Below are 53080 nucleotides of genomic sequence, written 5' to 3' on the forward strand. Positions count from 1 at the left end.
CAGGTGAAAGAGAGACTTGATGCTTTAACACCAGAAGTAATCTTCTCGATTGTAGGGCGACGGTCTATTTTAGATGCCTTATCTGTAGCTGAACTTTAGAGAATTGGTATAATTTCAATCGATAAAAGGGATAAAGGTCTTGCCCTCATCCCCTCCCGACTTTAATTGAGGAGAAACGTGCCTTCTGAGATTGCGATAGCACGTTTCTCGTACCATTTCAGCAAATGTGTCGGGCTGAAATGGCGTTTCTAGCTCAGCACTAGCGCAATGCTAGAGGTGAATTGAGCGTTAGATCCAGGTCGGTGTTGGGATCGATCGAAATCAACGTGGCGCGATCGCGACCTAAGAAGAAGTTGAGCAACGCACCAGCACCCACACCACCCAGGACTTCCTCGGTGGCGATCGCGCGATCGCCTGTCACACCAGCCACAGCTGCTGCTGCACCCGCACCTAAAGCAGCGCCCGTAATGACTTCACGCACGCTAGCCCCTCGGCGGATCACTTCAGTTGTCGTAACAACTTGAGAAGTAGCATCCATCGCCAGACGAGAACCGTTGGTTAAGACCAGTTCTTCAGCGTAGAACTGTGCCCCATCCCCAGCAATTCGCACCTCACCGATCACTTGGCTATTAGCTGGAATCAACACCGTACCGTCAGCCGAAATGATATCTCGGTCAACTAGCAGTGTCACCGGAACGGGATCTGGCTCCTCTGGCGAGACATAAATTTTGTCAGCATCCCCGTAGCCCACTGGGATCACTGTACCAGAGGGAATCCTGACAGCAGGCTGTACGACTGGAGTTTGACCCACGATGTAGGGCGAAGAAACCGCAACTGCGTCGCCTGAACTCACCAACGCCTGATAGATAAACGCCGCCACCTCTGCACGAGTTGCGGGTCGGTTAGGGTTTAGCACCTGAGTATTGGGGTAGTTCACCACAATTTGCTCTTGAGTTGCAGCAGCAATGCTGGTTTGAGCGTATTCAGGAATGCTACTGCTATCGCTGTAGATTTGCAGGGCACTGCCGACAGAACCGTTGGCCGTATAGCCCAAACCATTCGCCAAGGAAACCAACACCTGTGCCCTGGGAATGTTTTGGTTGGGGTTGAACACATTACCGGGATAACCCGTCAAAAAGCCAATGGTATAGGCTTCCTGAATCGCTTCATAAGCCCAGTAATTACTGGGAACATCGACAAAGTTCACAGAATTGCGAACTTGAGCTTGATCAAAAGCCTTACGCACCATTGCGGCAAACTGAGCGCGAGTAACCGGATCATCGGGACGGAAACTGCCATCAGGAAAACCACTAATAATTTCTCGTCTGGCTAGCTCTTGAATGAAGGGTGCTGCCCAGTAGCTTGACTGGACATCAAAAAAGCTAGTTTGTGCTTGCACAGGAGCTTGAATTACCAAGGGTGCAGCGGCTCCCGCGGTCAGGCTAAGTGCTGTTAATAAGGCGGTACCAGATCGCCAAGAATTGAAACTAGACATGGGAGAGCGTTCTCCAAAAAATGCTGAACTGGATGAATTAATAGACCCTACAGAGGTATAAAAAGTTCCTCAGTTGGTTCAATCAAGAAAAGCTCTTAATTCTGTTCAAAAAGTGAATAGAAGGTTGTTATTACGCGTTTTTTGGCAATCGCCACTCGTGCTAACTTTCTTTTTCTCTCAATATCTCATCAGGAGGCTGTTACAAGATTTACAACGGTGACGACGAAATCTGCGTAAATTAGTTGCCCCTAAGAATCCCGAACATCCTAAAGATTTGTTGCAGTAACGGTGAATTCCTGGAGATATGGCTAGTTACATTTGAACCAGAACTGAGGAATAATTTGACAGCTCTAGAGTCATATTCCCAACCCCCCTTACCTTCTCCAGGAAAAATTTTCAGAAAGATAGTTTGTATCCGATTAAATTCTTTGGAACCTTCTTCATCCTAGTGAGAAAAAAGTTATGCAGTTTCCGTAAAACTGCTCATTCATGCTGAAGTACTAGAAACCTAAGAACGAGTTTAGATAAGTCATGAAGATTCTCAGGTTTCACCAGTCTTCACCAGCGATTTATCTTCGTCTACAGATAGGATTGTCGTGACTACAACAGGCGGGAAAAGTAGACCTATTTTAATGATTAAGAAAGACTAAAAGTTCAGGTTTTGATGAGATATATAGGTATCTACGAAGCCCTCCAAACCACCGTACTGTCGCCATCGGGAGTGTTATGATTCTCGACATCGATCGCCTTCAAGCTCTGCGAGACTGCTGTGCGGATGAAGCTGCATTCATCCGGCTACAGAAGGTTTTGGCGATCGCCCAATCCAGCCGTAGCTTTGGGCATCGGCTTGCCTCAACAGATCTTGCTATTGTCCCAACAGATCTTGTTCCGACAGATATCCCTGCTCATTCCAGCTGTCACAACCAGTCGCGATCACGAGGTTCTCGCCTCCTTCAAGGGGTAGCAGAAGCTACCAGCCAGTTGTTAATGGGAGATGACTACTGTGAAGCGATTACTAGAGCATTAGCAATTTTAGGCAAAACGACAGGGGTCGATCGCGTCCATATTTTTACCATTCAGCCTCACCCAGAAACGGGAGAGCCTGTCGCCAATCAAAAGCTGGAATGGGTACGAGAGTCAATTACAGCCCACATTCATGACCCCGCCTTCCAGAGCTTTTCGTTTTCTAGCCCCAGCGCAACGGAATGGTATCGGGCGATCGCCGCTGGAAAAATTGTCAGTGGGGTGACGCGAGAGATGCCTCCCGAAGAGCAGGAATGCTTAGTAGCCCAGGGCATTCTAGCGATTTTGGTCGTCCCCATTCGGATCAATAGCGAACTGTGGGGCTTTATTGGCTTCGATGATTGTCAGAGCGAACGCCAATGGTCTGAGGACGAAAAAGCTGCACTATCGATGGTGGCAGCTAGCATTGGTGGGGCGATCGCTCGCCAACAGGTTGAAGCAGCTTTGCGGCAGAGCGAATCCAGGCTCAAACAGATTGCGGCAAACGTTCCTGGCATGATTTACCAGTTTCTCTGCCGTGCCGACGGCAGTCGTCGGGTGCTTTATGCCAGTTCTGGTTGTCAGGAGTTACTAGAACTAGATCCGGAGGCAGTCCAGGCAGATTTTTCGCTGATTGCTGACCTTTGTCATCCAGCCGATCGAGCCAATTTTGAGCAGGCGCTCGCTGATTCAGCTGCCGCTTTGGAACCCTGGAACTGGGAAGGACGCATCATCACGCCGTCCGGCAAACTGAAGTGGATTCAAGGATTTTCTCGCCCAGAGCGGCAAGACAACGGCGACCTGCTGTGGGATGGAGTTCTGGTCGATATTACCGATCGCAAACAGGCTGAGCAAGACCTGCGCGACAGCGAAGCTCGCTACCGGGCAATGTTAGACGCTAGCCCCGACCTGATGTTTCGCCTCAGCCGAAACGGTCGATATCTTGACTTCAAGGGCAATGCAATGTCGGCTGATGTACCCCGTGAAGCGATCGTCGGACGCTACTTGCATGACGTGCTCCCCGCTGACGTGGCGGATATGTTTTGGCGTGAAATTCAACAAACTCTAGCATCAGGTGAACTGCGAACCTGTGAATATTCCCTCCCAGAAGAATCAGGGCTTCATGCTTACGAGGCTCGCATTGTAGTTAGTGGGCAGGATGAAGTTCTTACAGTGGTGCAGGATGTCACCGATCGTAAGCGGGTCGAAAAAGAACTGCGCGACAGCGAAGATCGACTCCAAAGCTTCTTCAATGCCACTTTTGAAACCGTCATCATTCACGATTTCAACAAAATTATTGACGTTAACCCTGCCACTGAACAACTGCTGGGCTACTCTGCCGCCGAGATGATTGGCATGTCCGTGATGGATCTGGTTGCACCCAGTTACCAGGAAGCGGTAAAACGCACCTGGCAATCGCTCACCTCACCCAATCAGCCCTACGAATATGAAGCGATGGGTGTTAGAAAAGATGGCACCCACTTCTTCGCTGCTGTTTGCGTTAAAGCAATTCAGTATAAGGGGCAAACAATGCGAGTTGCAGGGGTTCGCAATATTACAGAGAGGAAGCGTACCGAGGCAGCCATTCGCCAAAGTGAGGCCAGAAACCGGGCACTGGTTAATGCAATTCCCGATTTGATGTTTAGAATCAGCCGAGACGGCACCTACCTGGACTGTAAAGCAGAAAGAGACGGAGATGTTTTGTTGCCGCCCAGCCAACTGATCGGGAAAACGGTGTATGAAGTGCTGCCGCCCGATCTGGCTGAGCAGCGGATGTACTATGTTGAGCAAGCGCTGAAAACAGGTGAGATTCAACTTTTTGAATATCAGTTGCGCCTCAGCAACAACCGCGCTAACCAGCTCTACCGACAAATGACTTCAGAGCAAATTGCGCCGTCTGAGATCTTTTACATACGGGACTATGAAGCGCGGGTGGTGGTCAGCGGTGAGGATGAAGTGCTGGCGATCGTACGTGACATCACAGAACGCAAGTGTTCAGAACATCAGCTACGGGCTTCGGCAGAGCGCGATCGCCTTTTAGGAGAAATCGCACTTCGCATTCGCCAATCCCTTGACCTAAACGAAATTCTCAACACAGCAGCCGTAGAAGTACGACATCTGCTGAAAGCTGACCGAGTTTCAATCAGCCATTACAACAAAGCTGGGATCAGCATCGTCGTTGCTGAATCGGTCGCTGAAAACGTTCTGCCTACTTTAGGCTCGGTGACAGACAGCTCCATTTACGAGGAAGTCCGAGACATTTTTGAGCGCGATCGCATCTACATCCTCAACGACACGGAACAAGCTAAATCTCCTCCATACCTGAAGGAATACTACAAGCAATATCAGATCAGAGCTGGAATTGCCGTCCCCATCATGCCAGACGGTCGATTTTTTGGTTCACTCGTGGTCAATCAATGCTCCAATCCTCGCGAATGGCAACCCTTTGAAGCTGACCTGATGGACCGCCTAGCTACCCAGGTGACAATCGCCATCCAGCAGTCCCAGCTTTATCAGCAGGTGCAGTCCCTCAACGCTGGATTGGAACAGCAGGTTGAGGAACGCACTGCCCAGCTTCAGCAAAAGATGCAGGAATTGCAACAACTCAATCAGCTTAAAGACGAATTTCTCAATGCCTTCTCTCATGACCTGCGTACACCAATTATGGGCGTGTCGCTGGTACTGAAGAATTTGCTGAATCAGTCTGGAGAGATCATTCCCATCACTCGCTCAATTGTGACCCGAATGCTGCAAAGCAGCGAACACCAGCTTCAACTGATCAATTCTTTGCTGCAAGCCCATGCAGGTGAAACCCAAGGTGTTGTTCTACACTGCGAACTGCTGCAACTGGGGCTCCTGACGCAGGTCATTCTAGAAGAACTGGAACCACTGGTGCTAAAAAATCAAGCCACACTAAAAAACTTGGTGCCGCCAGACTTGCCGCTCGTCACGGCTGACCCTCTGCAGCTACGACGAGTGTTCGAGAACTTGATTACCAATGCGCTTAACCACAATCCTCCAGGGGTAGACCTGACCGTCAGCGCCACCGTTGAAGAGGAAATGATTCGGTTTAACTTTCAAGACAATGGCGTTGGCATGAGTCAGGAAGTCAGCGATCGCCTCTTCGAGCGCTATGTTCGGGGTCCAAAATCACGTCATTCCACCGGCATTGGTTTGGGACTTTATCTCAGCCGCCAGATTATTACCGCTCACGGCGGTCAAATTGGGGTTCACAGCGCTCCCAATGTTGGCTCTACTTTTTGGCTGACACTGCCACTAGCCATTTCCTCAGCCGCTCAGTCCAACCTGCAAGAGGGTTAAAGCAAATTTACTCGTCAGCAACAACGCGATCGCGTCCTAAAGCCTTGGCTTTATAGAGGGCTGCATCCGCATCCGCAATCAAGGCTTCGTAGTTTGTATCACTACAGCTACTCGCAAAGGCAACTCCCATGCTCAACGTCACAATCTGACTGGGCGAGTAGGAATGGGGAATAGACAGAGCCTTGACCTCCGCCCGTATTAGCTCAGCTAGTTGCACTGCTCCCTCAATCGGAGTACTGGGTAAGATCACCGCAAACTCTTCGCCTCCATAACGAGCAACCAAATCAGTCGCGCGCTTGGGGGTATTTTCAAGCACTTTAGCGATTTGCTGAAGACAGCGATCGCCTGCCTGGTGCCCATAGGTATCGTTGTAAGCTTTGAAAAAATCAACATCACAAAGAATCAGGGAGAGGGGCGATCGCTCTTTCACCATGCATTTCCATTCCTGACCCAAATACTCGTCAAATCGACGACGGTTGGCTACCTGCGTCAAGTTGTCGATCGAAATTAACCGCTGCAATGCCTGGTTCGCCGCCTCTAACTTACGCTGAAGTTGAGTCTGATGAATTAACCGCCGTACTCGCTGACGTAAGACCGCCCAGTGAATTGGCTTCGTTACAAAATCTGCCGCACCCGCTGCAAAGGCTTGATCAACCGATTCTCGATCTTCCAGCCCCGTAATCATCAGCACAGGGGTGCGGGCACCACCTGGCAGGCGTTGCAGATGCATACAGCAGCCAAAGCCATCCATTTCTGGCATCAGCGCGTCTAACAAAACAATATCGGGATGTAGACAGGTATATGCGGTCAAACCCTCTATGCCGTTTTGCGCCTCAGCAACCTTATATCCTTCCTGTTCTAAAAAACGACGCAGCCGCAGTCGAATCACCGCATCGTCATCGACCAAGAGAATCAACGGTTTATCCTGTTCGCCGACCGCAGAATCTACAAAATTCATATCTCCTTGAAAAGAGGGTTGCTGCATCTACTTACAGAACTTCACGACAGAACAGGTTTGGGATTCCCTATCTCCCACTCCCAAAGTACCCAGGTCAGTTCCTCAAGAAACACGACGCGGCAATACAAGAACGTGCCTCACATTGCACGCAAGGCACGTTCTATGAACATCAATAACTCCGATTAGACACTCACAGCTGAGGGTTGAGGGCTGAAGGTTTTTAAGATGCTCTCAGCGATTTGAGGTGGAGTTAATCCTAAAGCCGCTAGGGATTCTTCCGGCTTAGCATGATCGACCAGCGTATCTGGCACACCAATGCGTTTAATTGGCACTGTTACATCCTGATCGAGCAAGGCTTCTGCAACGGCAGAGCCGAAGCCGCCCATCAAACATCCCTCCTCAAGGGTGACAACGCGCCCAATCTGCTTCGCTAACGGAACGATCAGTTCAGTATCAAGCGGTTTCACAAAGCGGGCGTTGATTACTGTTGCTTCAATCCCGTGTTCGCTCAAGATTTCAGCAGTCTGCATAGCTGGGTAAACCATCGTGCCGTAGCCGATTAGCAAAACGTCATCGCCCTGGCGCAAAATTTCTCCTTTGCCAATGGGTAACGGTTCCCAGCCTTCTTCCATTAGGGGAACACCGTGACCATTGCCCCGAGGATAGCGCATGGCGATCGCCCCCTCTGTATAGTTAACGCCTGTCACCACCATTCGCTGAAGCTCAGCCTCATCCTTGGGAGCCATCAGTACCATGTTAGGAATGCAGCGCAGATAGGCAATGTCATATAGCCCTTGATGGGTTGGGCCGTCTGCACCCACAATGCCTGCCCGGTCTAAGCAAAAGAACACAGGCAGCTTTTGAATACAGACATCATGAACAATCTGGTCGTAGCCACGCTGCAAAAAGGTTGAGTAGATCGCCGCAACAGGACGCATTCCTTCACAAGCAAGTCCTGCTGCTAGCGTCACTGCATGTTGTTCGGCAATTCCCACGTCAATATATTGCTTGGGCAATTTTGCTTGCAGCTTATCTAGCCCAGTCCCCGTTGCCATTGCTGCCGTGATGCCAATGATTTTGGGGTTATTCTCAGCAAGTTTAACCAGCGTATGGGAAAACACCTTGGCGTAGCTGGGAGGCTTGGGTTTACTAGCAGGAAGAGCCTTTCCGGTTGCCAGGTTGAATGGCGACTGAGCATGGTAGCCTACCTGATCTTGCTCGGCGATCGCATACCCTTTCCCTTTTACCGTGGCTACATGCACCAGCACGGGTCCCGGATGTTGGTGAGCCTGCTGGAAGGTTGAAATCAACTCTTGCAAATTATGACCATCAACCGGACCCATGTAGGTAAAGCCCAGTTCCTCAAACACTGCACCGACTTTAGGAACAGCTAGCCGCTTCATCCCTTCCTTGATTCGGTTTAGCTCTGGGGAAAGAGAGTCACCCACGAAGGGCAGATGCTTAAACTGCTCCTCCAAGTTATCAGCCAAAAACTGCACCGGAGGGCTAAGTCGCATTTTGTTGAGATAGCGAGGAATCGCGCCCACATTAGGCGAAATTGACATCTCATTGTCATTCAGCACGACCAGCAAATTGGTGTTGGGCAAATGTCCAGCATGGTTAATCGCTTCCAGGGCCATTCCCCCTGTCAAAGCACCATCTCCAATCACCGCTGCGACCTTGAAGTCTTCCCCTTTTGCGTCCCGTGCTAGCGCCATCCCTAATGCCGCAGAAATACTGGTAGAGGCGTGACCTGCACCAAAATGGTCAAATTTACTTTCGCAGCGCTTTAAATAGCCTGCAATGCCGTCCTTTTGCCGCAGCGTGTGAAAACGGTCATAGCGTCCGGTAATCAGCTTGTGAGGATAAGCTTGATGCCCAACATCCCAGGTTACCTTGTCTCGGTCAAGATCTAGAGTTTGATACAAAGCCAGAGTCAACTCCACCACACCCAAGCCAGGACCAAGATGACCGCCACTGGTAGCCACTGTTTGCAAGTGCTTTTCTCGAATCTGGCGGGCAATTTGCTTAAGTTGATGAATCGACAGACCATGCAACTGGTTGGGATGAGTCAATTCACTCAGATGCATACGGATTATACCTTTTAAGTTTTTAACGGTGCTTATTGCTTATCTCACTCTAATCCAATCTAGGGTTGTGATTAGCACTACTTTTCGGGGCTAACAGTATTTCTTATCTTTGGTAGTTGACATACCCATCTCCAAAGAGCAGAAAATATCCCGTACACCACAGCATTGTAGGACTGTAAGGCAAAAGTCTTGATATATGTATCGTTTATATAATGAGAGCGGCATTCTTGATATTTATCCAAGTGAGCAAGACATAATTGAGCCGGGAATGCTGATAATTAATGACTGATCTTAATCTGAATCTCGCGATCGCTTATGCAAGTCGCTCCATTGCCAGAAAATGAAGCTTTAAGGTTGCAAGCACTTAACCGATGTGAAGTTCTTGATACTCCTCCTGAGGCTGCTTTTGACGACTTGACTCGGCTGGCCGCCCAGATCTGCCAAACTCCCGTCGCGTTGGTTAGTTTAGTCGATGCTAAGCGACAGTGGTTTAAGTCAAAAGTTGGGCTGGACGCATCAGAAACCCCACGAAATGTTGCCTTTTGTGCTCATACGGTGCTTCAGCCCGAAGCCTTGCTGATTGTACCTAATGCTCTGGCAGATCCACGATTTGCTAACAATCCTCTAGTGACTGCAGATCCACATATTCGGTTTTATGCGGGTGCGCCGTTAGTCACGCCCGATGGTTTCACATTAGGCTCACTTTGTGTCATTGACTTTGTGCCGCGAAACTTAAGCCTTGAGCAACAAGAAACTCTGCGAGTTTTAGCACGTCAAGTTGTCACTCAGTTGGAACTGCGCCATAACCTGAAAACTGTAGAAAAAGCCCTGAAACAGCGACAGCAGGCAGAAGATAGCCTCCAGCACCAAATCCATCGGGCCTTGCTACTGAAGAAAATCACCGAGGAAATTCGCCAAAGTTTGGACATTCAGCAGATTTTTCAAACTACAGCAACACAAATTGGTCAAGCATTTGAAGTAAACCACTGCGTAATCCGCACTTACATTGCTGCACCAGTGCCCAAAGCTCCTTGCGTAGCTGAATATTTAGAAGCTGAATATCAGTCAGTTCTAAAGTTGGAAATTCCTGCTGTTGACAATCCCTACATGCAGGGTTTGCTAGCTCGTGATCAGGCGATCGCCTTCCCTAATGTCTACGCAGAACCACTTCTATCTCCTGCACTCGCAATCTATCATCAAGCTCACTTAAAGTCGCTGCTAGCAGTCCGCACCTCATATAACAACGAGCCAAACGGAATCATCGAGCTACATCAGTGCGATCACTTCCGCGAATGGACAGATGATGAAATCGAGCTACTAGAAGCTGTCGCTGCCCAAGTTGGGATCGCACTCACGCAGGCTCACCTATTAGAGCAGGAAAAGCTTCAGCGCCAAGAACTAGCGCTTAAGAACTTCGCTCTAGAACGAGCAAAACGAGAAGCCGAAGCCGCAAATCGGGCAAAAAGCGAATTTTTGGCAAACATGAGCCACGAAATTCGCACCCCTATGAATGCAGTCATTGGTATGACCGGGTTGCTGTTGGACACTCCGCTTGACCCGCAGCAGCAAGACTTCGTTGAAACCATTCGCACCAGCGGCGATGCTTTGCTCACTATCATCAACGACATTTTGGATTTTTCTAAAATCGAATCTGGCAAATTCGATTTAGAACGCCAACCCTTCAGCTTGCGTGAATGCATCGAAGAATCCCTTGACTTACTGGCACCTAAAGCTGCCGAAAAAGGTCTGGAATTGGGCTACCTGATCGAGCCTCAAACCCCTCAATTCATTGTGGGAGATGTCACCCGACTGCGCCAAATTCTAGTCAACCTGATCAGCAACGCCGTCAAATTTACAAGTTCAGGTGAGGTAATCGTCTCCGTCGAGTCAATTCAAAAATCGGCAGACAAAAAACTAGATAACGAGTTTTGCCCGGTTTACAAGATTCAATTTGCAGTCAAAGATACGGGCATTGGAATTCCGGCAGACCGCATGGATCGGTTGTTTAAGTCGTTTAGCCAGGTAGACTCGTCTACTAATCGTCGCTATGGAGGGACCGGACTAGGACTTGCCATTAGCAAAAATTTGAGTGAGATGATGGGCGGCAGAATGTGGGTTGAGAGCCAGGTCGGTCAAGGTTCCACCTTCTATTTCACGATCCTAACTCAGGTAGCGCCTAACTTTGAAACGGGCGATCGCTCCCTTCATGCAGACTACCTCGTCGGAAAGCGGCTTTTGATCGTCGATGACAACGCCACCAACCGCCAAATTCTCACCCTTCAAGCTCAGGCATGGGGCATGTCTAGTCGCGCTGCTGCCTCTGGCGCAGAGGCTTTAAGTTGGCTAACACAGCCCGATTTGTTTGACATCGCCATTCTCGACATGCAGATGCCCAACATGGACGGGCTAACCCTAGCCACCGCGATTCGTAGGCAACCCGGTTACCTGCGTTTGCCGCTCGTCATGCTAACCTCGATGGTCAACCTGGAACGAGATGCCCATGCAACAACCATCGCCAGCTTCAAGGCATTGCTTCACAAACCTGTTAAGCAAGCTCAACTTCATGATGTTTTAGTTCGCATTCTGGGTAGACAACCGATTCAGATGCAGCCATCTCAACCTGCTACTAGCCCAACTGAATTACCCCTATTTCAACAGTTGCCGCTGAAGATCCTCTTAGCAGAAGATAACGTTGTCAACCAAAAAGTTGTTTTGCACCTCCTCCAACGCATCGGGTATCGAGCTGATGTCGTTTGCAATGGACGGGAAGTGCTTGAGTCGCTACATCGTCAAGCCTATGATGTCGTATTGATGGACGTGCAGATGCCAGAAATGGACGGCATCGCCACAACTCGCCAGATCTGTCAGGACTGGCAACCTGCAAATCGTCCGCGCATTATTGCGATGACAGCAGGAGCAATGACGGGCGATCGCGAAGAATGCCTCATCGCAGGCATGGATGACTATCTCAGCAAACCAATTCGGATCGAGAAATTAGTCCAAGCGCTAAAAAAATGCCAACCGCTCTCCAGAAACGAACTATCACCAGCCATTGACCTCAAAGTTTTACAAGAGCTGCAGGCGATCGGGCGAGAACAAAATCGGGACGTCCTGTTTGAAATCATTGACATCTACCTGGAAGATGCACCTCGCCTACTGCGGGCTATGCGCGAAGCAGGAACTGCTGATCTCCCTAGTGCCTTGCAGCAAGCTGCTCACACCTTGAAGTCAACCAGTGCTGCCGTCGGAGCCACCCACCTGGCGGATATCTGCCAAAGACTAGAACGCTGGACGATGGAACATCCTGATCAAATCAACAAAACAAGCATCAGCGAAGCCGAAATCCAGGAAAAGCTGACTAGTCTTGAAGCGGAGTATCAGAGAGTTAAAACGACCCTAGAGCTACATCGTCAGCAGCTTCAGCAGCCCGTATAGCTGTAGAACAGGGTTTACAAAAGCTAGAGAAAAAATGAGGAAGAAATTTTTGCCCTGGCTTCACTTTTTGATTGAGTTGGCTTGATTGAATCGCTCTAGAAATCACAGTAACAAGCTGCAAGAATCACTCAAGCTTTGGGCAATCTATAGGCAATCATATATAAACTGAAATTGAGACTCTAGAAGTTTTTGTAAAAAACCAGGTATAAAGGGGGGAAGTTATGCATTCCCTTCTCGCAAGCCACTCAATTTCTCCATCTTGTTCAATTGCCCAGAGTAGGTTTCGGCTTTGGTTCAACCAAATCTGAGGCATCCTGAAACTCTTTCACTGAGAAGTAGTTTATGACAGAAGCACAGCGTCCGCTCACCCCTCCTCCTGCTCATCGGGTTCCCCCTCCCCCGCCCCCGAGACAGGCTGCGCCCCATGCATCTGCCGGAGCTACGCAGGTGCCTTCTCAAACTTTGGGGACCCCTACAGCTACTTCGGTGAACACCGCTCCTATGACCCACGAGGCTACTGCACCGGCTGTGAAACCGCCGCCACCGCCAGCAGGACATCGACCTGCTGCACCCCCTCCAGTGCAGAGTTCGCGGGTTAATAAAGTCACGCCTGGTTCGCCTACCTTGGCGCAGCTTGTCAAAGAAGCCTTTGATAAAGGATTTTCTGATATCCATGCAGGTGTGGGTGAGGTTCCTCGCTTCCGCAACCGGGGTGAAATGGACCTTACGGATTACCCTGTTACGGATGAGTCAACCTTTTTCAGTTGGCTTAAAGAAATCCTGTCGGACATGGAAATCAAGCGGTTTAAGGAAACGCTTGACTTTGACGGAGCGGCTCAATACGACTTTGCCAGGGTACGGGTAAACTTGTTCGATTCGCTCAGGGGTCCGGCGCTGGTTATGCGTTTGATTCCGCTGAAAATCCTGACCATTGAGCAGTTGAATCTGCCCCTGGTATTTAAAGACATTTGTCACTATCACAAAGGCTTAGTGTTAGTGACAGGTCCAACGGGTTCTGGTAAGTCCACAACGATGGCAGCAATGGTGGACTACATCAATAAGGAGATGCCCAAAAACATCATCACGATTGAGGACCCAATCGAGTATGTCCACCAGAGCCGCAAAGCTTTGATCAAACAGCGGGAAGTCGGAATTCACACGCTCGAATTTGACCGGGCACTGAAGTCTTCTTTGCGGGAAGACCCAGATGTGATTCTGATTGGTGAAATGCGAGACAAGGAAACGGTGAACACGGCACTTAAAGCAGCCCAAACCGGACACTTGGTTATGGGAACGCTGCACACCAACAGTGCCGTGAAGACGATTGAGCGGATTCTAAGCCTGTATGAGCCAGATCAGCAGGCTCCCATGCGGGTGGCGATCGCCGAATCTCTGGTTGCTGTCATCGCTCAAGGTCTATGTCGCACCACGGACGGCAAACGGGCTGCTTTCCACGACATCATGATCAACACGGACGCAATTAAAGATTACATTCGGCGTGGGGAAATTGACGAAGTTGAAGCAATTATTCCCAGATGTACCTTTGACGGCATGTGTACAATGAACCAATCGCTCTACAAGCTATACGAAGCAGGGCGGATCACTGAAGAAACGGCTCTGGAAATGTCGCCTAAACCCAATGAAATGGCACAAATCTTGCGCGGTCGCGTTTAGGGAGTTATGAGTTGTGAGTTGTGAGTCATGAGTTACAGTTCCGATTCAGCACTCAAAACTCAGAACCCAGGTCTCTTTAAGGGAATTGCTTTATTTACGCCAGGTGGGGATTTGGTGTATTGCATCGATCCCCACAAGCAGAGCCGTTGGCATCTGCAACTTTGTTCAGTATTGCAGGAGATGCTGGGGTTGGTTGAGCCTCCCCATTTTTTGTTGCCCTGCTACACAGCAACCATTGACCGTTGGCTTGACCCTAAAACACAGCAAATTCAAATCTCTGCAGAGGCTTGTCCCCGAGTTTTATCCCATCAAGCATTGCTTAATGCGATTTTTGCAATGGAAGATTTAGTTTGGGAGGCAGATCCTCGGCAGGAAGAACTCTGTGACCCGCTTGTTTTAGCTAGCTATCGCCAACAATTTCCCCAGCTTTGGGAGGAGCATGATCTGGTCGTTCGGCTTCAAGCAGAACCTCACTCCTACTCACTCGAAAGCAGACACACAGCGCTTTCCTGGTCACCTCAAAAATTAGATCCGCCTTCCCAAGGCTACGTGTTGCGGTTGTTTATTGCAGGACATAATTCCGCTACAGAACGTATTCTGCAAAATCTGCATCAGCTCTTAGAAAAATCTCTTCAGCAACCCTACACGCTGAAAGTTGTTGACATCTACAAGCACCCTGAGCAGGCAGAAGCAGATCAAGTTGCGGCTACTCCAACCCTGGTTAAGGTTTGGCCGAAGCCAGTTCGACGTATTGCCGGAAACTTAGAGGACGCGGCTAAAATTCTGCAAATGCTCTCTACTTCTTGAGCTTGAGTTTGTAATACCGTTTCTACACAAGGCTGCACATTTTGAAAGGTACGCGGGGCACTTTTCAAAATATGCAGCCTTAAAGGGAATCAGTACAAGGTTTAAAGACGCAATGAATCGGGTCTTCGCAAGAGAGAAAAGCGATCGCCTTTTACCTTTCGCCTAGATTCAGCACCCATTCTCGCAATAGCGTATTTACCTGGTCGGGCACCTCATCATGGGGGCAATGTCCAGCCTGTAGGTAATGCTCCATCAGTTGCGGGTAGTACTGCCGAAATTGAGCGCCTCGATCTCTAGCATTCATCCACGGATCACCTTCACCCCAGAGCAGTAGCAGTGGGCAGGTCAGTTGATTCAGCAAAACATCAATTTTTTCGCCACGAGGTGACTTGAACACTGAGGCAAAGACTTTTGCAGCCCCCGAATCGCAAGAAGGACGGTAAATATCTTCAACAAGCTGGTCCGTGATGGCGCTTTTATCCAAATAAACGCTTTCCAAAGTTCGACGAATTACCCAGCGCTGTCGGACATACTGAAACAACAAGAAGCTGGGTAGTGGCTGGAGCAGAAAGGATTGGATCAGCGTGCCCATTGTTTGCCTGAAAGGGTCAGGCTTGGAGGTAAGCTGCATTTCGGTAAATGGGCCGGCGCTGTTAAGCAGGACTAGTCCAACAGCTGATTCAGGGCGTTGTGCAGCAACACATAGGGCTGAGTAGCCACCAAGAGAGTTGCCAGCCAGCACCGCAGGTTGACCAATCACGTTGGTGATAAAGTCGTGCAGTTGGTCACGCCAGAGGTCACCGCTATACTGCCAGTCAGGTTTGGCGGAGCGTCCGAAGCCTAGTAGGTCAATCGCCCAGACTTCAAAATCACGGCTTAGCCCCTCGATATTTTTGCGCCAGTGGTCGGTGGAGGCACCAAACCCATGAATTAGCAACAGGGGTGGTCTTTGAGGATGGCGATCGCCACTTCGCACGTAGTAAATAGGCTGTTCTCGCCACTGCCAATAGGCTCCTATTTGGGTTTCGGTCGATGTTTGCATAAGCTAGGCGTACTTTAGAAAAATGCGATTCTGAGAATTAGTGTGAAGCAATATAAATGATCCTAGTTGATCCTATCGCAGCGCTGAAATCCCACCGATTGCAGATAGTAATTTGGCTCATAAAACAGCATATTTGAACACAATGGGTGAAATTTCAATTGAGTCTCTTCATGGCAGCCTTAGAACGCTCTAAAGTTACTAAAGCTCGGCGCAGAGCGCGTTTGTTTGAACGCATCATGGCGGCGATCGCGCTGTTAAATTTTGCGCTGGTGCTGTTTGATTACAGCTACATTCCATTAAGAGACTTTTATCTGAGGCAAATTCCGCCGATTACCCTTTGGAGCGATCGCCAGATCAACTCTTCACGGTTTATTGACTGGTACGGTCATCAGTTCAAAGGAATTGAGCCAAACCGCACTACCGAAGCTTATCTGGCTGCCGTGGATGAGCTAGAGCGGCAGGTACGCCAGCAAAGAGAACAGTCTATTTCATCGCCACAGATGCGGCCTATTCTGTCGGAGTTGCAGAGCCGCAGTGAAGCCATGGTTGACGAAGATCCGTTTGAAATTGCCAACAAGTCAGGCACTCTGGAACGAATCAAGGAGCGGATGCGAAGGCACGTTGAAGACCAGACTGGACAGGAAATCGAATCTTCAAAACAAGCATTTACTATCTTCTGGAGTCCTGAATATCTTGCTAGAAACGGCTTTGCTCGACAGATGGGCTTTTTCGACGAGCGTATTGAGCCGCTGATTCAAAGCAACTACTATCGCAGCATCGGGTTTAACGGCAGACCCACCGATGAATTTATCAAAATCGATATCTGGTTTATTGCCCTGTTTGGGATCGAGTTTCTAGCTAGAACCTGGTACCTCAGCCGCCGCTACAAAGGCACCAGTTGGTTAGATACAATGCTATGGCGCTGGTATGACGTGCTTCTGCTGCTGCCGTTTTGGCGCTTCCTGCGAATTATTCCTTTAACTACGCGGATCAATCAATCTAACCTGATTAACCTTGATCCACTACGCGATCGCATTATTCGAGGAATTATCGCTAACTATGCGGTCGAGTTGACTGAAATCGTCGTGATTCGCGTAATTGAGCAACTTCAAAATCTGATTCGCCAGGGAGATATTGCTCGAACGCTGCTCAAGCCGGAAGTAGGTCCACGTTACATCAACCTGAACGAGGTCGATGAAGTTACCCTGATTTCCAGGCGGCTATCTTCAACTTTGGTTTGCCAGGTTTTGCCTAAAGTCAGACCGGATGTTGAAGCTTTGTTGCACCACAACGCCAGCAAAGCTTTACAAGAGTTGCCGCTGTATGAAGGAGTCAAGCACTTGCCTGGAATTGGCGATCTCCCCGACCAACTGACCCGGCAGGTGATTGCTCAGCTTTATCAAACTGTGTACGGGGCGATCGCTGATTCACTACAGGAAGACCCAGCTGGGTCAGCCCTGACTCAAACCTTGATCGACAACACCGTCAAAGCTTTTAGAGCTGAAATTCAAAAAGGGCACACCTTAGAGGAAATTGAAGCTCTGGTAGCTGTCTGGCTGGATGAAGTCAAGATCAACTACGTTCAACGGATTGCCGAAGAAGATGTAGAGAAGCTGCGCGAACAAACTCAGATGCTTTACCAAATTACTCAAACGGGCGGCAGGAAATAAGCCGTCAGAAATGAGCGAGCCACTCAGATCACCTATAGTTCCTTACAGCAGCGTATTCTGACAACTCTGAACTGAATGCGCTAGACTTATCAGTGATGAAGGGCAACCCTGCGTTTCGTCACATTTTGGACATCATTTCGGTGGAAGTGGGCCAGACCCCACTTTTTTTATTGCAACGCAATCCGGTTTGATGAATTACAGGCAACTTTTACCTGTACAGCACTCTAAGAATATCTGTACAGCATCTTGAGAGAAAGATGGCTCATCCTTTAATTCCTAAAATTGTTGATCTAGCAGCCCCAATCGCCGAAGACTTGGGCTTAGAGGTCGTTACGGCTGTTTTTCATACTAATCAACATCCGCCCATTTTGCGGGTAGATATCCGTAATTCTCAGGGCGATGTAAGTTTGGAAAATTGTGAGCAAATGAGTCGAGCGCTAGAAGCGGCCTTAGACGAGGCAAATGTGATTCCTGATGCTTACGTTTTAGAAATTTCCAGCCCTGGAATTCCTCGTAACCTGACGACCGATCGGGAATTCATTTCCTTTAAGGGTTTCCCTGTAGTTGTGACGACAACAGAGCCGCACGAAGGACACAAATCCTGGGTTGGGAAGTTGATTCGGCGCGATGAAGAAGCACTTTATTTAAACAAAAAAGGACGGGCGATCGCTATTCCACGCCACTTGATTGACACAGTGCAGCTAGACGAAAGTCCTTAAATCGTTTTGAGCTTTGTCTTTTAAGTTTCGGGTTCCAAAGTTTAGAACCCAAAACTTAAAACAAGCTAACGGAACCATCACTAAACAAAATACAAAACCGAAAACTCGGAAAGCAGGAGGTTAGTTCTATGTCAATGGTCAGCTTACCCGGACTTCAAGACATGATTGACGGCATCAGCCGTGAGCGCAACTTGCCCAAACACGCGGTTCAAGCTGCCCTGCGAGAAGCCCTACTCAAAGGATATGAGCGCTATCGTCGCACCCACCGCCCCGACAGTGCCAGCTTTGACGAAGAATATTTCAACAATTTTGAAGTCGAATTAGACATTGAGGATGAAGGGTTTCGCGTCCTTGCTGCAAAAACCATTGTGGAAGAAGTGACCACACCTGATCACCAAATTGCTCTTCAGGAAGTGCAAGAAGTCGCAGCAGAAGCGCAACTTGGTGACACTGTTGTACTGGATGTCACACCTGATCAAGGCGAATTTGGGCGCATGGCAGCCATCCAAACGAAACAGGTACTCGCTCAAAAGCTGCGGGATCAGCAGCGCAAGCTCGTTCAAGAGGAATTCCAGGATCTTGAAGGAACCGTTCTACCTCAAGCGCGGGTGCTGCGATTTGAGCGGCAGTCTGTAATCATGGCAGTCAGCAGCGGCTTTGGGCAACCTGAAGTAGAAGCAGAGCTACTCAAACGCGATCAGTTGCCGAACGACAACTATCGCGCAAACGCAGTCTTTAAGGTCTTTCTCAAGCGCGTCTCGGAAGGATCACACCGGGGACCACAGCTTTTGGTATCTAGAGCAGATGCAGGACTTGTCGTTGACCTATTTGCTACCGAAGTTCCCGAGATTGAAGATGAAATTGTGCGGATTGTCGCAGTCGCCCGAGAAGCCAATCCACCCTCTCGTTCCGTTGGACCTCGCACTAAAATTGCGGTAGACACCCTGGAGCGAGATGTTGACCCGGTAGGAGCTTGCATCGGCGCACGGGGTTCACGCATTCAGGTGGTGGTAAATGAGCTGCGCGGCGAAAAGATTGACGTAATTCGTTGGTCGCCTGACCCCGCCACTTATATTGCTAATGCCCTCAGTCCAGCACGAGTAGACGAGGTACGCCTCATTAACCCAGAAGATCGGCAGGCGCATGTGCTAGTTCCAGAAGATCAGTTGAGTCTGGCGATCGGTAAAGAGGGTCAAAACGTGCGTTTGGCAGCTCGCTTGACTGGATGGAAGATTGACATCAAAGATTCAGCCAAGTATGACTATGAAGCGGAAAACCAGAAAATGGCAGCTCTAGCCGAAGAACGCCGTCAAGCTCAGGAAGAGGAGTGGCAGGAAGATGAAGAACTGGAATCAGAATTTGAGTCAGAACTAGAATCGGAATCTGAAAATCTTGACTTGGAAGAGCCAGAATTTGATCCCTCCCCTGAACCCACTACTGTCTCAGCAGACGGATTCGGGGTTGAAGCAGATAATGCAATCAAGCGGCCTCAGGCGGATTTTAGACCATAGATATGCCCGGCCGCTAGGGCTATTCAAAGCATGTGCCTTCATTCACTCATAGATGATCTGGCACAGATGATCCGGGAGTGAGCAAATTTATTTGCATTGATCTGGTAGGGGTTATGTTGCCAAACTATCGCCGCTGCGTGAGCTGCCGCAGGGTTGCACTAAAGTCAGGCTTCTGGCGAATTGTCAGAGTACACCCATCTGGTACGGTAGAATTAGATCAGGGTGAAGGGCGATCAGTTTACCTGTGTCCGCAGGAAAGCTGTTTGCGGACAGCTCAAAAGAAAAACCGACTGGGGCGATCGCTCAAAGCTTGTGTTCCCGAGACAATTTATCAAATATTGTGGCAACGTCTATCAGCTTCCAGTTCCCAGTCCTAGGTGATATCTGCTTTGAGTGCAGTATCAGCAATGTATTGAGTAACATACTGCCCCTAGTAGAGATTCGTTTGGGTAATTACACTGAACTTACAGCTAACTTCAGATGGATTCAATGCGGAGACAGTTGGAGGTAATCTGTAGTAACCGTGTAGCATTAGTATAGCTATGCCTTTTCATTGCTAACGATCTGGTTGGAGGCTGCCACCAGTTTTCTGAAAGTTCAGGCAAGATAGTAAAAGAAGCTGCTTATTTTTCCAGGGCAGCCGTCTGAACTATGGGAGAAAGTTACAAGATATGCCCAAAATCCTTCATCTGTAGGATCATGGAAATAGCAAAATCTGTAGCTTTTCAGGTTAAATGCACGGCTTGAGTAGATTTAGCGTAGTTTCATCAAAAGAGCGGCAGAACATTATGTGACAACAAGTCCGGTACGAAGAGGAAGCGTGGATGAACAACGGCAAAGTGAGAATTTACGAGTTATCAAAGGAATTGAATTTGGACAATAGGGATATTTTGGCAGTTTGCGATCAGCTCAACATTGCGGTCAAAAGCCACAGCAGCACTATTACAGAAGCTGAAGCCGCTCAGATTCGATCCGCTGCCGAGAAGCACACCACCAGTCACTCTTCTGCCAATAAGCCTAATTCGTCGGCTCAGTACAATGGTGGTTCTCAAGCTCGAAAATCTGGCGTGCAGCCACCCGTTAAAAAGCAACAGATTCTTGAAATTCGTCGTCATCGTCCATTAGCGGCTCCTCCCAAGCGAGCAGAAGCGGAAGCTGAGGCACCAATCTCTGATCCGTCCTCATTCGATGACGCAGCAGCGCCGCCCGTTAGCTCTCCTGCACGCCCTGTAAACCGTCTAGCAGGGCCTCCTAGCCGACCACAGCGTTCACAGCCGGATAGTCCTGAAACTGTTGAAACGGCCGCTGTAGTAGAAGAAGCTGAGGTAGAAGAGGATCTGCGCGATCGCATTTCTGAAGAAGTTGAAGTGCCTGAATCTAATGAGCTTAGTATTTTTGCTGAGCCGATCGACGACGTCGTGATATCTCTTGAAGAGGAAGAGGTGCCTGACCTCATTGCGCCTCCATCTAGACCGGCTGCCAAGGTTGCGAGTCCGCCGCAATCTAACCTGACAAATCGACCAACGCTAAAACGGGCTAGAACCGATCAACCTGAGGTTCGCTCATCTGACTCAGCAAGACCTGAGCTTAGAGCCCCCTCTGAGAGAGGAGAACGGGTTGCTCTGAGAGGCGATCGCGGTAGGCAGATTCCAATCACAGAAACTGAAGAACAAGCTGCTCCAAAACCAAAGCCTGTTATCGAACTACGGCGTAAACCGGTTCGTCCTGGTGCGCCTGGATCATCGGATGGCGCTGACGGTACTGAAACGGCCAAAACTGGTACTGAGCCTGTAGCCGGACCGCTAGATGAGCTAAGGCGACCTACTCTGCCTCGTGTTCCCAAAAGGACTAAGGGTTGGGAGGAAGAAGAGGAAGAGCAAGAAACACCAAAAGCGGCAAAAGCAACCAAAGCGAAGCGCCGCGCCCAGCCTGTGCTGGATGAGGATGAAGAAGAACTGGAAGATGTTCTGAACGCAGATGATGAGGACTCTCCTGTACAGGTCAGCTTGTCCTTAGCACGTCCACCTAAGCCAAAAGGCCGTCCAGGACAGGTGAAGCCTGTAGCAGTTTCTAGCCCAACTCAAAAGAGCAAAGGGCGGGAATCTTCTAGAAGCTATCGCCGCGATCGCCGTGAAGAAGCAAAAGTTGAGCGTCCAGAGCATCTAGTTCTGACGGGCAGCTTGACTGTTCACGACTTGGCTGAGGAGCTGGTAGTCCCTGAAACAGAGATTATCAAAGCGCTCTTCTTCAAGGGCATCATCGCCAACATCAACCAGATTCTGGACATTCCCACGGCGACTATGGTGGCAGAGGAAATGGGCGTGACAGTAGAGACTGCTGAGGCAGAGGCTGAGGCGAAGAAAGTCACCGAAATGATCGATGCGACCGACCTGGAAAGCCTCCAGCGCCGTCCTCCTGTGGTCACGATCATGGGACACGTCGACCATGGTAAGACCACTCTGCTTGACTCGATCCGCAAAACCAAAGTGGCTCAGGGCGAAGCAGGCGGCATTACGCAACACATTGGTGCTTACCACGTCGATGTCGAGCATGAGGGCAATACGCAGCAGGTCGTCTTCCTGGATACACCAGGTCACGAGGCGTTTACTGCGATGCGGGCAAGAGGAGCCAGGGTTACAGACATTGCTGTACTGGTCGTCGCTGCAGATGACGGTGTAAGACCTCAAACCATTGAGGCAATCAGTCACGCAAAAGCAGCGGAAGTGCCAATTGTAGTCGCGATCAACAAAGTCGATAAAGAAGAAGCTCAGCCAGACAGGGTGAAGCAGGAGCTAACCGAGTTTGGACTTGTGCCAGAGGAATGGGGTGGTGAAACCATTATGGTTCCAGTGAGCGCGATCAATGGTGAAAACCTGGATACCCTACTGGAAATGCTGTTGCTGGTGTCAGAGGTGGAAGACCTCTATGCCAACCCAGACCGTCCGGCTAGAGGAACAATCATCGAAGCGAACCTGGATAAAGCTAGAGGTCCTGTAGCAACTCTGTTGATTCAGAACGGAACGCTGAAGGTCGGCGATGTCCTGGTGGCAGGTTCTGCCTTTGGTAAAGTCCGCGCCATGATCGACGATCGAGGTAAGCGGGTAGACAGTGCCTCACCTTCCTTTGCTGTGGAAGTATTGGGTTTGAGTGATGTACCTGCTGCGGGTGACGAGTTTGAGGTCTTCCTGGATGAGAAGGAGGCGCGATCGACTGCTTCTAGCCGAACTGACCAACAGCGTCAGTCTCGCTTACAGCAGGCAATGGCATCCCGACGGGTCAGTCTAAATACGCTTTCAGCGAAGGCGCAGGAAGGCGATCTGAAGGAGCTAAACCTGGTCTTGAAGGCAGACGTACAGGGATCAGTCGAGGCCATTTTGGGAGCACTACAGCAGCTTCCTCAGAAAGAGGTTCAGGTGCGGGTGTTGCTCTCTGCTCCGGGTGAAATCACAGAAACAGACGTCGATTTGGCGGCTGCGAGTGATGCGGTGATTGTTGGCTTTAACACGACTCTCGCCAGTGGTTCGAGGCAAGCAGCAGACCGTGCTGGTGTAGATGTACGTGAGTACAACATCATCTATAAGCTGTTGGAAGACATCCAGGGCGCGATGGAAGGTTTGCTAGAGCCAGAAATGGTGGAAGAACCTCTGGGTCAAGTGGAGGTTCGGGCAGTATTCCCAGTGGGTCGTGGTGCAGTTGCAGGCTGTTATGTGCAGTCGGGTAAAGCAATCCGTAACTGTAAGGTGCGGGTTCGTCGCAGCGGCAGTGTTGTCTTTGAGGGCAACTTGGATTCGCTGAAGCGGATGAAGGATGACGCGAAGGAAGTCAATGCTGGCTACGAATGCGGTATTGGCATAGACAACTTCAACGCTTGGGAAGTCGGTGACATTATTGAAACCTACCGTCTGATCTCCAAGCGGCGATCGCTATCTGTCTAACTTTTGCTTATCACAAGCAGAGTTACCAAATTGGGTAGGGTGGGTACATTGCCCACCCTACTTTTTTATGGTTATTTTATTTCGCTGTTACCGAGATACTCTTACCCATGTGAAGCTGAATCAGATCGACTACCGTTTCCAGTCCTTGCCGGATTTTGAGGTTTGTAAACACAAAGGGCTTTTCGCCCCGCATTTTACGGGCATCTCGTTCCATCACCGTGAGATCTGCTCCGACTAGCGGTGCCAAATCGATTTTGTTGATGACTAAGAGATCGGACTTGGTAATTCCTGGACCACCCTTCCGGGGAATTTTGTCGCCAGCGGCAACGTCGATGACGTAAATAGTCAGATCAACCAGTTCTGGACTGAAGGTAGAAGCTAGATTATCTCCCCCACTTTCAACGAAGACTAGATCCAGGTCGCTAAACTGTTGTTCTAGTTGCTCGATCGCCACTAAGTTAATCGAGGCATCTTCCCGAATTGCCGTATGGGGACAGCCACCCGTCTCTACGCCAACGATGCGATCGCGCTCCAACGCCTGACTCCGCACCAAAAACTGCGCGTCCTCCTGGGTATAAATGTCATTGGTAACAACGGCGATGTTGTGGCGATCGCGCATTGTTTTACAGAGCGCATCTACCAGCGCAGTTTTGCCCGATCCGACTGGACCTGCAATTCCTACTCGAAATGTATGCATCCTTTCCCCCTTATACCGAGAATTTGCAGATGATAGCTTATGGGAACGCAATATTTCTAACTGCAAACCTAACTGCGAAACAGGCGGGAATAGAGGCTTTCATGGTTCATGCTGGCGATCGCCACCCCCCAGCTACAGTTGCCAAAATCTTCGTCCTTCATTTCTAAGATGGAGGATGTTGTAGCTTCAATCTCGGCATAAAGCTCTAGCAACAAACGCTGCCCAGCTGTTTGTCCTAGCGGAATTAGTCTGACTCCCGCATTCACCAAATTAGTTGACCAACTGTGGAGGTAGCCCAAGATCATCGTTTTGCAGTCGATCTGCCAGGAATGAGAGGCGATCGCAAAAGCAACTGCAAAATTACAAGGTTCCCCACAGGCTTGGAGTAAACCTTCTAGCGGCGGCTGTAGCTCTAGCAATAATCGGCTCAAGGAGCGACCCATCTGCCAGCTTTGCTGCCGCAGCTCTTCAGTTTCGCGAAAGGCTGAGAGCCATTGGTTCCAATAGTTTAGGTTAGATGGGTTGGAGGCGATCGCAGCCTGGTAAACTCGCACCATTACCGCTCCCTCCAAGCGGACCGCCCCATAGCGCAATTCTTGAACCAGCCAGCGCTGTAGACTTTCAGCATCGGGCAAGTTACCGGACTGTACTAAGGTTTCCAATCCTTCAGAGTAGCTGTAGGCTCCCACAGGGAGTGCTGGACTGACCAACTGCATCAGGTGGAGGAGCGAGGAGGTGGAGGAGTGCAGGGACGAAGGGGTAGGAGGAGAAATAGTTGGATCTAGCTGCGGTTCATTGGGCATGGTGGTGGGCTTGAGCCGGAACTGAGGGGGGATGGGCATGATGATTGGCGACGTGGTTATGTCCATACGCTCCGGCTTCTGGTTGAAATGGGGCAATATCTTCGGACACATGCAGCCCTCGCTGCTCTAACATTGCCTTGAGCACCGGATCGGGCGAAAAGCGTAAATGAGTTGCTGTCACCTCTAGGGGCACGTGGCGATTGCCCAGATGATAAGCGGCTTGGAGCAAATCGAGCATGGATGGCGCTGTCACAGTCATGACAGGTTCTGGTTTGGCACTCACGCGAACTATTTGACCATCAGCCTCAGTTTGCAACAGGTCGCCGTTCTGTAGCACCGTGCCTCTGGGTAGGTTGAGATAAAAATCTTGCTCATTCGTGTGAAAGTAGTGACGCGATCGCACCCTTTCTTCAGCCGTCAGAGCCAAAGTAAACTCAGCCACCACAGTTGGATCAGCAGGCAAACGTTGCGTCAAATTCAGCATGAAATTCTGTCAGAATAATCTTTTTCTGATAAGCTATCCATCTCTTAGAAAGCTCTAAAGTTGACCCAAGTAGTCAAACGTTAAATTTGCCCTAGTTCTCTTGTGCGCTTACTATGGGCTATGGGTAAACCTTTCACCCCAGCTACGGCTAATAATATTTCTGGTCACGCTAAAATCATAAATAAGATCTAAACTCCGATCGGATAACCGGAGTTTGTATGGCATGATAAGCAGAGTAAACGCTTTGCATCTGTATTAAAAATCACAGGAAGTTAGCTATGGCACTTCAACTCGGCGATACGGTTCCCAATTTCACCCAAAAGTCCAGCGAGGGCGACATTAGCTTTTATGACTGGGCTGGCGATAGCTGGGTGATTTTATTCTCTCACCCTGCGGATTATACCCCTGTCTGCACCACAGAATTAGGCGAAGTTGCCAAGCTTAAGCCCGAATTCGACAAGCGCAACGTCAAGGCGATCGCCCTCAGCGTTGACGATGTCGAATCTCATAAGGGTTGGATTGGTGACATCGAAGAAACCCAAAGCACCTCGCTCAACTACCCCATCTTGGCAGACGACGACAAGAAGGTAGCTGACCTGTATGGTATGATCCACCCCAATGCCAACGCAAAAGTTACCGTTCGGGCAGTCTTCGTCATTGACCCCAGCAGGAAACTGCGTCTGACGTTGACCTATCCCCCCAGTGCAGGACGCAACTTTGACGAAATTCTGCGCGTGATTGACTCACTGCAACTGACTGATAACTACAGCGTTGCAACCCCCGCAAACTGGCAGGATGGCGATGATGTAGTGGTCGTTCCTACCATCTCTACCGAAGAAGCAAAGCAAAAATTCCCCAAAGGCGTTACCGAAGTTAAGCCTTACCTACGCACAACGCCTCAGCCTAACAAGTAGGCAATTAGGCTTGAGCCGTAATGTTTCAGTTTTTACCCCTCTTCCAACTTGGAAGAGGGTCTTTTTGTTGTCCAAGCCCAGCCTGTTTGCTGGAGGCGATACGCTTGATGATTTCTGATACGTTGATGATTTCTAATACGGAATCCGTTTCGTGAGGAAGCACTATTGGGTGTACGGACGAAGCATTCGGCAAAAGAATTGTGCTTCGGTTGCAAGGATTGTAACCAAATGTTTCGCCCCTACCAATTCCGCTACTCTACAGACGGGTTTGGGATGAGAGGCGATCGCCTTTGTCGAGGACTAATTCCTGCTAAGTAAACCTAACCTACGGCAACATCTGCTGGCTATTTAGCCCATGCAACGCCAGGTCACGTTCCCAAGGCGCAGCAAGGTATAAGTAGAACCTCTACTTCACATCAAGAAATTTCTATCAAACAATTCTCATTTTCTTTAGGTTTCTACGTTAAGCTAATTTTCAATAGATTTTTAGTGATGGTTATCCCATTTCTTATAGAAATCCCTATATGCCCAAATTGCCTGGGGAGTTCTTGGAAAGGGGGGACGGTTTCCGAACTTTAAGCTTTGAAGGATAGTAAAGATGTTTCAGTTCCTAGCTCAAACAGCTTGGTTCATTCCTTGCTATCCGCTGGTGGGGATGCTTTTGTCGATTGCCTGGTTTCCTTCAGTGATTCGACGCACGGGCCCTAGACCAGCGGGTTATGTGAACCTGATCATGACGCTTGTGGCGTTTTTTCATGCGGTGCTGGCGTTTTCAGCAGTCTGGAATCAGCCTGCTCAGTATCAATTCATTCCCTGGCTGCAAGTAGCAGATTTAGACCTGACAATTCCGCTGGAGATTTCGGCAATTACGATTGGCGGAACCATTCTGGTGACGGGAATTAACTTTCTGGCGCAGTGGTACGCCGTTGGCTACCTGGAAATGGATTGGGGCTGGGCACGGTTTTATGCGCTGCTGGCGCTGTTTGAAGCCGGAATGTGTTCTCTGATTTTGTGCAATTCTCTGTTCTTTAGCTACATTCTGCTAGAGGTTTTGACGCTGGGAACCTACCTTTTGGTGGGATTCTGGCTAAACCAATCACTGGTGGTGACAGGCGCACGAGATGCGTTCCTGACAAAGCGGGTGGGCGACCTGTTTTTGCTGATGGGCGTGTTGGCACTGTATCCGCTGGCAGGCACCTGGGATTTTAATGAGTTGGCACAGTGGGCGCAGACAGCGCAGGTTGATCCGAAAGTCGCGACCCTGGTCGCGCTCGCTCTGATTGCTGGACCAATGGGTAAGTGCGCTCAGTTTCCGCTGCACCTGTGGCTGGATGAGGCCATGGAAGGCCCACTGCCCAGCACGATTTTGAGAAACTCGGTGGTAGTGGCAACAGGGGCATGGGTGCTGGTGAAGCTAGAGCCTGTGCTGGCGCTGTCTCCATTTGCACTGACGGCCATGATTGCCATTGGAGCGGTGACGGCGATCGGCGGAACGCTGATTGCGATCGCCCAAATCGACATCAAACGCGCCTTATCCTACCTGGTCAGCGCATATATGGGATTGGTGTTTATCGCGGTCGGCGCACAGCAAACTGAAGCCGCTTTTCTGCTGGTATTGACTCATGCTCTGGCAATGGCGTTGCTGGTGATGAGTACGGGTTCCATTGTGCTAAACAACATCACCCAAGACTTGACTCAAATGGGTGGGCTATGGAGCCGCCGCCCCATTACCGGACTGTCCTTTATTGTGGGTGCACTAGGGCTGATTGCGCTGCCTCCGCTGGGCGGCTTTTGGGCAATGTTGGAATTAGCGGATGGACTGTGGGCAACTCGTCCGGTTGTGGTCGCGATTCTGCTAGTGGTTAATACTCTGTCAGCATTCAGCGTGACTCGTGTGTTTGGGCTGATTTTTGCTGGCAAGCGGCAGCAGATGACGGAGCGATCGCCCGAAAACCTGTGGACGATTACCGTGCCAATGATGATTTTGGTTGGTTTCACGCTTCACCTGCCGCTGATTTTGCAGAGCCTCTCACTCCTGCCGGATTGGGCAGTGTTAAACAAAGACATGGCGCTGCTGCTGATCTGGTCGAGCATTTTTGGTATCAGCTTGGGTGGACTCATCTACATCGGTCAGACTGTCTCCAAGCCGGTTGGCATTCTCTGGCAACCACTGCGTGATCTGCTGGCCTATGACTTTTACACTCCTAGAATCTACCGTTCTACAATTGTCGGCAGCGTTGATGTGATATCGCGAATGGTGGACTGGGGCGATCGCTACATTGTTGATGGCTTTGTGAATTTCATTGGTGTTGCTTCCATCTTTGGTGGTGAAACTTTGAAATATGGCAACTCCGGGCGCACCCAGTTTTATACGCTAACGATTGCGTTAGGAGTTGTGGTAATCACAGTCCTGATGGGTTGGTCACTGCTAATCCGCCTACCCTTCCCCCTTGCTCAATAAATAGGAGACTTAATCAATGCTTAGCGTATTAATTTGGCTCCCTATTTTGGGGGCAGCCATCATCGGATTTCTGCCAGGCATCTTTTCCGCAAAACAGGTCCGCATCGGGACTTTAGCCATTACTGGCGCAGTTTTAGCCTGGACAATCTTTCTGATGACCCAGTTTGACCCAAGCGTCTCTGGGCTGCAATTGCAGGAATATCTGCCCTGGATCGAGACATTAGGTTTGAACTATCAGCTTGGCGTAGACGGGCTTTCCCTCGTTCTGCTGGCGCTCAATAGCCTGCTCACTTGGATTGCTGTATTTAGCAATAAAGCGGAAATTGAACGTCCGAGACTGTTTTATGCGTTGATTCTGCTGATTAGTGGCGGAGTTGCTGGAGCATTCCTTGCTCAAAATCTGCTGCTATTCTTCCTGTTTTATGAACTGGAGCTAGTTCCCTTCTACTTGCTGATCTCGATTTGGGGAGGAGCGAAGCGGGGTTATGCCGCGACTAAATTCCTGATCTACACGGCTACTTCTGGTGCACTGATTCTAGCGGGTTTCCTCGGACTGGTTTTGCTAACGGGTGCTTCTAGCTTTGCCTACGAATCCCTGGCAGGACAGGCATTGCCGCTAGGCTTGCAGGTGATTTTGCTGAGTGTGCTGCTGGTCGGGTTTGGCATCAAAATTCCATTGGTGCCGCTGCACACCTGGCTCCCTGACACCTACGTTGAAGCGTCTACCCCTGTCGCAATTTTGCTGGGTGGCGTGTTAGCAAAACTGGGCACCTACGGCATTTTCCGGTTTGGCTTAGGGCTATTTCCTGATGCTTGGAGCGTGCTAGCTCCCTGGATGGCAACTTGGGCAGCAGTGAGCGTACTGTATGGAGCGATCGCCGCCATTGCCCAAAAGGATATCAAGCGCATGGTTGCCTACAGTTCTATTGGTCACATGGGCTACGTCCTGCTAGGTGGTGCCGCTGTTACAGAACTGAGCCTGGTTGGTGCTGTTTCCCAAATGGTGGCACACGGTTTAATCCTGGCAATTCTGTTTAACCTGGTCGGCATTATTGAAGCCAAAGTTGGCACTCGCGAGCTTGATGTGCTGAATGGTTTGATGAATCCGATTCGTGGCTTGCCCACCGTCAGTTCCCTGCTCGTTCTAGGCGCAATGGCAAGTGCAGGTATTCCGGGAATGGCTGGGTTTATTGCTGAGTTCCTGGTTTTTCAGGGTAGTTTCGTTGCATTTCCTGTACAAACGCTATTGTGCGTAGCGGGAACAGGCTTAACTGCTGTTTACTTTGTGATTTTGTTGAACCGCACCTGTTTTGGAAAGTTGGACAATGCGATCGCCTACTTTCCCAAAGTTGAATTCTCCGAAAAAGTCCCTGCCTTTATTCTTGCTGCCCTAATCTTCTTCCTGGGCGTTCAACCCACCTGGTTAGTGCGCTGGAGCGAACCGACTACCAACGCGATGGTAGCTGCCGTTCCGATTGAGAATGGGGTGCTGGGCAAAGTTGAAGGCGATCGCTCCATCGCAGCCAATCAAGAACTTGCACCAGTAGCAACAATTCCCAGCCCGGAACCTTGAGTAAACTGCATCTCGCCCCCTAAATCTCCCATTCTGGGGCACTTTGAAAGGTTTAGAAAGTTGTTCAGAATGGGAAATTTGCAGGCTAAGAAGGTTTTAATTCATACCCTAGCCCTTAACTCCTAACCCTCCTCTTAAGAAAATTCCTACTCCCGAATCATGACTACCACCCTCGAAACCCCCAAAACCAAACTCCCCCCCTCTACTCACGAATTTGCCGACATCATCCATCGGCTCGAAGCAGGCGAAGCAATGCTGCCTGACAGCCCCGAAAACCTGAAGCAAATCATCGGCATCTACAAAGCCTACGCCGTGCCAATGGACTTTTACTGGCGTGACTTGCTTTACATTGCCGAGCGCGTCTTCCTCGAACCGCTGCCCTTTTTCAAATACTTTTTACCCAAAGAATATTTAGAACTGCATAATCATTACGCTGGGGACGATGCCGACCTTCGCATCTGGCGCGGCGAAGCCACTGCCCACCCCGAACTACTGGAATTCATCGAAAAAGGTGAAGTCCAGCGTAAGCTGCCTAAACTGCTGCACCACCTGTGGCACGATCGCGTCAACATGGAGTTTGCTGAAGAGTGCATGCGGGTGATGCTCTGGCATCGCAACATGTACGCTCCGATCAATCGCTTCGACCCCTACCTTGACAGTGAAGAATACATTGCCAACGCCGATCGCGCCATCAAAGCCTATTTCAAATACAACCCGGTGATGATGGGGATTTACAAGATGTTTCCCGACATGTTCATCGAACAGGTGCGGCAGATGTCTTACTACAGCAACCTAGGGCTGTTTTGGGAAGTGATGGCTCCCGTCTTCTTCGAAATGTCAGACCTGTACGACGAGGGCAAACTCACCAGTGTCCCAGAAGCAATGAACTTTTTGGTGAATGGAATTTTTGCGATCGCCGGTCGCCCCATCTACCACCACGTCTACATCCGAGGCGAATGCTACGAAATCATTCCGAAGTCCAAAGGCTTTACCTGGCTGTATGAAGCCGCACTGCCCTACGTTGAAGCTGTGTTCTACCGCACTTCTCCCTTCCGGGGTACCAAATCCTACAACGCTCAAGCAAAACAGGTGCCTGACGACCAGAAGGATTTCCATTACGGCATTCTCTACGCTGACGTATTCCCCGTTGGCACCGCAGGCATTCCACCGACACTGCTAATGCAGGATATGCTGCACTTCTTGCCCCCATACCTGCTGGACTATTACAAACAGTATTGCCGGGGCGAGGACGACATGCTGATTCAGCTGGGGATTAGCTTTCAGCGATCGATGTACTGCGTCACGTCAGCCGTAATTCAGGCGCTTAGAACCGCTTTGCTTTATCCCCTGGATGACCCCAATCCTAAGCACCTCCAGGCAAATCGGGAATTTTTTGAATCACAGCTCGATCGCTTCAAGCGTCCCGAAGCAAGGCTGCGGAGTATTCAAGATCCAGACTACCGATAAGTAAGGTGGTGTTAGCGACAGCGTAACGCACCGAGGCATCAGGGGAGGATGCGTTACGCTACGGCTAGCGCATCCTACGCAATCTATTAACAAATTTATAAGAGGTAAAAATGGCTGACATTGTTGATATTGCAGTAGGTGCAGGCTCTTTCCAAACTTTGGTTGCAGCAGTTCAGGCGGCAGGTTTGGTAGAAACTTTGAAAAGCCCTGGCCCGTTTACTGTATTTGCGCCAAATGATGATGCCTTTGCCAAATTGCCACCTGGAACCGTGCAAACCCTGGTACAAAACACACCTCAGCTCGCCAGAATTCTGACGTTTCATGTCGTTCCAGGCAAGCTGATGAAAGCGGATTTGGAGAAGGTCAATTCACTCACCTCGGTGGAAGGTTCTACCATTCCCATCAACACTGCTGATGGATTTGAGGTGAAGAATGCAACGGTTTTAGCTGCAGATATCGAGGCAGACAACGGCGTGATTCACGTTTTGGATCGGGTAATTTTGATGGGGTAAAGAGGGCGATCGCCTTTCCCTCATTGCCCCTTATTTTTCTTGTTCCCAGCGAAGCATGGTACGAAAATGAAGAAGCGATCGCCCCTTGAGAGGCGATCGCTTCTAAACTACTTTCTTTAGAAAGTCTTAGTGATGATGGTGGTGATCGTCATGATGGTGATGATGTCCATCATGGTTGTGATCATGGCTATGAGTGTGATAGGACTGCGCTTGAGCTGCTGCCAAAGATGGATTCACCGCCAAAGCTTGCTCTGAAAGCAACGCTTCGATTTGGGGATCTGCCCAATCTGCTGCCATTTGCAGGAATTCAGGATGGTCGTTGACGCAAGCCATTTGCACATAGGTGACTTCAGGATGCTTACGACGCAACCCGTGAATGATGTGATCTACATCCAGCAAGGTTTCATGGTTTTCGGTGGCGAAGCCAATCGGCATGAACACTAGTGCCGTTGCGCCCAAGTCAATCAGGTTCTTAGCAGCCAGATCTGCATTGGGCTGAGTCCATTCGATTAGGGGAGTTTGGTGGTTTAGCCAACCTACCGAAATCAAGGGATAGCGGTGGATTAGCCTTTCCCGTACCCGTTCGTAAAGCGCCTGACTCTCATCGATCCCAGAGGTAAAGCCTTTTGCTTTATGGGGGCAACCGTGATTCATCAGCACGATGCCTGTCTGGGAAGGCAGATGAGCCACTGCTAAGTCCTTCGCGATCTTGTCTTCAACCAGCTTAGCCATCAAATCAATGTAGGCAGGCTCGTTGTAGAAGGAGGGAATGTAGCGGGTTCCCTTGACCCAATGCTCTGTGCCATCTGCCAGTTGCACTAACGCTTTGTTGACTTGCTCAACAGCAATACCACTGGTGAAGATAGAATCCACGACCAGCAGCGGATAGATCAGAAGCTTGTCAAAACCTTGGGCTTTGATTTCGGTCAAAACCTGTTCTGGTAGGAAGGGAGCACAGAAGTTGAAGGCTTTGAAAACTTGGATGCGATCGCCCCATTTTGCCTGCAAATTCTGCTCGATGCCTGCCCGCTGCTGTTCAAAAATGGCATTGTGAGGTGAAATGAAGTGATCGTGCTGGTGGCTCCATTCGTGCAGATCAAACACAGCCAGCAGCTTTGCCAACGGAGGATAGATCCAGGTTGGCACGGGCGCAAACTTAGCGGTGAGCAGATTTAGCGCCTGTTCGTTGTAATTAGCAAAATCTTCGTAACTTTCGACTTCGCCGTAACCCATGAGCAAAACAGCTACCCGATCGCCACCGGCAGCTTGCTCTAAGATTGGCTGTTGAATTTCTTCAGACTGTTGCAATTTTTCAGGAGTAGCAACCACTCTTTGCACCTCGTTTGATAAATTCTGTTTTTTTGATTGAAGTGACCATCTGGTGCAGATCACCTCAGGAAACCCTACTGCCTGAGCAGGTATCTCCCTTAGAGTAACATCCCCCCACTGGGCATGGGATAGTTACTTCTTACCACCTGTATTTGCAAAATTTTGCTCTAAAACTTCTAATACCGCCTGTTCTTCCGGACGGAGATCGTTCGGGTTAGCCTGCTCTATGGTTTGGGATTTCTCCGTAATTGGCAGCAGCCAACCTTCCAGGTAAGCATCAATCACGCCAGGGTGAACGTAGTATTTGCGGCAGGTTGCAGGTCTGTTGCCAAGTTGCTTTGCAACTGCCTTGACTGCCTGAACAATATTTCGATTGGCAGCAGTTTTTGATTCAAAGGATCCAATCTCGCTTAGCTCCATTGCCGTTAAAACGGTACCTGCCCAAGTGCGAAAGTCTTTAGCGCTAAACTCTTCGCCTGTAATTTCCCTCAGGTAGTCGTTGACATCTTCGGAGCTAACTTTTTGTCGCTGTCCTTCTTCATCGATGTACTGAAATAGCTCGTATCCAGGAAGCTCACGGCAGCTTTTGACAATCTTGGCGAGACGGCGATCATTTAATTCAATCTCATGCTCAACTCCGCTCTTACCGCGAAAGTGAAACCGAATCGTAGATCCTGAGACTTCAACGTGGCGATTTCGCAGGGTAGTTAAGCCAAAGGACTTGTTTTTTTCCGCGTACTCAGGATTACCAATCCGAATGAAAGTCGCTCCTAGCAGTTGTACAACTGCTGCTAAGACCTTCTCACGGGGTACTCCTCGCAGTTTGGAATGCTCTTCGGTGATTTGTCGAATCAATGGCAAAGCCAGACCAAAAGGAATCATTCGATTGAATTTGGTCTGGCTTCTAATTTTTTGCCAGTCGGCATGATAGCGATATTGCTTGCGTCCTTTGGCATCGCGTCCGGTCGCCTGAAGGTGACCGTTATCCAAGGGGCAAATCCACACATCTGTGAGAGCTGGGGGAACGGCTAAGGCTTTGATTCGCTCTAGCACCACCGCATCCTGGACGCGATCGCCATTCACGTCGACATAGCTAAAGCCTTTGCCGGACCGTTTGCGCCGAATTCCTGGACTATCGTCACAAACGTAACGCAGACCCGCCACTTTTGCAGACTTGACTGGGTCTGTAACCAGCACGGCCTCTAGCTGCTTGTGAATTGTTTTCTTTTGAACCTTAGCCGTCTTTGCTTGCATTGTCGTAACCAGACCCACTCTGGAATTTTGCCTAAAAGCGCTTAACGCGATCGCTGGTTGAGAAACTGGCTCGCCAGTGCGACCGCATCCCCGATATCAACTTGTCCATCCTGCCCACCCAAAAACGTGTCCAGTACCGAGTTGGAACCGCGTCTGTTCTGAGTTCTTTGGTTGCTGGCTCCGGATTGCAGTAAATTCAACACAATCGGAATTAGTATCGGCAGCATGGCTCGAACGGTGTTCATGTCCAGTCCGGTTTGCCTAGCAGTATCCCGTACTGTTTCTTCTTCCTGCTGTCGGTCAAAAAGCGACTGAACCGCAGCGGAATTAGCATGAGTACCGCTAAACTGTTCGACTAGCGTTTCTGCCTCATCGCTGTGTCCAGCAGAGCGCTTTTGCTGCAAGGCAGAGCGAACATGACGACCGACAATGGATAAAACAGTTTGGGTAGTCGAGGGAGGTACGTTGCGATCGCCCGACAATTGCTGAACTGCACCTAAAATGCTGCTAATTTGGTTGGAGCTAGCATGCTGATTTGGATTGTCGATTGCTCCAAGTACCTGATCAAAAAGTCCCATAAATCTTCCAATCTCAAAACTCAACTTAGTCTGCTTGAGGTGAAAAAGTGGGGATGAGGGCATAATTCGGCAATTTACCAAATTCGTACCCTCTCCCCTGCTCTACCCCACTAAAAGTCGTGATTGCCTTTACTTAGGTAATCGGAAATAAAACTAGCCAATCGTGACTTGACTGGTATCAACTGCACTAGCTCCACGAACGCCTTTGGCAACCGTTGCCATCTTGCTCAAAATTTGTTGGCTGGGCGCTTTACCTTTCAGGACAACAGTGCCGCCAGTCTGGGCGACATAAAGAGTGTCGATGTCATCTAGAGAAGGATCATCATCAAACGCCGCCGCGACTCGCTTAGCTAAGCCGCTTTCGTCATACTGTCCATCCAAACCGACCCGCTCTGGCGGAATGGACTGTGTGCTGGATTGCCGAGTTGTAGCGGGTGCCTGAGCAACACCACCACCGCTTTGAGCGGCTCTGTTGCCCTGTCCACCGTGGGCTCTTTGCTTTTTCTCTTGCTCTTCTTTACCAAACAGTCTTTGTAACCAACCCATAAAAAACTCCTTCGTTCTTCGTTAAGTTATTTGGCTTTGTCAGCTATGTTAGGAAGTTTTCTAGTGGCACAACATCATTCTTAGGGTTAGTAGAAAGAAGAAATCAGATTTAGCAAGAATTAGTGAAACTCTTAATTTTTTGATGAAGGATTAAAGGAGAAATTATCTATATTTTTGCGGATGAATTTAGCTATTTCAATTTTCGCAAAAGAGACTAGATCAGCAGCTAAAACCTCTATGAGTAGGGAGTTCTAGCGTCTAACCCCTGTTGTAAGGCAAAGTATTTTACGTCTACATATCCCTACAGTTGTTTATCTAGGAAGTTCTACTTTGGCAGCCTTTTTTTAAGTAGAAATGGAAGTACGTCAACAGTTTGATTTGTTTGAATAGCAACTCTATCTAGTGAGGTAATTCTTTTAGCAGGAACGAAGCTGAGCTAGCTTCAGCACCATTTCATCGATCGCCTGTCGAATGATTCGCACGGGCTGGTCAGACTGATTCACCAAGATGCTGAAAACTAATGGTTGATAATCAGGCAATTCGAGATAGCCCGATAAAGTGACAATGCCGCTTGCCGTTCCGGTTTTGCCAAACAGCCTACCCTGAATAAGAGTTTCTCGAAAGCGGTTTTGCAGAGTGCCATTGACCCCAGCGATCGCCAATGATTCTCGATAAACCTCTGCTTCGGCGGATTGAGCGATTGCCCTTAAAGTTTGCACCAGCGCCTCTGGACTGACCAAATTGTGGCGAGACAATCCCGATCCATCTGCCAGCACGTAACTTTCAGGATCAACGCCTAATTCGGTTAAGGTCGTTTCAACCGTAGCAATTCCGGCTTCCGACGTGGAATCGGTTGAGTTTGCCGGAGTCGCACCTAAGATTCTCAACAGCGCTTCGGCATAAAGATTCTCGCTCTCCCGATTTGCCTGAATCAACAGTTCCGACAGTGGAGCAGATGTGACGGTGGCGATCGCTTGCTCATCTCCGTTAGCGGGACTTGTCGCCACTGCAACTTGTCCGACCGTAATTCCCGCTTCAGCTAGAATTTGCTGGAAGCGACGCAAGAAATACTGGCTAGGATCAGGAATGGCGATCGCTTCAACTTCTGGCTCTCCCCCAACCTGCAACTGCCCTGAAATTCGTAAACTCGGCTGATTCAACTCTCGCTCAAGCTGCAAAAATTCTGGCGTTTCGGCTGCTGTAGTGATGGAATTGTTTTCAACCTGCCAGCGCAGGGCTTCTGCCGGGTAGCTCCAGGAAAGCTGGAGGGGTTGTCCTACTGCTTGAGGTGAAAGGGTGAGGGCGATCGTATTCAAGTTCAGAATCAGGCTATTAACCCCAGCACCGTAACCTGCCTGCACGTCTTCCCATTCCCAGTTGGGGTTAAGAATTGGGTCTTGAAAGTACTGGTCGTCCCCAATCAGGCGATCGATGTGAGTGATGTTGCGATCGCGAATTTGCTGCGCCAGTTGCCGCAGTTCTGCATCTGTGAAGCTAGGATCTCCCTGTCCCACAACTCGCAAAACCATCTCGTCAGGATCGTTTGCTTGATACACGGAAGTGCGAATTTGAAAGGAGCTACCCAATTGATGTAGCGCCGCAGCAGTCGTCAACAGTTTGGCTGTAGAGGCTGGAATGAAGTAGCGCTGCGCCTCTTGCTCATACAGCGTTTCACCTGTTGCTAGGGTCTGAATGGAGATGCCCCAACGTGAGCGTTGAAGTTCGGGACGGTTGGCGATCGCCTGCAACTCATCTGCCAACTGAGTCGGACAGATTTCTGAACTCGTCTCAGAGTTTGCTTGAGCTACAGGAACGGGGATTTGAGCAGCAGTCTGTGCTCTAACCGAAGCGATGCTAAGTGGAATGGCGATCGCTACTAGTCCCAACCCAACCCGAAAAAGCCCTCTTATAAACATCACAATCCCAACTTCTTCTACACAGAACTTAGAGGGTATTTGAAAAGTAGCAAATGTCCTCTGTAAGGGCGCAGCATTCGGCAGATAGACTCTAAAATAGACCGAAAATTCTTGCCCAAATGCCACGCCCCTACAAACTTTTGGTTACAGATTAGACTTTTCAAACATCCTCTTACAGGAGGCAATCTGACTCCATTGCAATTGTGCAGTACGGAATACAGCAGTTTCCTACTAACACGCCGTATTTTTGATTCATTCCAAACTTCCACAAAATTAAGCAACGCCAAAGAGTATTTAGACAGTAGGGAATTTCAAAAAGAGTCTGTGATTCCCAGAAAAGTAACAAACTCTGCTGTGTAAATAAGCGCAAAACCAGAAACGAGCAAATGCAATAAGACTTTTTTCTAGATTCCCTAGAAACCCTAAGGATGAGTCATGATCAGTGTAGGAGATGTCAAGACTTACGTATAGTTACTATTAATCTTTTGCGTCGTATAGGTTGCTTTCAACCTTCTCTGCCAAACGAAAGAGAAAGTTTTAAGCCTTGGGTTAAGGGAACTTGAGCAACCTTTTGGCGTTAGTTTGATCTCTGCCGAACTGTTGATCCCCGTTGAGAAGTAGGGTGCCGTCCTGGATATTTCTACCGCAGGACAGGGATATATTCAACACAATACCTGGATAGAATCGCTCATAGCTCGAATCTCATTTCAATCTGTGCAACTAGGCGGGGGAGTCATGCAAAGTTTAACTATTCCTTCGACGACAATGTATAGCGAAGACCTGGAGCAGTTTCGGCAGCTTCAGCTTCAGCTACGCGATCGCTGGCAAGCCGTAGAGCAGTTCGACCATAACGACTGCGATATTTTGGTGATTCCCTCGCTCAGCCTGGATCAGCGGGAGCTTCTCAAGATCAAGGGAGTGCATCACTATGAAGAACGTCTGCTGTTTTCTCTGATTCGACTGCAAAATCCTTGCACTCGGCTGATCTACGTCACCTCACAGCCGATTCACCCCAGTGTGATTGAGTACTACCTCCAGCTTTTGCCAGGGGTGCCGTTTTCCCAAGCCCGCGATCGCCTCCTCCTTCTGTGCGCCTACGATTCATCCCCCCGCTCTTTGACCGAAAAGATTTTAGAGCGCCCCCGGTTAGTCGAGCGAATTCGGCAGGCCATTCGTGCAGAGCGGTCCTATATGACTTGTTTTAATGCCACGACGCTAGAACGGGATCTGGCTTTACAGCTAAATATACCGCTGCTAGGGCTTGATCCAAGTCTGCTCTACTGGGGCACCAAGAGCGGCAGTCGAGAAATTTTTGCCGAAGCTGAGGTGCCGCATCCTGATGGGAGTGATTTGGTCTGGAACCCGGCAGACTTAGCAAAAGTAGCGGTCGAACTTTGGGAACGACAGCCTGACCTAAAGCGAATGGTCATCAAGCTAAACGAAGGCTTTTCAGGGCAGGGGAATGCACTGCTTGACCTCAGACCGATTCAGCACCTTGCCCCCGGAAATGCCTCGACTGCAGAACGGGTTCAGGAAATACGCGATCGCTTTGAGTCGCTCAGCTTCCAATCGGACACTGAAACTTGGGATAACTTTAGCAGTCGCATTCCAGAATTGGGGGCGATCGCTGAAGCCTTTATCGAGGGTGAGGAAAAGCGATCGCCCAGCGTTCAAGGACGTATCACGCCTGGCGGCGAAGTTGAAATCCTCTCTACTCATGATCAGATCTTGGGCGGCCCAGACGGACAAATTTTCCTGGGATGCAGCTTCCCCGCTGATGAATCCTATCGGTTGCGTTTGCAGGAATGGGGCTGGAAAGTCGGCAAAGCCCTGGCAGCACGGGGAGCTTTAGAGCGCTACAGTGTAGACTTTATTGCCGTGCGACGGGCTGGCGACGGTGCCGCTCCGGGCGAACAGTGGGAATTTCAAGCGATCGAAATCAACCTGCGAAAAGGTGGCACTACCCATCCGTTTATGACGCTAAAACTGTTGACTAACGGGCGTTACGATCGCCCCACGGGGCAGTTTTACAATCAGCAGGGTGTGCCTAAATACTACATTGCTACTGACAACCTGCAAAAAGACCGCTATCGCGGGCTATTGCCCAGCGACCTGATGGACATCATTGCCCACCATCGTCTGCACTTTAACAGCATTACCGAGACAGGCACCGTTTTTCACCTGATGGGCTGCTTGTCAGAGTTCGGCAAAGTGGGACTGACCAGCATCGGCAACTCGCCCCAACAAGCTGAGGAAATCTACAATCGGGTAATTCAAGTCCTCGACTCAGAAACTACAGAGCAAAATAGCTATTCTAGTCATCCTTCAACCCCCATGCTGCCAATCCAATGGAACGGACGAGGAGAGGGATAAGAGTGCAAAGTTCAATCTAAAACCCTAGATCCCGTAGGGGCGTAGCATTCGGTAAGTAGTCTCTGAAATAAATCAGAGATTCTTGCCCGAATGCTACGCCCTTACAAGACATTTGTGATTTCTCAAATAGTCCTCAAGCGCTGTAGTCCTGAAGCGCCTTTACGTCCAGGGGTTGAGACTGAAGAGAGCGAATTGCCGAAGCAGTCGCTTTCGCTCCAGCAATCGTGGTAATCGTAGGAATTTTGTAGGACAGAGCAGTTCGACGGATCAGGCGATCGTCCAACTGAGCAGCTTCCCCCGCGGGCGTATTGAGAATCAGCTGAATTTTCTGGTTCTTGATCCAGTCCAGCACATGGGGGCGACCTTCGTGCAGCTTTAGCACTAGCTCTACGTCCAGTCCGTGTTCCTGCAAGGTTTGCCGGGTGCCTGCGGTAGCGACCACTTCTAAGCCGAGTTCCATCAGATCGCGGACAACGGGCACAGCCGCAGTTTTGTCGCGATCGTTCATTGAGACAAAGACGGTGCCGCTGAGGGGAAGGCGTTGACCTGCACCGAGTTCAGCTTTGGCAAAGGCTTTGCCAAAGTCAGTGTCGATGCCCATAACTTCTCCTGTCGATCGCATTTCTGGACCAAGAATGGTGTCGGTGCCAGGGAATTTCTCAAACGGCAGCACTGCTTCTTTGACTGAAATGTGTTGGGGAATTACTTCCTCCGTAAAGCCCAAAGACTCCAGAGTTTCGCCTGACATCACCTGCACCGCAATTTTGGCCAGGGGTACACCGATCGCCTTTGAGACAAAGGGAACGGTGCGAGAGGCGCGGGGATTTGCTTCCAGGATGTAAACCTGTTCGCCCTGCACGGCAAACTGAATGTTCATTAAGCCAATTACCTTGAGGGCTTTGGCAAGCTGCACTGTCCAGGTGCGAATGGTATCCAGGGCAACGGGGTGGAGTGAGATTGTAGGAATAGAGCAGGCAGAGTCGCCAGAGTGAATCCCTGCTTGCTCGATGTGCTCCATCACGCCGCCGATCACGACCTGTCCGGTTTGGTCAGCGATCGCATCCACATCCACTTCGATCGCGTTTTCTAAAAATCGGTCAATCAAAATGGGGTGATCTGGCTCAACCTGAACCGCATAGGTCATGTAGCGTTCCAGGTCAGCATCAGAGTAGACAATTTCCATTGCCCGTCCGCCCAACACATAGCTAGGACGCACGACAACCGGGTAGTTGATTTGCTGAGCAATGCGTACCGCTTCTTCGTAGCTGCGGGCAAGTCCGTTAGGGGGTTGCTCAATACCCAGTTCGCGCAAAATTTTCTCAAATCGTTCGCGGTCTTCTGCTGTGTCGATCGAGTCAGGGGAAGTACCCCAAATTTTTGTGGGAACAGATGGCTTCCCTTCTATCGATTCTGCGTCAGTCGATTCCAGGTAGCTCTGTAACGGAACTGCCAGTTTCAGCGGCGTTTGTCCGCCAAACTGAATGATTACGCTTTCAGGATGCTCGGCTTCAATGATATTAAGGACATCCTCTTTGGTCAGTGGCTCAAAGTAGAGGCGATCGCTCGTGTCATAGTCGGTCGAAACGGTTTCCGGGTTGGAATTCACCATGATGGTTTCAAACCCTTTGGCACGCAGGGCGTAGGAGGCATGACAGCAGCAATAGTCAAACTCAATTCCTTGACCAATGCGGTTCGGACCGCCGCCCAAGATCATCACCTTGCGCCGATCAGAGGGCAGCACTTCTGACTCGGTGTTGAGCGTAGTGTTATGGGTTTTAAGCTGATTGGCTAGCGCTTCGTCTAGCGTCAGCGCCTCAAAGCTACTCTCATAGGTGGAGTAGTAGTAGGGCGTGAGCGCCTCAAATTCGGCGGCACAGGTATCCACTGTCTTATAAACGGGGATCACGCCAAGCTGCTGACGATAGCTACGCACTTCATCCTCAGTGGTTTTAGTTGCGTAGGCAATTTGGCGATCGCTAAAGCCCTGTTGTTTAACGGCATAAAGCTGGTCTTTAGTCAGGTCTTTTAAGGGCGATCGCTTCAAAAACTTCTCCGTTTCCAGCAGTTCTTGGAGCTTGGTTAAGAACCAGGGATCAATGCAGGTTAGCTCGTAGATTTCCTCAGCGCCCATGCCCATCAGCATTGCATGGCGCACAATGAAAATCCGTTCAGGGTTGGGGGTACGCAGTCCGGCGCGGATTTGCTCCAGGCTGGGCAGTTTTTCGGCGCGATCGCAGCCCCAGCCTGCCCGACCTGTTTCGAGCGATCGCAGCGCCTTTTGAAACGATTCCTGGAAGGTGCGACCGATCGCCATTGCTTCACCCACCGACTTCATCTGCGTCGTCAAGACCGGATTGGAGCCAGGGAATTTTTCAAAGGCAAAGCGAGGAATTTTGGTGACCACGTAATCAATCGTCGGCTCAAAGCTAGCAGGCGTTTTACGGGTAATGTCATTTGGAATTTCGTCTAGTGAGTAGCCCACTGCCAGCTTTGCTGCAATTTTGGCAATTGGGAATCCGGTTGCCTTCGAGGCAAGGGCAGAACTGCGGGATACTCGCGGGTTCATCTCAATCACGATCACTTCACCCGTGACCGGATTCACCGCAAACTGAATGTTGGAGCCACCCGTTTCAACGCCGATCTCCCGAATGATCTTGATTGAGGCATCCCGCAATCGCTGATATTCCTTGTCGGTCAGGGTTTGAGCCGGGGCAACGGTAATCGAGTCACCCGTGTGAATGCCCATCGGGTCAAGGTTTTCGATCGAGCAAATGATCACGACGTTATCTGCCAAGTCGCGCATCACCTCTAATTCATATTCCTTCCAGCCCAAAAGCGACTGCTCAATCAGAATTTGGGAAACGGGACTGGCATCCAGACCAGACTGAGAAATCTCCTCAAATTCTTCTTGGTTGTAGGCAATACCGCCACCGGAGCCACCCATCGTAAAAGCGGGACGAATGATTAAGGGGTAGGTGCCGATTTCAAGGGCGATCGCCTTTGCTTCAGCCATCGTCTCTGCCAACCCAGACGGACAGACCGCAACCCCGATCCGCCCCATTGCTTCCTTAAACAGCTTGCGGTCTTCTGCCATCTCGATCGCAGGCAGCTTTGCACCGATTAGCTCAACCTTATATTTGTCTAGGACTCCAGTTTTTGCCAGCGTCACTGCCAAGTTGAGCGCCGTTTGTCCGCCCATCGTCGGCAGCAGTGCATCAGGACGCTCTCGGGCAATCACCTTTTCTAACAGATCTGGCGTGAGCGGCTCAATGTAAGTTCGGTTAGCCGTCTCTGGGTCAGTCATGATCGTGGCTGGGTTTGAATTTACCAGCACAACTTCGTAGCCCTCATCTCTTAAGGCTTTACAGGCTTGAGTTCCAGAATAATCAAATTCGCAGGCTTGCCCAATCACAATCGGGCCAGAGCCAATCAATAGAATCTTGTGTAAGTCGTTACGGCGTGGCATAGGGGCACCAGAAAGGTCATGGCTGGTAAATCCCACCTATTGTAGAGGTTTTCAACTAAATCGTTTTGAATCATCTGATTCAAGTTTCTTAGCTTTGCCAAAAAAGTAGGACTGCAACATCTAGATCTCTGCTATTATCGGGGTCGCAAGCTTTCGAGGAGGCTGAAACCATGCCAATGGCGGTCGGCGTGATTCAAACAGATGGGTTTCCGGCAGTGCTAGCGGCAGCCGATGCAATGGTCAAGGCGGCGCGGGTAACGCTGGTTTATTATGGTTTGGCTGAACGGGCACAGTTTATTGTGGCAATTCGAGGCAGCGTTTCTGAGGTGAAGCCTGCGATCGCCGCTGGGGTTGAAGCTGGAAATAAGGTTAAGGATGGTCTTGTCCTTTCGCACTACATTGTGCCAAATCCACCCGAAAACATTGAGTCCGTTTTGCCGATCGCTTTTACGGATGAAGTCGAACAATTCCGCGTTTAGCCCGTCCAGGCAAAGCTGGAAACTGATCGCTTTACCTCAGCAATTTCAGAGCGAAGGCTCGTACAATTAATCTTGAATTACAGTCATTCATTTACGTATTTACGAGGAAGGGATCAGCGATGCCAGTTGCGGTTGGGTCACTAGAAACAAAAGGCTTTCCGGCGGTGCTTGCAGCGGCAGACGCAATGGTGAAAGCAGGGCGGGTCACGCTAGTCGGCTACCTACGAGCAGGTAGCGCTCGGTTTACGATTAATATTCGCGGAGATGTCTCTGAAGTCAAAGCCGCAATGGATGCGGGCATCGTAGCTGCGGAGCAGTGCTATGGCGGCACGTTAGAATCCTGGGTGATTATTCCCCGTCCCCACGAAAACGTAGAAGGGGTGTTGCCGATCGCCTACACCGAAGCGGTTGAGCAATTCCGCGACTCGGTTGAGCAACCCAGACGACTTCCTGGTAACGGAGGACTCAGAGCTCAGTAGATAGAAATTGCTGACTCTGCGTCACTGCAAAACTCCTAACCCAGCAAACTAAGCCTGCCATCTCAGTAGGTTGGGTGCAGCAAAGCGGAAACCCAACATTCCCCTAAATTCTGTTGGTTTACACATCTGCTTTGCCCAGCTTACCGGCTAATAGCTGCATTGATAGGGCTAAGTTGTGTCCCCGGACAACGCAATTCTTATTTGAAGTAGGAGTAATGCAGTTTCAAGGGACATTATTCCTATTTGAAACGGCAATGATGCAGTTTTAAGGGACACCATTCTCATCTGAAGTGACAATGATGTAGTTTCAAGTGACATCATTCCTACTTGAAATGACAATGGTGCAACTTAAAGTGAGGTGATTCTCACTCCAAGTTGGAATGATGCAGTTCTCAGTGAGATGATTCTCACTTGAAATGGCGATCGCCCTATCCTAAACGACGAGGTTCTCATCACCAGGGTGGGGAGGTGCGTCTTCTTGAGCATAATTTTGATGCAGGTTAAAATCGCCTACTAGTAGGACTCTGGCTTCTACCTTCTTCTGCTAAAACTGGAAGAATTTGAATGAGTGCTACGCCTGTTCTTTGAGGAGCTTCACCTATGCCTCCTGCCCAAAACGTTTCCGGGAAGTCGGTTCCCGATCTGCAGCCGTTAAAGATTTTGCTGGTTGAGGATGATCCGGTGATGCGGCTAGGAATGGAGCAGTTTTTGGAGGATTGCCCTCAGTTCACGGTGGTGGGTCAGGCAGAAGATGGCTATCGAGCGGTGGAGGCTGCATTTAAGCTCAACCCCGATCTGGTGCTGATGGATATTGGATTGCCTTATCTGGACGGCATTGCAGCAACTCAGCAAATTAAAGCAAAGTTGCCTGAGATGCGAATCGTCATGTTTACTTCTCACACAGATGACACCGAAATGATTGCTGCCCTTTCCAGTGGGGCAGATGCCTATTTTGTGAAGGGTACGAGTTTAGACCAGCTCAAGGTGGCGATCGCCTGTGCCCGTGAAGGTGGAGCCTATCTCGATCCGCAAATTGCCCATCATGTGGTTGAATATCTCAAGCCCGCTCCGCCTACGGTGAGCAATGCCCAGTTTTCAGAGCGAGAAATTGAAGTATTGCGGCTGATTGTAGACGGCAAAAGCAATCCTGAAATTGCAGGTGAGCTTTATCTCAGTCTCAGTACCGTCAAAGCTCACGTTCGCACCATCATGAATAAGCTAGCTGTAGATGACCGGATCAAGGCAGCGGTTGCCGCATTGCGATCGGGGTTAGTGTAATTCGACATGACACCTATTCAGGTTATTGGCATCGGGCTAGACGGCTCAGCAGGACTCCCTGACTCAGTGCAAAAGCTGATCCAACAAGCCACCCTGCTAGTCGGCAGCGATCGCCACCTCAGCTACTTCCCCCACCACCCCGCCCAGCGTCTCATGCTGGGAGACTTCCATCAGGCGATCGCAACCCTCCGCACCCTCCTCCCTTCCCCCTCTTCTCCCCCTAGCCCCCCGCCCCTAGCCCCTAGCCCCTCAATCGCCATCCTCGTCTCCGGCGATCCCCTCTTCTTCGGGCTCGGTCGCCTGCTGCTAGCAGAACTGCCGCCCGACCAAATTACCTTTCACCCGCATCTCAGTTCCGTGCAGCTTGCCTTTAGTCGGGTCAAAGTTTCCTGGCAGGACGCAGAATTGATCAGCGCGCATGGGCGATCGCTTGAGCAACTCACCCAGGCATTGCAGCAGGGCAAAGACAAAATTGCTGTGCTAACCGACCCTAAGAATACGCCTGGGGCGATCGCCCGTTTGCTATTAGCGCTGGACTTGCCCAGCGAGTATCAGATTTGGGTGTGTGAAAACCTGGGAGGCAACGAGGAACGCATTCAAACCTTTCCCGCAAACGAGTTAGCTGAGAAGGATTTTGCGCCCCTGAATGTAGTTGTGCTGCTCCGCACCGATCGACAGAAAGCTCTAACTTTGGAACAGTTACCTGCCTTGGGACTGCCCGATCAGAGTTTTTTCAGCTTTGGCGATCGCCCTGGATTGATGACTAAGCGTGAAATTCGGCTGCTGGTTTTGGGCGAACTGGCACTGCAACCTGGGCAGGTAGTCTGGGACATTGGCGCAGGCACGGGCTCTGTCTCCATCGAGATTGCCCGCCTGTTTCCGCAGTCGCAGATCTACGCAATTGAGCAAACCGCCGCTGGAACTGCCCTGATTCAGCAGAATTGCGATCGCTTTCAGGTGAAAAACATTACTTCAATTCACGGCAGCGCCCCGGATGCACTGCAAAGCTTGCCGAACCCAGACCGTATCTTTATTGGCGGCAGTGGCGGCAACCTGAGCGAAATTCTTGATCTTTGCGCCCAACGGATAGCCCCCAAAGGCATTCTGGTGCTTGCTCTGGCGACGCTAGAACGTCTCACTACGGCTTTGCTATGGCGGGATCAGCTTCCCCAATCCAAACGCTGGCAGCACCATTTGCTTCAGGTGCAGCTTTCTCGCTCGGTGCCAGTGGGATCGTTAACCCGATTTACGCCACTCAACCCGGTGACGCTGCTCACGCTAAGCCAAACTCCCACAGAATAGCCCCTGTGGCTAATAGAAACAAAATGCCCATTACTCCAGCTAGCGGTTTTCCGCCTAATCCAGTGAACCAGGTTGAACCGCTTCCGGTGTAAGCGATCGCCCCCATTGCATCCAGGCTGGCGATCGCCCAAATCCATCCAGCATGAAGTCCACAGGCTAAGCCCAAACTGCCACCATCCACCCATCGCGCCAACACCAGCACCATTCCCATCAGCCACAGTCCTGGCAGTTGAGGAATATTTTCTTTGCCCTCCCAAACTAGATGCAGCAGCGCAAAAATTAGGCTGGCGATTGCCCCTGCCACCCAGACAGAGTAGTCCTGCTGGAGCTGGTTAATCAGAAACCCACGAAAAATTAACTCTTCTGTAACGCTCACCCACAATCCTAGGAGCAAAGTCGGCAGCAATGGCTGAAGCAAAGCAGTGGCAGCATGACTGCCTTCCGCCTTAGTTTGAATTGGGCGCTGCCAGCGTAGCCAACCCAGAGCTTGCTGAACCACAAATAGAATTGCTAAACCCAATACCCCCAGCAGCCACCCTAACCCTACTGAACTCAGTACCGATGGATTCCAGGACAAGCCGTAATCGGCGAATGATGTCCCCTCTAAATGGGCTGCCCCCCACAAAATTGCAGGTGCTAGCAGGTAAAGCGAGGCTAGCAGCGGCAGTTTTTGCGAGGGGGCAAGGGGTTTTGGAGGATGCCAGTGAAGTGCGATCGCCAGCGGTATCGCAATGGGTAGCCAAGCGATCGCCCAGGTGAGAAAGAAAATGAAGATCTTTAACAGCGCAGGGGCTTTAGTCAAAACTGCAAAGCTCATACCGAACAGCCTAGAACTTTCGAGCAAAAGTCGGGAAAGGGTGTACCAAAACAAGACGAATTGGATACAGATTGCTCAACGGCATGAGCCTTCATGCATATTTCTGATGTGAACGGTCATGCGTAGATTTAGATTTGAACGGTAATTTCTCCAAGTATTAATGATTAGCTTACTTATCTACTTATTTATCTTGAGAGGATTACAGCCCAAAGTTGGTCTTGACAAACCACGATCAAAGCATTCGCTTTTTAGAGATCTTCATCCTCATCCAGGTCAATCGAACCATTTCTATCACTATCAATCTGAATGAGGTGAATGTGCTTGTAGCCTAACTTAATCTCAAACTCATCACCCGGCTTCAATCCCATTTTTTCGGTGTAAGTTGCACCAATAACTATCTGCCCATTCTTATGAACACTGACTCGATAGGTTGGTTCTCGACCCCGTCCATCTTTTGTGCCCTCTGCACTCAAAGGAGTTCCTTTGGCTGCTAGTACGGCTTCAAAAAAATCTGCAAGATTAACTCGGGTCTGATTGTTTTTGCCAACTGTATAGTATCCGCACCGTCTCGCTTTTTCTCGACGAGGCAAGTGGGAAAGTTCTTTTACTTTTTGAAGTAGCGCTTTTCCGGTTAAAGGAGCCGTTACAGTTTCAGTCATCTTCTTTAAGGTGTCCTTTCAGACTTCAAGATAGCAAATTAGAGCTAATGCCAACCTTTTCTATATAAAAATATAGCCCTAAAGGTCACTGATATGACAAGAATTTACTGAAGAACCTAAACAATAGACTAGTTAAACATCATGCTCTGCTTAAAGCCTATGCAAAATCTGAAAGCTTAATTTAGGAGTATCGGGATTGACTTAACCCTGTATTGCTAAGTTGGAGTTTTCATCGCGTTTCTTAGCAGTGTGCATTGCTAATTAAGCTAAGGTACTTATTGCCAATCTTCCTAATCTCAGCCATAGAGATCTGTATGTCAAAATCCATGGGGCAAAATTTGGAGGTTAATCAATATCAGAAGTAGATCAGATAGTTGATTTGAATCCTAAGAGCGATTGAAAGTCGATACATGATTGCTGAGAACTGTCAACTCCAAAAAGCAAAAAAGCCATGTAAAGACTAGATGTTGTACTCATTTACTTCCCCTCATGCTGGTAGCAATCCTAGGAAGTTTATCAAGGCATTCGCTCTCCAATGACGTGATTTCACAAACCATCGGACTTAGAAATTGCGTAGGGGTTAGTTCTAAATAAGCAGTGATTGTAAGTAGCGCAATCTTTCCCTAGACACTCACAATCCTTACCCTGATCCCGCTACCTAAGTTGGATTGTATCGGTGTTATTTTGCGGTTGGTAGTGATAAATACGAAAGGGTGATCCTTTAGGAAACGATTGTGGGAGGTTGTGGTCAAGGCGTTTTTGGCTGCTCTCTTTCATTATCCCGCCGCGCATTAGGTGAAGTTATTCTCCTTGTCAAAGGAGTTTCAAGGAGTTTCGGCTTAGACTATAGATATAGAAGCACTGACTGATCCCCACAAAAGATTGCATCAGTGCTGAGTATCAATAGTCTGGAATTTGCTTTGACTATGCAAGTTTTGTTTAAAGTGGTTCGGCAGGAGTTAGACGGCACTCCACGAATCCAAACTTACGAATTAGAAGTTGAACCTGGCAATACGGTTTTAGATTGTCTGAATCGAATTAAGTGGGAACAGGACGGTACTTTGGCGTTTCGGAAGAACTGTCGCAACACAATTTGCGGCAGTTGTGGAATGCGAATTAACGGTCGGTCTGCCCTAGCCTGTAAGGAAAATATTGGTAGCGAAATTGCTCGGTTGCAACAAATCCAAGCGTCTGCAACTTCGAATCATGGGTCTGAACTTCCAACAATCACGGTTGCCCCCATGGGAAATATGCCTGTGATCAAAGATTTGGTAGTGGATATGCAGAGCTTCTGGGATAACCTCGAGGCGGTTGAGCCGTATGTCAGCACTAAGGCGCGACAGGTTCCAGAACGTGAGTTTTTGCAAACCCCAGAAGAGCGCGATCGCCTGAATCAAAACGGCAACTGCATTCTCTGTGGAGCCTGCTATTCAGAATGTAATGCGCGTGAGGTGAATGCAGATTTTGTTGGACCTCATGCGCTGGCAAAAGCGGCTCGAATGGTAGCTGATTCTAGAGACGACCAGACGGAAGCTCGGCTAGAAAACTACAACCAGGGTACTCATGGAGTGTGGGGCTGTACACGCTGCTATTACTGCAATGCGGTTTGCCCGATGGACGTTGCGCCAATGGATCAGATTGGCAAAATCAAACAGGAAATTTTAGACCGCAAGGATGAGCGCAGTAGCCGTTCGGTGCGGCACCGCAAGGTTTTGATTGATTTGGTGAAGCAGGGCGGCTGGATTGACGAGCGCCAGTTTGGACTAAAAGTAGTTGGTGATTCGTTTAGGGACTTGCGAGGTTTAGCTAGCCTTGGTCCTTTGGGCTTGCGGATGCTAGTTCGAGGAAAGTTTCCTTTAGAATTTGAGCCATCTGAAGGGGCAGCAGAGGTGCGATCGCTAATCGAATCTGTGCAAAATCTGGAGTCGCAGTCAAACTAGCAACAGCCCTTTAGAATCCTTTAGTGGATTAGCATTTCTTGCAAATGCTTAAAATTCCTATTCTGAATGACTCAATTCCTATGACTTCTGAAAAAATCACACCCACACCCGAAGTTACTCCAGATTCCACAGCCGAAACGGCTGTCCAGCCTGAGCTTGGCTTCGGCTGGACACCCTATGCTGAACGGATCAATGGGCGATTTGCCATGATCGGGTTCTTTGCGCTACTGATTTTGGAGCTGCTTACCCGCGAAGATTTCTTTACCTGGCTGGGGCTACGCTAGCGAACTGTGAGGGTATAGCGCCCTTGACCGTTGGCATCGTAGGCATTGGCGATCGCCCGATAGGTACCCGTTTGGGGTAGCGTAACTCTAATTTCAGAGTTGCGGCACTCTGGCGTTTGTTGCTGGCACCGATCGTCATTTTGTTCGAGTGGTTCGCCCTGCTCGTTCACCAGGATCAGATAGGTGTCAAATTCTGTACTCTCCATCGTGACTGTCACCGTCTGCCCCTGCGTTGCGCGAAAAACATGTTCGCGGTAGAGGCTATTGTCAGATAACGTTGGGCCACCAGGGCTAAGTACCCCTTGCTCCTGCAAAATTACGCCGGATGGGTTGGGTTGCTGTTGCTGCCGAGGCTGTTGTCCTTGGGCAGGCGGTTGCCCCGCTTGCGGTTGAGGGGTTGACCCAGCCGAAGCTACGCGCAATTCATAATCTCCTGATTCCCCTGCGGCATAGGAGTTTGCCAGGATTGTATAAGTTCCGTTAGCTGGCAAAGTCGTTGCTAGCCTAGCGTTGGTACCGCCAGCACTGTCGTCATCTTGAGTCAGATCGCTACCATCAGGCGCCAGCAAGATCAGGTAAGCATCCAATTGGTTGCTACTCATTGTGATTTCGATCTGCTGTCCGGCTCTGCCTTCAAAGGTGTAAAGGTTGAAGTAGCTGTTGTCTACTGGTAAGACGTTGCTGCCGTCGCCTAGATTACCCCTAACAATTGGACCGTTGACTGCGATCGCCTCAGGCGGACGATTAATTTGTGGGCGGTTGGTTTGAGCAACAGTGGGGGCACTTCCTTCTCGCACTGCTGTAAGGAATGGTTGAACGCGATCGACTGAAATGGCAAACCCAATGCCGATATTTCCCGCAGTGCTACCCGTTGTAAAAATGGAGGTGTTAACTCCAACCAATTCTCCTCGGTTATTCAGGAGTGGTCCACCAGAGTTGCCGGGGTTAATTGCTGCGTCAGTTTGAAGCAGTCCCCGATCCTGGTCAATTCGACTGACAATACCCACTGTAAAAGTATTTTGAAACTGTCCAAAGGGGTTGCCGATCGCAAAGGCTCTTTGCCCAACGCGTACAGAGCCAGAGTTAGCCAACCTTAAGTAGGGCAAATTGCTCTGTCCTCGTAACCGAACTGCGGCTAAGTCTAATCCCTCTTCCCCAAACGCAATAACATCGCCCTGAACCTCTCTACCGTCCGACAAACGCACTGTCACCGTACGGCTACCTGCCACAACGTGGGCATTGGTCAGAATCAGTCCGTCCGGGCTAATGATGCTGCCACTACCTGAACCGTCTCCTGCATTTACAGAAACAACCGCTGGACTTGCCGTTTCATAGACCCGAACGTTGGTATCTTCTTCCACATCTTGAGCCAGCGCTTGGTTGGAGCGGGGCTGACCCAAATTAGTAACGTTCAGCAGGTCAACCGGAACAAATGCATCAAGGGTGGTGAGACCAATGGCAGTTCCTGCTGCGATGATTCCTGATGTGGCTACACGGCTGAGGAGTTTGATGTTCATGCTGGAATTGTGGTGCAACTGCTAGGGAACAGATTTCAAAGAGCTATTCAGGAGATACCTGATGGCGATCGCCGATTCCGTTTATCCGATACCTTCTTCATCCTTCTATTTTGGCTATCCGGGATAGGGTTGGGTAGGGTTTGTGTGACAGCTATCGCTGTTGCAATGAAGATTTAAATAATACCAATTCTCTAAAGTTCAGCTACAGATAAGGCATCTAAAATAGACCGTCGCCCTACAATCGAGAAGATTACTTCTGGTGTTAAAGCATCAAGTCTCTCTTTCACCTGCTG

At 49.8% G+C, this 53080-nt stretch carries 37 protein-coding genes; 21 read left to right on the forward strand and 16 right to left on the reverse strand.

All coding sequences use genetic code 11. The features are described 5' to 3' along the window. Window positions 1-259: 259 nt before the first annotated feature. On the reverse strand, window positions 260-1495 hold the full coding sequence (locus tag H6G00_RS17295) for an S-layer homology domain-containing protein (RefSeq protein WP_190679730.1): 1236 nt from the start codon (window positions 1493-1495) through the stop codon (window positions 260-262). 726 nt (window positions 1496-2221) lie between these two features. On the opposite strand from H6G00_RS17295, the gene H6G00_RS17300 reads away from it, so the two are divergent. Continuing rightward, a complete protein-coding gene (locus H6G00_RS17300; protein WP_190797711.1) occupies window positions 2222-5818 on the forward strand; it encodes a PAS domain S-box protein in 3597 nt (1198 codons plus the stop codon). Between the two features lie 7 nt (window positions 5819-5825). Here the strand turns inward: H6G00_RS17300 and H6G00_RS17305 are convergent, their stop codons facing one another. Then, window positions 5826-6776, reverse strand: coding sequence for a PleD family two-component system response regulator (locus H6G00_RS17305; RefSeq protein WP_190641937.1), 951 nt, complete (start codon window positions 6774-6776; stop codon window positions 5826-5828). Between the two features lie 182 nt (window positions 6777-6958). Then, the gene (dxs, locus tag H6G00_RS17310) at window positions 6959-8866 is read right to left on the reverse strand and encodes a 1-deoxy-D-xylulose-5-phosphate synthase (protein ID WP_190797712.1); all 1908 of its coding nucleotides are present in this window, start codon (window positions 8864-8866) and stop codon (window positions 6959-6961) included. Window positions 8867-9181: 315 nt separating this feature from the next. Here dxs and H6G00_RS17315 point away from each other — a divergent pair, with 315 nt between their 5' ends. The 3 genes from H6G00_RS17315 to H6G00_RS17325 all read left to right on the forward strand — a co-directional run bounded on the left by H6G00_RS17315 (window position 9182) and on the right by H6G00_RS17325 (window position 14782). Then, the gene (locus tag H6G00_RS17315; RefSeq protein ID WP_199318552.1) at window positions 9182-12301 is read left to right on the forward strand and encodes a response regulator; all 3120 of its coding nucleotides are present in this window, start codon (window positions 9182-9184) and stop codon (window positions 12299-12301) included. Window positions 12302-12643: 342 nt separating this feature from the next. Further along, window positions 12644-13975, forward strand: a complete 1332-nt coding sequence (locus tag H6G00_RS17320) for a type IV pilus twitching motility protein PilT (RefSeq protein ID WP_190641939.1) — start codon at window positions 12644-12646, stop codon at window positions 13973-13975. A 27-nt stretch (window positions 13976-14002) separates the two neighbouring features. Further along, window positions 14003-14782: a circadian clock KaiB family protein gene (locus tag H6G00_RS17325; protein ID WP_190797713.1), complete on the forward strand. Its 780-nt coding sequence runs from the start codon at window positions 14003-14005 to the stop codon at window positions 14780-14782. A 151-nt stretch (window positions 14783-14933) separates the two neighbouring features. Here the strand turns inward: H6G00_RS17325 and H6G00_RS17330 are convergent, their stop codons facing one another. Beyond that, the gene (locus H6G00_RS17330; protein ID WP_190797714.1) at window positions 14934-15824 is read right to left on the reverse strand and encodes an alpha/beta fold hydrolase; all 891 of its coding nucleotides are present in this window, start codon (window positions 15822-15824) and stop codon (window positions 14934-14936) included. A 170-nt stretch (window positions 15825-15994) separates the two neighbouring features. On the opposite strand from H6G00_RS17330, the gene H6G00_RS17335 reads away from it, so the two are divergent. The 5 genes from H6G00_RS17335 (at window position 15995) to infB (ending at window position 23659) form a co-directional block, all read left to right on the forward strand. Next, entirely contained in the window at window positions 15995-17494 is a 1500-nt protein-coding gene (locus tag H6G00_RS17335) for a hypothetical protein (RefSeq protein WP_190797715.1), read from the forward strand. Window positions 17495-17751: 257 nt separating this feature from the next. After that, window positions 17752-18213, forward strand: coding sequence for a ribosome maturation factor RimP (gene rimP, locus H6G00_RS17340; RefSeq protein WP_190797716.1), 462 nt, complete (start codon window positions 17752-17754; stop codon window positions 18211-18213). Window positions 18214-18341: 128 nt separating this feature from the next. Then, the gene (gene nusA, locus H6G00_RS17345) at window positions 18342-19724 is read left to right on the forward strand and encodes a transcription termination factor NusA (RefSeq protein ID WP_190641944.1); all 1383 of its coding nucleotides are present in this window, start codon (window positions 18342-18344) and stop codon (window positions 19722-19724) included. A gap of 113 nt (window positions 19725-19837) precedes the next feature. Continuing rightward, a complete protein-coding gene (locus tag H6G00_RS17350) occupies window positions 19838-20101 on the forward strand; it encodes a YlxR family protein (protein WP_190641945.1) in 264 nt (87 codons plus the stop codon). Window positions 20102-20548: 447 nt separating this feature from the next. Further along, on the forward strand, window positions 20549-23659 hold the full coding sequence (gene infB, locus H6G00_RS17355; RefSeq protein WP_190797717.1) for a translation initiation factor IF-2: 3111 nt from the start codon (window positions 20549-20551) through the stop codon (window positions 23657-23659). A 76-nt stretch (window positions 23660-23735) separates the two neighbouring features. Here the strand turns inward: infB and ureG are convergent, their stop codons facing one another. The 3 genes from ureG to ureE form a co-directional block, all read right to left on the reverse strand. Then, the gene (ureG, locus tag H6G00_RS17360) at window positions 23736-24356 is read right to left on the reverse strand and encodes an urease accessory protein UreG (RefSeq protein WP_190641947.1); all 621 of its coding nucleotides are present in this window, start codon (window positions 24354-24356) and stop codon (window positions 23736-23738) included. A gap of 68 nt (window positions 24357-24424) precedes the next feature. Then, a complete protein-coding gene (locus H6G00_RS17365; RefSeq protein ID WP_347278194.1) occupies window positions 24425-25072 on the reverse strand; it encodes an urease accessory protein UreF in 648 nt (215 codons plus the stop codon). 76 nt (window positions 25073-25148) lie between these two features. Beyond that, a complete protein-coding gene (ureE, locus tag H6G00_RS17370; protein ID WP_190797718.1) occupies window positions 25149-25643 on the reverse strand; it encodes an urease accessory protein UreE in 495 nt (164 codons plus the stop codon). 278 nt (window positions 25644-25921) lie between these two features. On the opposite strand from ureE, the gene H6G00_RS17375 reads away from it, so the two are divergent. The 5 genes from H6G00_RS17375 to H6G00_RS17395 all read left to right on the forward strand — a co-directional run bounded on the left by H6G00_RS17375 (window position 25922) and on the right by H6G00_RS17395 (window position 32570). Beyond that, window positions 25922-26557, forward strand: coding sequence for a peroxiredoxin (locus tag H6G00_RS17375; protein WP_190641949.1), 636 nt, complete (start codon window positions 25922-25924; stop codon window positions 26555-26557). 598 nt (window positions 26558-27155) lie between these two features. After that, window positions 27156-29018: an NAD(P)H-quinone oxidoreductase subunit F gene (locus tag H6G00_RS17380; RefSeq protein ID WP_190797719.1), complete on the forward strand. Its 1863-nt coding sequence runs from the start codon at window positions 27156-27158 to the stop codon at window positions 29016-29018. A 16-nt stretch (window positions 29019-29034) separates the two neighbouring features. Then, on the forward strand, window positions 29035-30591 hold the full coding sequence (locus tag H6G00_RS17385; protein WP_190797720.1) for an NADH-quinone oxidoreductase subunit M: 1557 nt from the start codon (window positions 29035-29037) through the stop codon (window positions 30589-30591). Window positions 30592-30750: 159 nt separating this feature from the next. Beyond that, a complete protein-coding gene (locus H6G00_RS17390; protein WP_190797721.1) occupies window positions 30751-32058 on the forward strand; it encodes a CO2 hydration protein in 1308 nt (435 codons plus the stop codon). Window positions 32059-32168: 110 nt separating this feature from the next. Then, window positions 32169-32570 (forward strand): fasciclin domain-containing protein, encoded by a 402-nt coding sequence (locus tag H6G00_RS17395; protein ID WP_190641953.1) that lies wholly within the window; start codon window positions 32169-32171, stop codon window positions 32568-32570. Between the two features lie 126 nt (window positions 32571-32696). Here H6G00_RS17395 and H6G00_RS17400 read toward each other — a convergent pair whose 3' ends face one another. From H6G00_RS17400 to dacB, 5 genes are all read right to left on the reverse strand, one after another. Further along, entirely contained in the window at window positions 32697-33878 is a 1182-nt protein-coding gene (locus H6G00_RS17400) for a ferrochelatase (protein ID WP_277881903.1), read from the reverse strand. Between the two features lie 153 nt (window positions 33879-34031). After that, window positions 34032-35153 carry a DNA topoisomerase IB gene (locus H6G00_RS17405; RefSeq protein ID WP_190797722.1) on the reverse strand — a complete coding sequence of 374 codons (1122 nt, stop codon included), beginning with the start codon at window positions 35151-35153 and terminating at the stop codon, window positions 34032-34034. A 41-nt stretch (window positions 35154-35194) separates the two neighbouring features. Next, complete coding sequence (locus H6G00_RS17410) at window positions 35195-35731, reverse strand: DUF937 domain-containing protein (protein ID WP_190641955.1); 537 nt, start codon at window positions 35729-35731, stop codon at window positions 35195-35197. Between the two features lie 153 nt (window positions 35732-35884). Continuing rightward, window positions 35885-36277 (reverse strand): BON domain-containing protein, encoded by a 393-nt coding sequence (locus H6G00_RS17415; RefSeq protein ID WP_190641956.1) that lies wholly within the window; start codon window positions 36275-36277, stop codon window positions 35885-35887. A gap of 416 nt (window positions 36278-36693) precedes the next feature. After that, on the reverse strand, window positions 36694-38193 hold the full coding sequence (dacB, locus tag H6G00_RS17420; protein WP_190797731.1) for a D-alanyl-D-alanine carboxypeptidase/D-alanyl-D-alanine-endopeptidase: 1500 nt from the start codon (window positions 38191-38193) through the stop codon (window positions 36694-36696). Window positions 38194-38928: 735 nt separating this feature from the next. Between dacB and H6G00_RS17425 the strand changes: the two genes are divergently transcribed. Further along, entirely contained in the window at window positions 38929-40566 is a 1638-nt protein-coding gene (locus H6G00_RS17425) for a peptide ligase PGM1-related protein (protein ID WP_190641957.1), read from the forward strand. 133 nt (window positions 40567-40699) lie between these two features. Here H6G00_RS17425 and carB read toward each other — a convergent pair whose 3' ends face one another. After that, window positions 40700-44032, reverse strand: a complete 3333-nt coding sequence (gene carB, locus H6G00_RS17430) for a carbamoyl-phosphate synthase large subunit (RefSeq protein ID WP_190797723.1) — start codon at window positions 44030-44032, stop codon at window positions 40700-40702. A gap of 170 nt (window positions 44033-44202) precedes the next feature. Here carB and H6G00_RS17435 point away from each other — a divergent pair, with 170 nt between their 5' ends. The 4 genes from H6G00_RS17435 (at window position 44203) to cbiE (ending at window position 47570) form a co-directional block, all read left to right on the forward strand. Further along, window positions 44203-44511: a BMC domain-containing protein gene (locus H6G00_RS17435; RefSeq protein ID WP_190641959.1), complete on the forward strand. Its 309-nt coding sequence runs from the start codon at window positions 44203-44205 to the stop codon at window positions 44509-44511. A 119-nt stretch (window positions 44512-44630) separates the two neighbouring features. Further along, entirely contained in the window at window positions 44631-44990 is a 360-nt protein-coding gene (locus H6G00_RS17440) for a carbon dioxide-concentrating mechanism protein CcmK (RefSeq protein ID WP_190641960.1), read from the forward strand. A gap of 600 nt (window positions 44991-45590) precedes the next feature. Then, window positions 45591-46268: a response regulator transcription factor gene (locus H6G00_RS17445; RefSeq protein WP_190797724.1), complete on the forward strand. Its 678-nt coding sequence runs from the start codon at window positions 45591-45593 to the stop codon at window positions 46266-46268. Window positions 46269-46274: 6 nt separating this feature from the next. Further along, window positions 46275-47570 carry a precorrin-6y C5,15-methyltransferase (decarboxylating) subunit CbiE gene (cbiE, locus tag H6G00_RS17450; RefSeq protein ID WP_190797725.1) on the forward strand — a complete coding sequence of 432 codons (1296 nt, stop codon included), beginning with the start codon at window positions 46275-46277 and terminating at the stop codon, window positions 47568-47570. Here the strand turns inward: cbiE and H6G00_RS17455 are convergent. Continuing rightward, window positions 47542-48387, reverse strand: a complete 846-nt coding sequence (locus H6G00_RS17455) for a CPBP family intramembrane glutamic endopeptidase (protein ID WP_190797726.1) — start codon at window positions 48385-48387, stop codon at window positions 47542-47544. The two genes, cbiE and H6G00_RS17455, sit on opposite strands and share 29 nt — an antisense overlap. Before the next feature lie 248 nt (window positions 48388-48635). Beyond that, a complete protein-coding gene (locus tag H6G00_RS17460; RefSeq protein WP_190641964.1) occupies window positions 48636-49046 on the reverse strand; it encodes an AbrB family transcriptional regulator in 411 nt (136 codons plus the stop codon). A gap of 926 nt (window positions 49047-49972) precedes the next feature. Here H6G00_RS17460 and H6G00_RS17465 point away from each other — a divergent pair. Together H6G00_RS17465 and H6G00_RS17470 are read left to right on the forward strand one after the other, a co-directional pair. After that, window positions 49973-50986 (forward strand): succinate dehydrogenase/fumarate reductase iron-sulfur subunit, encoded by a 1014-nt coding sequence (locus H6G00_RS17465; RefSeq protein WP_190641965.1) that lies wholly within the window; start codon window positions 49973-49975, stop codon window positions 50984-50986. Between the two features lie 80 nt (window positions 50987-51066). Continuing rightward, window positions 51067-51270 carry a chlorophyll a/b-binding protein gene (locus tag H6G00_RS17470; RefSeq protein ID WP_190797727.1) on the forward strand — a complete coding sequence of 68 codons (204 nt, stop codon included), beginning with the start codon at window positions 51067-51069 and terminating at the stop codon, window positions 51268-51270. On the opposite strand, the gene H6G00_RS17475 is transcribed toward H6G00_RS17470, so the two are convergent. After that, a complete protein-coding gene (locus tag H6G00_RS17475; protein WP_190797728.1) occupies window positions 51267-52787 on the reverse strand; it encodes a trypsin-like peptidase domain-containing protein in 1521 nt (506 codons plus the stop codon). The genes H6G00_RS17470 and H6G00_RS17475 overlap by 4 nt on opposite strands. Between the last annotated feature and the right edge of the window lie 293 nt (window positions 52788-53080).

The sequence above is a fragment of the Leptolyngbya sp. FACHB-541 genome (assembly GCF_014695875.1).
GTDB lineage: Bacteria > Cyanobacteriota > Cyanobacteriia > Elainellales > Elainellaceae > JAAUTN01.

Excerpts from the sequence above, each read along its gene's own strand:
- H6G00_RS17295 (WP_190679730.1), bottom strand. The coding sequence starts at position 1,495 with ATGTCTAGTTTCAATTCTTGGCGATCTGGTACCGCCTTATTAACAGCA.
- H6G00_RS17300 (WP_190797711.1), top strand. The coding sequence starts at position 2,222 with ATGATTCTCGACATCGATCGCCTTCAAGCTCTGCGAGACTGCTGTGCG.
- H6G00_RS17305 (WP_190641937.1), bottom strand. The coding sequence starts at position 6,776 with ATGAATTTTGTAGATTCTGCGGTCGGCGAACAGGATAAACCGTTGATT.
- dxs (WP_190797712.1), bottom strand. The coding sequence starts at position 8,866 with ATGCATCTGAGTGAATTGACTCATCCCAACCAGTTGCATGGTCTGTCG.
- H6G00_RS17315 (WP_199318552.1), top strand. The coding sequence starts at position 9,182 with ATGCAAGTCGCTCCATTGCCAGAAAATGAAGCTTTAAGGTTGCAAGCA.
- H6G00_RS17320 (WP_190641939.1), top strand. The coding sequence starts at position 12,644 with ATGACAGAAGCACAGCGTCCGCTCACCCCTCCTCCTGCTCATCGGGTT.
- H6G00_RS17325 (WP_190797713.1), top strand. The coding sequence starts at position 14,003 with ATGAGTTACAGTTCCGATTCAGCACTCAAAACTCAGAACCCAGGTCTC.
- H6G00_RS17330 (WP_190797714.1), bottom strand. The coding sequence starts at position 15,824 with ATGCAAACATCGACCGAAACCCAAATAGGAGCCTATTGGCAGTGGCGA.
- H6G00_RS17335 (WP_190797715.1), top strand. The coding sequence starts at position 15,995 with ATGGCAGCCTTAGAACGCTCTAAAGTTACTAAAGCTCGGCGCAGAGCG.
- rimP (WP_190797716.1), top strand. The coding sequence starts at position 17,752 with ATGGCTCATCCTTTAATTCCTAAAATTGTTGATCTAGCAGCCCCAATC.
- nusA (WP_190641944.1), top strand. The coding sequence starts at position 18,342 with ATGTCAATGGTCAGCTTACCCGGACTTCAAGACATGATTGACGGCATC.
- H6G00_RS17350 (WP_190641945.1), top strand. The coding sequence starts at position 19,838 with ATGTTGCCAAACTATCGCCGCTGCGTGAGCTGCCGCAGGGTTGCACTA.
- infB (WP_190797717.1), top strand. The coding sequence starts at position 20,549 with ATGAACAACGGCAAAGTGAGAATTTACGAGTTATCAAAGGAATTGAAT.
- ureG (WP_190641947.1), bottom strand. The coding sequence starts at position 24,356 with ATGCATACATTTCGAGTAGGAATTGCAGGTCCAGTCGGATCGGGCAAA.
- H6G00_RS17365 (WP_347278194.1), bottom strand. The coding sequence starts at position 25,072 with ATGCAGTTGGTCAGTCCAGCACTCCCTGTGGGAGCCTACAGCTACTCT.
- ureE (WP_190797718.1), bottom strand. The coding sequence starts at position 25,643 with ATGCTGAATTTGACGCAACGTTTGCCTGCTGATCCAACTGTGGTGGCT.
- H6G00_RS17375 (WP_190641949.1), top strand. The coding sequence starts at position 25,922 with ATGGCACTTCAACTCGGCGATACGGTTCCCAATTTCACCCAAAAGTCC.
- H6G00_RS17380 (WP_190797719.1), top strand. The coding sequence starts at position 27,156 with ATGTTTCAGTTCCTAGCTCAAACAGCTTGGTTCATTCCTTGCTATCCG.
- H6G00_RS17385 (WP_190797720.1), top strand. The coding sequence starts at position 29,035 with ATGCTTAGCGTATTAATTTGGCTCCCTATTTTGGGGGCAGCCATCATC.
- H6G00_RS17390 (WP_190797721.1), top strand. The coding sequence starts at position 30,751 with ATGACTACCACCCTCGAAACCCCCAAAACCAAACTCCCCCCCTCTACT.
- H6G00_RS17395 (WP_190641953.1), top strand. The coding sequence starts at position 32,169 with ATGGCTGACATTGTTGATATTGCAGTAGGTGCAGGCTCTTTCCAAACT.
- H6G00_RS17405 (WP_190797722.1), bottom strand. The coding sequence starts at position 35,153 with ATGCAAGCAAAGACGGCTAAGGTTCAAAAGAAAACAATTCACAAGCAG.
- H6G00_RS17410 (WP_190641955.1), bottom strand. The coding sequence starts at position 35,731 with ATGGGACTTTTTGATCAGGTACTTGGAGCAATCGACAATCCAAATCAG.
- H6G00_RS17415 (WP_190641956.1), bottom strand. The coding sequence starts at position 36,277 with ATGGGTTGGTTACAAAGACTGTTTGGTAAAGAAGAGCAAGAGAAAAAG.
- dacB (WP_190797731.1), bottom strand. The coding sequence starts at position 38,193 with ATGTTTATAAGAGGGCTTTTTCGGGTTGGGTTGGGACTAGTAGCGATC.
- H6G00_RS17425 (WP_190641957.1), top strand. The coding sequence starts at position 38,929 with ATGCAAAGTTTAACTATTCCTTCGACGACAATGTATAGCGAAGACCTG.
- carB (WP_190797723.1), bottom strand. The coding sequence starts at position 44,032 with ATGCCACGCCGTAACGACTTACACAAGATTCTATTGATTGGCTCTGGC.
- H6G00_RS17435 (WP_190641959.1), top strand. The coding sequence starts at position 44,203 with ATGCCAATGGCGGTCGGCGTGATTCAAACAGATGGGTTTCCGGCAGTG.
- H6G00_RS17440 (WP_190641960.1), top strand. The coding sequence starts at position 44,631 with ATGCCAGTTGCGGTTGGGTCACTAGAAACAAAAGGCTTTCCGGCGGTG.
- H6G00_RS17445 (WP_190797724.1), top strand. The coding sequence starts at position 45,591 with ATGCCTCCTGCCCAAAACGTTTCCGGGAAGTCGGTTCCCGATCTGCAG.
- cbiE (WP_190797725.1), top strand. The coding sequence starts at position 46,275 with ATGACACCTATTCAGGTTATTGGCATCGGGCTAGACGGCTCAGCAGGA.
- H6G00_RS17455 (WP_190797726.1), bottom strand. The coding sequence starts at position 48,387 with ATGAGCTTTGCAGTTTTGACTAAAGCCCCTGCGCTGTTAAAGATCTTC.
- H6G00_RS17460 (WP_190641964.1), bottom strand. The coding sequence starts at position 49,046 with ATGACTGAAACTGTAACGGCTCCTTTAACCGGAAAAGCGCTACTTCAA.
- H6G00_RS17465 (WP_190641965.1), top strand. The coding sequence starts at position 49,973 with ATGCAAGTTTTGTTTAAAGTGGTTCGGCAGGAGTTAGACGGCACTCCA.
- H6G00_RS17470 (WP_190797727.1), top strand. The coding sequence starts at position 51,067 with ATGACTTCTGAAAAAATCACACCCACACCCGAAGTTACTCCAGATTCC.
- H6G00_RS17475 (WP_190797728.1), bottom strand. The coding sequence starts at position 52,787 with ATGAACATCAAACTCCTCAGCCGTGTAGCCACATCAGGAATCATCGCA.